General features: G+C 27.2%; 60 protein-coding genes, 3 riboswitches and 1 other annotated feature. Of the genes, 7 read left to right on the forward strand and 53 right to left on the reverse strand.

Going from position 1 to position 51,536, the window contains the following annotated elements:
- From JWF52_RS05470 to JWF52_RS05495, 6 genes are all read right to left on the reverse strand, one after another.
- The coding region (locus tag JWF52_RS05470; RefSeq protein ID WP_208332336.1) for a helix-turn-helix domain-containing protein at positions 1 to 424 on the reverse strand (424 nt) is incomplete at its 3' end.
- Positions 425 to 583: 159 nt separating this feature from the next.
- Positions 584 to 982, reverse strand: coding sequence for an FtsX-like permease family protein (locus tag JWF52_RS05475; RefSeq protein WP_208332337.1), 399 nt, complete (start codon positions 980 to 982; stop codon positions 584 to 586).
- Positions 983 to 990: 8 nt separating this feature from the next.
- Complete coding sequence (locus JWF52_RS05480) at positions 991 to 2,997, reverse strand: ABC transporter permease (protein ID WP_208332338.1); 2,007 nt, start codon at positions 2,995 to 2,997, stop codon at positions 991 to 993.
- On the reverse strand, positions 2,990 to 3,673 hold the full coding sequence (locus JWF52_RS05485; RefSeq protein WP_208332339.1) for an ABC transporter ATP-binding protein: 684 nt from the start codon (positions 3,671 to 3,673) through the stop codon (positions 2,990 to 2,992). The genes JWF52_RS05480 and JWF52_RS05485 overlap by 8 nt, the downstream gene beginning before the upstream one ends.
- Before the next feature lie 62 nt (positions 3,674 to 3,735).
- Positions 3,736 to 4,977: a sensor histidine kinase gene (locus JWF52_RS19625; RefSeq protein ID WP_208332340.1), complete on the reverse strand. Its 1,242-nt coding sequence runs from the start codon at positions 4,975 to 4,977 to the stop codon at positions 3,736 to 3,738.
- Positions 4,974 to 5,669 carry a response regulator transcription factor gene (locus JWF52_RS05495; RefSeq protein ID WP_208332341.1) on the reverse strand — a complete coding sequence of 232 codons (696 nt, stop codon included), beginning with the start codon at positions 5,667 to 5,669 and terminating at the stop codon, positions 4,974 to 4,976. The genes JWF52_RS19625 and JWF52_RS05495 overlap by 4 nt, the downstream gene beginning before the upstream one ends.
- 165 nt (positions 5,670 to 5,834) lie before the next feature.
- Between JWF52_RS05495 and JWF52_RS05500 the strand changes: the two genes are divergently transcribed.
- On the forward strand, positions 5,835 to 6,188 hold the full coding sequence (locus tag JWF52_RS05500; RefSeq protein WP_208332342.1) for a hypothetical protein: 354 nt from the start codon (positions 5,835 to 5,837) through the stop codon (positions 6,186 to 6,188).
- A gap of 18 nt (positions 6,189 to 6,206) precedes the next feature.
- On the forward strand, positions 6,207 to 6,740 hold the full coding sequence (locus JWF52_RS05505; protein ID WP_208332343.1) for a GNAT family N-acetyltransferase: 534 nt from the start codon (positions 6,207 to 6,209) through the stop codon (positions 6,738 to 6,740).
- 71 nt (positions 6,741 to 6,811) lie between these two features.
- Here the strand turns inward: JWF52_RS05505 and JWF52_RS05510 are convergent, their stop codons facing one another.
- From JWF52_RS05510 to JWF52_RS05550, 9 genes are all read right to left on the reverse strand, one after another.
- Positions 6,812 to 8,038, reverse strand: a complete 1,227-nt coding sequence (locus JWF52_RS05510) for a M20 family metallopeptidase (RefSeq protein WP_208332344.1) — start codon at positions 8,036 to 8,038, stop codon at positions 6,812 to 6,814.
- A 25-nt stretch (positions 8,039 to 8,063) separates the two neighbouring features.
- The gene (locus JWF52_RS05515) at positions 8,064 to 8,876 is read right to left on the reverse strand and encodes a MetQ/NlpA family ABC transporter substrate-binding protein (RefSeq protein ID WP_208332345.1); all 813 of its coding nucleotides are present in this window, start codon (positions 8,874 to 8,876) and stop codon (positions 8,064 to 8,066) included.
- 20 nt (positions 8,877 to 8,896) lie between these two features.
- Positions 8,897 to 9,577: a methionine ABC transporter permease gene (locus JWF52_RS05520; protein WP_208332346.1), complete on the reverse strand. Its 681-nt coding sequence runs from the start codon at positions 9,575 to 9,577 to the stop codon at positions 8,897 to 8,899.
- The gene (locus tag JWF52_RS05525) at positions 9,537 to 10,604 is read right to left on the reverse strand and encodes a methionine ABC transporter ATP-binding protein (RefSeq protein ID WP_208332347.1); all 1,068 of its coding nucleotides are present in this window, start codon (positions 10,602 to 10,604) and stop codon (positions 9,537 to 9,539) included. The genes JWF52_RS05520 and JWF52_RS05525 overlap by 41 nt, the downstream gene beginning before the upstream one ends.
- 85 nt (positions 10,605 to 10,689) lie before the next feature.
- Positions 10,690 to 10,793, reverse strand: a riboswitch (SAM riboswitch).
- A gap of 158 nt (positions 10,794 to 10,951) precedes the next feature.
- Positions 10,952 to 12,037, reverse strand: coding sequence for a hypothetical protein (locus JWF52_RS05530; protein WP_208332348.1), 1,086 nt, complete (start codon positions 12,035 to 12,037; stop codon positions 10,952 to 10,954).
- Between the two features lie 127 nt (positions 12,038 to 12,164).
- Positions 12,165 to 12,887, reverse strand: coding sequence for an ABC transporter ATP-binding protein (locus JWF52_RS05535; protein ID WP_208332349.1), 723 nt, complete (start codon positions 12,885 to 12,887; stop codon positions 12,165 to 12,167).
- Positions 12,868 to 13,875 (reverse strand): ABC transporter substrate-binding protein, encoded by a 1,008-nt coding sequence (locus JWF52_RS05540; RefSeq protein WP_208332350.1) that lies wholly within the window; start codon positions 13,873 to 13,875, stop codon positions 12,868 to 12,870. The genes JWF52_RS05535 and JWF52_RS05540 overlap by 20 nt, the downstream gene beginning before the upstream one ends.
- Positions 13,876 to 13,885: 10 nt before the next feature.
- Positions 13,886 to 14,650, reverse strand: a complete 765-nt coding sequence (locus JWF52_RS05545) for an ABC transporter permease (protein ID WP_208332351.1) — start codon at positions 14,648 to 14,650, stop codon at positions 13,886 to 13,888.
- Positions 14,625 to 14,915: an MTH1187 family thiamine-binding protein gene (locus JWF52_RS05550; protein ID WP_208332352.1), complete on the reverse strand. Its 291-nt coding sequence runs from the start codon at positions 14,913 to 14,915 to the stop codon at positions 14,625 to 14,627. The genes JWF52_RS05545 and JWF52_RS05550 overlap by 26 nt, the downstream gene beginning before the upstream one ends.
- A 135-nt stretch (positions 14,916 to 15,050) precedes the next feature.
- Positions 15,051 to 15,149, reverse strand: a riboswitch (TPP riboswitch).
- Positions 15,150 to 15,335: 186 nt separating this feature from the next.
- On the opposite strand from JWF52_RS05550, the gene JWF52_RS05555 reads away from it, so the two are divergent.
- Positions 15,336 to 15,947, forward strand: coding sequence for an NUDIX hydrolase (locus JWF52_RS05555; RefSeq protein ID WP_208332353.1), 612 nt, complete (start codon positions 15,336 to 15,338; stop codon positions 15,945 to 15,947).
- A gap of 628 nt (positions 15,948 to 16,575) precedes the next feature.
- A riboswitch (glycine riboswitch) is annotated at positions 16,576 to 16,665 on the forward strand.
- A gap of 174 nt (positions 16,666 to 16,839) precedes the next feature.
- Positions 16,840 to 18,213 carry an alanine/glycine:cation symporter family protein gene (locus JWF52_RS05560; RefSeq protein ID WP_208332354.1) on the forward strand — a complete coding sequence of 458 codons (1,374 nt, stop codon included), beginning with the start codon at positions 16,840 to 16,842 and terminating at the stop codon, positions 18,211 to 18,213.
- Positions 18,214 to 18,255: 42 nt separating this feature from the next.
- Here JWF52_RS05560 and JWF52_RS05565 read toward each other — a convergent pair whose 3' ends face one another.
- Together JWF52_RS05565 and miaB are read right to left on the reverse strand one after the other, a co-directional pair.
- Positions 18,256 to 20,007: a sensor domain-containing diguanylate cyclase/phosphohydrolase gene (locus tag JWF52_RS05565; protein ID WP_208332355.1), complete on the reverse strand. Its 1,752-nt coding sequence runs from the start codon at positions 20,005 to 20,007 to the stop codon at positions 18,256 to 18,258.
- A 94-nt stretch (positions 20,008 to 20,101) separates the two neighbouring features.
- Entirely contained in the window at positions 20,102 to 21,535 is a 1,434-nt protein-coding gene (miaB, locus tag JWF52_RS05570) for a tRNA (N6-isopentenyl adenosine(37)-C2)-methylthiotransferase MiaB (protein WP_208332356.1), read from the reverse strand.
- A gap of 280 nt (positions 21,536 to 21,815) precedes the next feature.
- Here miaB and JWF52_RS05575 point away from each other — a divergent pair, with 280 nt between their 5' ends.
- Together JWF52_RS05575 and JWF52_RS05580 are read left to right on the forward strand one after the other, a co-directional pair.
- Positions 21,816 to 22,475 carry a DUF421 domain-containing protein gene (locus JWF52_RS05575; protein ID WP_208332357.1) on the forward strand — a complete coding sequence of 220 codons (660 nt, stop codon included), beginning with the start codon at positions 21,816 to 21,818 and terminating at the stop codon, positions 22,473 to 22,475.
- 15 nt (positions 22,476 to 22,490) lie between these two features.
- Complete coding sequence (locus JWF52_RS05580; RefSeq protein ID WP_208332358.1) at positions 22,491 to 22,871, forward strand: DUF4363 family protein; 381 nt, start codon at positions 22,491 to 22,493, stop codon at positions 22,869 to 22,871.
- Between the two features lie 44 nt (positions 22,872 to 22,915).
- On the opposite strand, the gene JWF52_RS05585 is transcribed toward JWF52_RS05580, so the two are convergent.
- The 10 genes from JWF52_RS05585 to larE form a co-directional block, all read right to left on the reverse strand.
- Complete coding sequence (locus tag JWF52_RS05585) at positions 22,916 to 24,163, reverse strand: argininosuccinate synthase (RefSeq protein ID WP_208332359.1); 1,248 nt, start codon at positions 24,161 to 24,163, stop codon at positions 22,916 to 22,918.
- A 220-nt stretch (positions 24,164 to 24,383) separates the two neighbouring features.
- Positions 24,384 to 24,595 (reverse strand) — a binding site (T-box leader).
- A gap of 86 nt (positions 24,596 to 24,681) precedes the next feature.
- The gene (gene truA / locus JWF52_RS05590; protein WP_208332360.1) at positions 24,682 to 25,419 is read right to left on the reverse strand and encodes a tRNA pseudouridine(38-40) synthase TruA; all 738 of its coding nucleotides are present in this window, start codon (positions 25,417 to 25,419) and stop codon (positions 24,682 to 24,684) included.
- Positions 25,420 to 25,456: 37 nt separating this feature from the next.
- On the reverse strand, positions 25,457 to 26,887 hold the full coding sequence (locus tag JWF52_RS05595; protein WP_208332361.1) for a sensor histidine kinase: 1,431 nt from the start codon (positions 26,885 to 26,887) through the stop codon (positions 25,457 to 25,459).
- Between the two features lie 2 nt (positions 26,888 to 26,889).
- A complete protein-coding gene (gene walR, locus JWF52_RS05600; RefSeq protein WP_208332362.1) occupies positions 26,890 to 27,588 on the reverse strand; it encodes a cell wall metabolism DNA-binding response regulator WalR in 699 nt (232 codons plus the stop codon).
- 18 nt (positions 27,589 to 27,606) lie between these two features.
- Entirely contained in the window at positions 27,607 to 28,980 is a 1,374-nt protein-coding gene (locus JWF52_RS05605) for a hypothetical protein (protein WP_208332363.1), read from the reverse strand.
- A gap of 21 nt (positions 28,981 to 29,001) precedes the next feature.
- A complete protein-coding gene (locus tag JWF52_RS05610; protein ID WP_208332364.1) occupies positions 29,002 to 29,613 on the reverse strand; it encodes an HD domain-containing protein in 612 nt (203 codons plus the stop codon).
- A gap of 160 nt (positions 29,614 to 29,773) precedes the next feature.
- Positions 29,774 to 29,941: a hypothetical protein gene (locus JWF52_RS05615; RefSeq protein WP_208332365.1), complete on the reverse strand. Its 168-nt coding sequence runs from the start codon at positions 29,939 to 29,941 to the stop codon at positions 29,774 to 29,776.
- Positions 29,942 to 30,003: 62 nt separating this feature from the next.
- A complete protein-coding gene (locus tag JWF52_RS05620) occupies positions 30,004 to 30,522 on the reverse strand; it encodes a hypothetical protein (protein WP_208332366.1) in 519 nt (172 codons plus the stop codon).
- A 63-nt stretch (positions 30,523 to 30,585) separates the two neighbouring features.
- Entirely contained in the window at positions 30,586 to 31,728 is a 1,143-nt protein-coding gene (locus JWF52_RS05625; RefSeq protein WP_208332367.1) for a THUMP domain-containing class I SAM-dependent RNA methyltransferase, read from the reverse strand.
- A 9-nt stretch (positions 31,729 to 31,737) separates the two neighbouring features.
- Complete coding sequence (gene larE, locus JWF52_RS05630) at positions 31,738 to 32,547, reverse strand: ATP-dependent sacrificial sulfur transferase LarE (protein ID WP_208332368.1); 810 nt, start codon at positions 32,545 to 32,547, stop codon at positions 31,738 to 31,740.
- A gap of 220 nt (positions 32,548 to 32,767) precedes the next feature.
- Between larE and JWF52_RS05635 the strand changes: the two genes are divergently transcribed.
- Positions 32,768 to 32,995, forward strand: coding sequence for a hypothetical protein (locus tag JWF52_RS05635; RefSeq protein WP_208332370.1), 228 nt, complete (start codon positions 32,768 to 32,770; stop codon positions 32,993 to 32,995).
- Between the two features lie 26 nt (positions 32,996 to 33,021).
- Here JWF52_RS05635 and JWF52_RS05640 read toward each other — a convergent pair whose 3' ends face one another.
- The 26 genes from JWF52_RS05640 to JWF52_RS05765 form a co-directional block, all read right to left on the reverse strand.
- Positions 33,022 to 33,600, reverse strand: coding sequence for a DUF2238 domain-containing protein (locus JWF52_RS05640; protein ID WP_208332371.1), 579 nt, complete (start codon positions 33,598 to 33,600; stop codon positions 33,022 to 33,024).
- Positions 33,601 to 33,697: 97 nt separating this feature from the next.
- Positions 33,698 to 34,345, reverse strand: a complete 648-nt coding sequence (locus tag JWF52_RS05645) for an ABC-2 transporter permease (protein ID WP_208332373.1) — start codon at positions 34,343 to 34,345, stop codon at positions 33,698 to 33,700.
- 4 nt (positions 34,346 to 34,349) lie between these two features.
- Positions 34,350 to 35,201 (reverse strand): ABC transporter ATP-binding protein, encoded by an 852-nt coding sequence (locus tag JWF52_RS05650; RefSeq protein WP_208332375.1) that lies wholly within the window; start codon positions 35,199 to 35,201, stop codon positions 34,350 to 34,352.
- A 12-nt stretch (positions 35,202 to 35,213) separates the two neighbouring features.
- A complete protein-coding gene (locus tag JWF52_RS05655; protein ID WP_208332377.1) occupies positions 35,214 to 35,588 on the reverse strand; it encodes a GntR family transcriptional regulator in 375 nt (124 codons plus the stop codon).
- A 331-nt stretch (positions 35,589 to 35,919) separates the two neighbouring features.
- Complete coding sequence (locus JWF52_RS05660) at positions 35,920 to 36,102, reverse strand: hypothetical protein (RefSeq protein WP_208332379.1); 183 nt, start codon at positions 36,100 to 36,102, stop codon at positions 35,920 to 35,922.
- Between the two features lie 191 nt (positions 36,103 to 36,293).
- Complete coding sequence (locus tag JWF52_RS05665) at positions 36,294 to 36,686, reverse strand: hypothetical protein (RefSeq protein ID WP_208332380.1); 393 nt, start codon at positions 36,684 to 36,686, stop codon at positions 36,294 to 36,296.
- Between the two features lie 340 nt (positions 36,687 to 37,026).
- Entirely contained in the window at positions 37,027 to 37,851 is an 825-nt protein-coding gene (locus tag JWF52_RS05670) for an N-acetylmuramoyl-L-alanine amidase (protein WP_208332422.1), read from the reverse strand.
- On the reverse strand, positions 37,848 to 38,132 hold the full coding sequence (locus tag JWF52_RS05675) for a hypothetical protein (RefSeq protein ID WP_208332382.1): 285 nt from the start codon (positions 38,130 to 38,132) through the stop codon (positions 37,848 to 37,850). Before JWF52_RS05675 ends, JWF52_RS05670 begins: the two co-directional genes overlap by 4 nt.
- Before the next feature lie 37 nt (positions 38,133 to 38,169).
- Positions 38,170 to 38,304, reverse strand: a complete 135-nt coding sequence (locus JWF52_RS05680; protein ID WP_208332385.1) for an XkdX family protein — start codon at positions 38,302 to 38,304, stop codon at positions 38,170 to 38,172.
- 1 nt (position 38,305) lies between these two features.
- The gene (locus JWF52_RS05685; RefSeq protein ID WP_208332387.1) at positions 38,306 to 38,707 is read right to left on the reverse strand and encodes a hypothetical protein; all 402 of its coding nucleotides are present in this window, start codon (positions 38,705 to 38,707) and stop codon (positions 38,306 to 38,308) included.
- Between the two features lie 19 nt (positions 38,708 to 38,726).
- Positions 38,727 to 40,472, reverse strand: a complete 1,746-nt coding sequence (locus JWF52_RS05690; RefSeq protein WP_208332389.1) for a Kelch repeat-containing protein — start codon at positions 40,470 to 40,472, stop codon at positions 38,727 to 38,729.
- Between the two features lie 129 nt (positions 40,473 to 40,601).
- Positions 40,602 to 41,000 (reverse strand): hypothetical protein, encoded by a 399-nt coding sequence (locus JWF52_RS05695; RefSeq protein WP_208332391.1) that lies wholly within the window; start codon positions 40,998 to 41,000, stop codon positions 40,602 to 40,604.
- The gene (locus tag JWF52_RS05700; protein WP_208332393.1) at positions 41,000 to 41,548 is read right to left on the reverse strand and encodes a putative phage tail protein; all 549 of its coding nucleotides are present in this window, start codon (positions 41,546 to 41,548) and stop codon (positions 41,000 to 41,002) included. The genes JWF52_RS05695 and JWF52_RS05700 overlap by 1 nt, the downstream gene beginning before the upstream one ends.
- The gene (locus tag JWF52_RS05705; protein WP_208332395.1) at positions 41,541 to 42,590 is read right to left on the reverse strand and encodes a baseplate J/gp47 family protein; all 1,050 of its coding nucleotides are present in this window, start codon (positions 42,588 to 42,590) and stop codon (positions 41,541 to 41,543) included. Before JWF52_RS05705 ends, JWF52_RS05700 begins: the two co-directional genes overlap by 8 nt.
- A complete protein-coding gene (locus JWF52_RS05710) occupies positions 42,591 to 42,986 on the reverse strand; it encodes a DUF2634 domain-containing protein (protein ID WP_208332396.1) in 396 nt (131 codons plus the stop codon).
- 5 nt (positions 42,987 to 42,991) lie between these two features.
- A complete protein-coding gene (locus tag JWF52_RS05715) occupies positions 42,992 to 43,297 on the reverse strand; it encodes a DUF2577 domain-containing protein (protein ID WP_208332399.1) in 306 nt (101 codons plus the stop codon).
- A gap of 18 nt (positions 43,298 to 43,315) precedes the next feature.
- Positions 43,316 to 45,076 carry a C40 family peptidase gene (locus JWF52_RS05720; protein WP_208332401.1) on the reverse strand — a complete coding sequence of 587 codons (1,761 nt, stop codon included), beginning with the start codon at positions 45,074 to 45,076 and terminating at the stop codon, positions 43,316 to 43,318.
- A complete protein-coding gene (locus tag JWF52_RS05725) occupies positions 45,069 to 45,764 on the reverse strand; it encodes a LysM peptidoglycan-binding domain-containing protein (RefSeq protein WP_208332403.1) in 696 nt (231 codons plus the stop codon). The genes JWF52_RS05720 and JWF52_RS05725 overlap by 8 nt, the downstream gene beginning before the upstream one ends.
- Before the next feature lie 13 nt (positions 45,765 to 45,777).
- Positions 45,778 to 47,727 carry a tape measure protein gene (locus JWF52_RS05730; RefSeq protein ID WP_208332405.1) on the reverse strand — a complete coding sequence of 650 codons (1,950 nt, stop codon included), beginning with the start codon at positions 47,725 to 47,727 and terminating at the stop codon, positions 45,778 to 45,780.
- Positions 47,728 to 47,788: 61 nt separating this feature from the next.
- The gene (locus tag JWF52_RS05735; RefSeq protein ID WP_208332407.1) at positions 47,789 to 47,971 is read right to left on the reverse strand and encodes a hypothetical protein; all 183 of its coding nucleotides are present in this window, start codon (positions 47,969 to 47,971) and stop codon (positions 47,789 to 47,791) included.
- Positions 47,972 to 47,973: 2 nt separating this feature from the next.
- Positions 47,974 to 48,396, reverse strand: coding sequence for a phage tail assembly chaperone (locus JWF52_RS05740; protein ID WP_208332409.1), 423 nt, complete (start codon positions 48,394 to 48,396; stop codon positions 47,974 to 47,976).
- Positions 48,397 to 48,462: 66 nt separating this feature from the next.
- On the reverse strand, positions 48,463 to 48,933 hold the full coding sequence (locus JWF52_RS05745; protein WP_208332411.1) for a phage tail tube protein: 471 nt from the start codon (positions 48,931 to 48,933) through the stop codon (positions 48,463 to 48,465).
- An 18-nt stretch (positions 48,934 to 48,951) separates the two neighbouring features.
- Entirely contained in the window at positions 48,952 to 50,262 is a 1,311-nt protein-coding gene (locus tag JWF52_RS05750; RefSeq protein ID WP_208332413.1) for a phage tail sheath family protein, read from the reverse strand.
- A complete protein-coding gene (locus JWF52_RS05755; RefSeq protein WP_208332415.1) occupies positions 50,263 to 50,442 on the reverse strand; it encodes a hypothetical protein in 180 nt (59 codons plus the stop codon).
- A gap of 4 nt (positions 50,443 to 50,446) precedes the next feature.
- Positions 50,447 to 50,875 carry a phage tail terminator family protein gene (locus tag JWF52_RS05760; RefSeq protein WP_208332417.1) on the reverse strand — a complete coding sequence of 143 codons (429 nt, stop codon included), beginning with the start codon at positions 50,873 to 50,875 and terminating at the stop codon, positions 50,447 to 50,449.
- Complete coding sequence (locus tag JWF52_RS05765; RefSeq protein ID WP_208332420.1) at positions 50,875 to 51,135, reverse strand: hypothetical protein; 261 nt, start codon at positions 51,133 to 51,135, stop codon at positions 50,875 to 50,877. Before JWF52_RS05765 ends, JWF52_RS05760 begins: the two co-directional genes overlap by 1 nt.
- Positions 51,136 to 51,536: the final 401 nt, after the last annotated feature.

Genomic DNA, 51,536 nt, shown 5'->3' on the forward strand with positions numbered 1-51,536 from the left:
AAAATAATGTTAGTGTCCCTTCCAATATATAAATAAATTCCTCCCCTTCATGGCTATAAGATTGAATATCTTCATCACTATTATTAGGAAGTATTTCAACCAATCTTGGAAGTATTTGTTTATCATTTAAATTATTTGATAAATTGTACTGTATGCATCCAGAAGTACATATATTGTAAACTTCTTTTTCATAGCTTCTTACTACTTGCTTATTTTTTATTCTTGGTTTTAAGAAAAAATAAGATAACTCTACATCAAAAACTTCAGCTATAGTTTGTAAAGTATCTGTAGCAATACTAGTTAATCCTCTTTCTAATTGGGATAAAAATCCTATTGATAAACTTGTCTTTTCACTTAAATCTTTTAATGTCATATTTTTATTTGTTCTTAATTGTTTTATCTTTAAACCTATATCCTCTTTCAATGTACACCTCCATATTTTACTTATACTATAAATGTACTATTTATAGTAATAAAATTCCACTATTTTTTATGTTTTTATGAATTAATTTTAGTATTATCAAAATTTTTCTATTAGCACATAAAAATAGTATTGCATAAATGCAATACTATTTTTTATGTGCTAATTTTCACTATATCTTATTCTATCTATTAAAGATTCCTTATCAAATATTTTATTTATTACATATCCTATAGCAAACTGAACTAATATCATAACTACTACAACTATTAAAGCTGGAATTATTGGGAATTTATAAATCATATACTCAGCTCCTGTGTTATACATTACCTTATATCCAAGGTATCCGATAGCACTTCCAAATATTAATGAAGAAATTAAAGTTGATATTGTATAAAATACACCTTCTAATTTAAGCATTTTTAAAAGTTGTTTATCACTCATTCCAATTGCTTGTAGTATACCTATTTCTTTTTTTCTAGATATTATGCTTGTTATCATAGTATTTATAAGATTTACTAAACTTATAAGTCCTATAATACCTATAAGTGAATATCCCATCGTATTCATTACTCCAATGATGCTTTATAACTATTTAACTCATCTTTAAGTGAACTATACTCTAAATTTTTATGCTCATCTGAGATATTAGTTAAAACTTTACTTATAGCTTCTTCTTTATTTTTATCAACACTAATTGATATAGAATTTATATACTTAGGATTTTTTATAAAGTCTACACTAGTTATTATTCCTCCACCTAAATGATACTTTGTTCTTCCTTGAACTTTCATCTTTTTCTCTACTTTTTTATTATCTTCTTCTACAGTTACTGTTATTAAATCACCAACTTTAAATCCATGCCAATGTTCAGCTGAACCATTTATTAAAACTTCTTCTCCACTTTTTATTTTTTCTAAATTAAATTTACCAGAAGTTAAATCACTACCTGCAAGCTTTAACATATCATCAGTATAACCAGCTAACTCTAATTCTACATCTTTAAGTTCTGGCTCTAATTTTTTCATTTCTCCACCTATATTTGGGATAGTTACTCTAATTTCTCTTACCTCATCAATTCCCTCTACTCCATCTATGTTTTTTATATTATTTATAAAATCTTCATTTAATGGGTTATTATTTAAAAAATCAGCTTTTTCTTTTTCAAAATCATATCCAATATATTTATGGTTAAATGAAAAATCGCTTGATAACCCATACTTAACCATTTGCTCTGTATTTATACTCATCATGATAGTTGATGCTGCTATTATAAGTATTCCACTTAGTGAAAGTGATAACACTGTTATTAATGTACGTTTTTTATTTCTAGATAAATTTGCCTTAGTAAGTTTTAATATGTCTATATCTATATATCCTTTTCTTTTCTTTTTCTTATTCTCATTGCTACTTTCAATATATTTCATAGCTTCAACTGGCGATATTTTTGCTGCTATTTTACTAGGCTTTAATAATGATATATAAACTGTTAATAATGTAAGTATAGCTGAGCCTATCATTATTAATACGTTAGTTTTTAAACTTAAATTTGACGCTTTTTCTCCCATTAATCCTAATATATTATTTAATATTAAGCTACTTATTATATATCCTAATATAATACCTAACGGAATTGCTATTATGGATAATATCATACCTTCTTTTATTATAATTTGCTTTAGTTGTTTTTTAGTACAACCTATTGCTTTTAATTTTCCAAAATCTTGTATCTTATTTATTATTGATATATAAAATATATTATAAATTACAAGTATTGCAGAAAACATAATTAATAAACATACTATTGATGCACATAAAACAGTTGTTGGATCTGGTTTCATCCACATTAAATACATATTATTTAAAACTGTATTTTCTTCTTTAAAACCTAAGTTACTTGCTACTTCATTTATTTTTTCCTCTAATTCAATTCTTGATAATTTATCTTCATTTTTTATTCTTATATTTGATCTTATTAGTGTCTTATAATTACCCTCTTCAATAAATTTCTTTGAAACTACAACAATATGACCATTATTTGCCTTTGAACCTTCATCTAAAGGAATCACAGCACTTAATATAAAATCTTTTTCTATATAATTTTTATTTATATCATGAAATTTAAGCTTTATAGTTTGACCTACTTCATCACTATATCCTAATTTTTCAAGTCCGTATTTATCTAAAGCTATTTCATTTGATTTTGTTGGAGATTTACCTTTTATAATAGGCTTATTAGAAAGATTCATTGCATTTTCATCTACATATACAAAATTAAAGAAAGACTCCCCAAGCTCAAATTTTCCAAGTTCGCTACTATTTTCTCCAACTATTTCTATATCTTTATGTACTTTCAACTCTTTCACTTGATCTTCTTGTAATTTTCTATAATAAGCATGAGCTTTACCGTAACTCTCTATTGTGCGCTCTTTTTGATTTTGCATCATAGTTAATGCTATTATTCCAACTGATGTCAGTAATGTAGTTGTAAGTATTACTGTTATTATAGTCATTATACTTCTTAATTTATTTTCTTTTAAATTACTCTTTACTATATTATTTATGATGCTATTCATTTATAGCACCACCTTTTATAACCTTACCATCTTCTATATGAATAATTCTATCAGCCATTTGAGCAATGCTTTCATCATGAGTTATCATTATCAATGTTTGAGAATATTTTTTAACCATAGTTTTAAGCATAGTTATAACTTCATCACTAGTTTTAGAATCTAAGTTACCGGTTGGTTCATCTGCAAGTATTATTGACGGTCTTGCTGCTAATGCCCTTGCTATTGCAACCCTTTGTTGCTGTCCTCCTGATAATGTATTTGGTAAACTCTCTTTCTTATCTTCTAAACCTAATGTTTTTAGTATCTCATTTACAAAGTTAATATCTACTTTACGATTATCAAGTCCTATTGGTAATACTATATTTTCCCAAATATTTAAACTCTGTATTAAATTATAATACTGAAATATAAATCCTATATTTCTTCTTCTAAATACACTTAATTTATCATCATTTAAGGAAAATATATCTTTATTACCTATATATACACTTCCACTAGTAGGTCTATCTAATCCCCCTAGCATATGAAGTAGTGTACTTTTTCCACTCCCTGATTTTCCTACTATAGCAACAAACTCACCCTGATTTATTTCTATTGATGTATTATCTATTGCTTTTACTATATTCTCATTTTTTCCGTAATATTTCCTTAAATTTTTAGTTTCTAATACTTTCATTTTACTTCCTCCCTATTTGATATACTTATATAATAAGAGATTAATCTTTCAATATAATGTCATTAATTATTGCATTTTTGCAATAATAGAGAGAATGTACTTCCTTTATCTATATTTTTACTAGCTATTATCGACCCACCTTGAGCTTCTACTATTTTTCGACTTAAGTATAGACCAACTCCTGAACCTTCAATATACTTAGTATCTTTACCTCTGTAAAACCTTTTAAATAAGTTATTTATTTCCTCTTTATTTATTCCTATCCCATTATCTTTTATATCTATTCTTAGATAATTTATAGTCTGAGATATTTTAATATCTATATTTCCATCATTTTTTGTATACTTTACTCCATTATCTAAAATGTTAAATATAGCTTCCTCAGTCCATTTTTGATCATGATTTATATTTATATCTTCAAATTCATCTAAATTAATTTCAATATTTTTATCCATCGCCTTTATATAAATACTATTTATAGCTTTTATAATGGTTTTTTTTATGTTTTTACACTCTGGCTTTATTGTTATCATACTCGATTCAAGCCTTGATATATTAACAAGAGAGTCTATAAGATTATGTAATTTTTTTGTACTTTCTTCATTTTGAATTACAAAATTCTTTCTATCTTCTTTTGATATATCATCTTCTAATAGTATTGAATTATATAAACTTATAGATGCTAATGGTGTTTTTAATTGATGTGATATATCCGTTACTAATGATTTTAGATTTTCTTTTTCATCATTTAACTTATATAACTGATTATTTAGTTTTTTTCCTAAATCTTTTATTCTAGATATTAAACTCATGAATATTCCATCTTGTTCAAATTCATCTTCAACTTCATAGTTATTTTTTATAAAATTATCTATATAATAAGATATATTTTCTATAGTTTTTATTACTTCTTTAAAGAATTTGCTTAATAAATTTATATTAAGTATTAAAGATATTATAGAAACAAGAAAAAATACAACTACTGATTTGTAAATTATAGCTTTACTATTACTACTTAAAATACTATCTTCTTTATATCCATATTTTTCTAATATATTTTTACCTTTTTCTTTTATACTTTCATCTTTATACTTAATAGCTTTTACAATATTAGCTTCATCATTTGGATACTCTAAGGCTAATTGTCCCACTATATTTTCAGTTAAATTAATTTGTTCCTTATATAATTTATCTAATTGTGTTATATGAAATATATTTAAAATTAATACAGATAACAAAAATACTAAACTAATTTTTATAGTTACCTTTTTTAATAATGGCTCTTTTCTAAATATGTTTATCACTTTTTAACACATCCTTCAGCCCAAATGTATCCTACTCCTCTTACATTTTTTATGTATATTGGATCTTTTATATCATCTTCAACCTTTTCTCTTAATCTTTTTATATTAACTGCTACTGCATTGTCATGCACAAACTGTCCATCACATTCCCAGATACAATCTAATAATTGATCTTTTGTTAATATTTGTTTACTATTTTCCATCATATATTTAAGAAGCTTGTACTCATTTTTAGTAAGTGTTATTTCTTCATTATTTTTTATTAATTTTAGATCTTCTAAATAAAAAGTTATATCTTTAGATACCATGTATTTAAAGCTATACTCTTCTTTACTTACTCTTTTCATAAATGCATTTACTTTTGATATTAAAACTATTAAGCTAAAAGGCTTTGTTATATAATCGTCTCCTCCAACATCATACCCATTGACTATATTTACTTCTTCATCAAGAGCAGTTAAAAATATTATAAATACGTTACTTGTTTTTCTTACTTCTTCACAAAATAACAATCCATCTCCATCAGGTAAATTTATATCTGAGATTATTAATTTTATATTATTTTTATAAAAAAATTCATTTGCTTGTTCTATATTAAATGCAGAAAATACATTATACCCCTCTCTTTTTAGCATAAAGCTTATACCACTGTTTAAAGATTCATCATCCTCTAATAATAATATATTTTTCATATACCCCTCCTAAATTACATTGATCGCTATTTTTAATTATACTTAATAAACTCTAGAAAAACTATATAATATATACCTTTTAAAATTCATAAATTATTATTTTTAGCACTATATTTAATTACTTGCAAATATTTTACTTTATATATACAATTACTTTAATAGTGTATGAAGGGATTGATTTTTATAAAAAAGGAAAATTATTTTAAGAAACTTCAAAAACTTATTTGGATAGATATTGGTATATTTACAGTAGTTTATATAATAGGAGCTATAATTCTTGAGGTGTTTAAGATTCATATTAATAGCATTTTGGCATGGTTAATTTTAGGTGGTATACCTATTTTTTTAGTTATTAGTGTATATTCTAAGTTAGTTAAATTTCCTTATGAATGTAGAAACTGCTATCAAGTTTTTAATATTAAATTTAGAGATATGTTTGCTTTGCATGCTGGAGATGCTAGAAGGCTTAAATGCCCATATTGCAATAAAACTACCTGGGCTAAGATTAAAATAGATTAGTTTATAGGGGGATAATTCATGAAAGAAATTTTACTAAAAAATTACAAGAAAGCTATAATAAGAAAAGCTAGTCCAAAAGATGCTCAAGAAATAATTGACTATCTTAATAAAATTGGTGGTGAAAGTGATTTTTTAACTTTTGGAGAAAATGAATTTAATATAAGTTTAGAAAATGAGGAAAAATATATAAATTCTCATGAAAATATAAACAATTCTATAATTATAGTTACCTTAATTGATGGAGAAATTGTAAGTATAGCTTCAATTACTTCAGTTCAAAAGGATAGACTTAAACATGTCGGTAGTCTTGGAATCAGCGTATTAAATAAATACTGGAGACTCGGTATTTCTAATGAAGTTATGAATTACCTAATAAATTGGGCTAAATTTAATGATATAACTAAAAAAATAACTTTATTGGTTAGAGAAGATAATTATAAAGCTATTAATTTATATAAAAAATTTGGATTTGAAGAAGAAGGTATTTTCAAAAATGATATTTGTATAAATGGAATTTACTATAATACTATAAGTATGGCACTATTAGTTTAATTTATTTATATCCATCATTAAATAGTATAAATTTAAGGCTATGAATTTTATATCATAGCCTTTTATATTATTTATAATAAGTGTTTATTATTTTCAAATTCTTCTTTTATTTCTTTAAGAATTTCATCATTCACTAAAAGTTTTAAAGCTGTAATTGATAAAGATTTTGCTCCAATTATTAAAGCTTCATCTCCTTCTTTTGATGCTGATGCTTTGCAAAATTCTTCTGTATGACCTACTAAGCTAGACGGGCCTATTTTTATATATGGATGAAGTGTTGGGACTACATGACTTACATTACCAGCATCTGTTGAACCAAATCCACCTTGCTTTTCAGTACATATTTCATGACCTAGATCATTTATAATATCAACAAAAATTTCATTAAATTTATTATTTACATAAAAATTATCTACTTGATTTTGGAAAAAGTTTATATTAACACTTGCTCCTGTACTTAGTGTCGCTCCATTAGCTATAGCTTTTATTTTTTTAGTCACTTCATCTAATGTTTTTCTAGTTTGCGCCCTTATATAAAACCTTGCCTTTGCATACTCAGGAACAATATTTGGTGCATCCCCTCCATGCGTTATTATTCCATGTATTCTAACATCATCAGGTACATGTTGGCGAAGTGCATTTATTCCATTGAAAAGTTGAATTACTCCATCAAGTGCATTTATTCCTTTTTCAGGACAAGCTGCTGCATGTGCTGGTTTTCCTATAAATTCAAAATCTATCGGGTCAACTGCTAAGCTAGTTCCCGTAATTGAAGTTTCATTTGATGGATGTATCATTAAACAAGCATCAATATTATCAAATAAATTAGCTTTTACAAAGCTTCCTTTAGCACTACCATTCTCTCCGCCTTCTTCAGATGGGCAACCAAATACGATTACTTCTCCTCCAATTTCATCAATTTTTTGAGACAATGATATTGCTGCTGCACAACTAGCTACTCCAATTATATTATGACCACAAGCGTGACCAAGACCCGGTAATGCATCATATTCTGCTAAAAATCCAATAGTTTTACCTGTATTAATTTTAGATCTTTTCTTTGCTATAAATCCAGTAGCATGACCTGCAATATTAATTTCTACCTCAAACCCATTTGATTTTAATAAATTAGAAAGTGTTTCACAAGCAAAATATTCTTCATTTCCTATTTCAGGATTGCTATGAATATCATGACTTATATTTATATAATTTTCTTTATTTTCATCTATTATCTTTATTAAATCATTTTTTATATCTTGTAAATTTAATTCTTTTGTATCTATATTTAAATTTCCCATACTATTTTCCCCCTTGTTTTAATTATTAAAATGCTGGTATAGATTCTCCCTTAAATACTTTATTTATGGCATCTTTTATTTCTTGTGATTGGTAAGCCTTTACGACCTTTTTATAAACTTCATTATCTTTATCTTTACTTCTTGTTGCAATTAAATTTATATATGGCTTTGAAGTATCTAAGCTTGAATCTTCAATAAATAAAGCATCATTTGTTGGTGATAATTTAGCATTTACAGCTACTCCACTATTTATGACTGCTACATCAATATCTTGAAGAGATCTTGGTATTTGAGTTGCTACTAATTCTTTTATTTCAAGATTTTTAGGATTTTCAACTATATCTTTAAGGGTTGGAAGTAAACCTACATCTTCTTTTAATTTTATTAATCCTGCGTTTTGAAGAAGTATTAAAGCTCTTCCTAAATTTGTAGCATCATTTGGAACTGCAATTGTTGATTTTTCTTTAATTTCATCAAGTGATTTTAATTTCCCAGGATATATTGCCATTGGCGCAAATACTGTGTCACCTATTGATACTAAATCTAATTTTCTTTCCAAATTAAAGTTTTCTAAATAAGCATTGTGTTGAAAAGCATTTAAATCAATCTCACCTTCAGAAAGTGCTAGATTAGGTCTTATATAATCAGAGAAACTAATAATCTCTAAGTTAATATCTTCTTTTGCTAATTTCTCTTTTACTAAATCCCATATTTCATGTTCTTCACCTGTAACTCCTAGTTTTACAGTTTTGTTATCATCGTTAGATGTATTACTACATCCTACTAAACTACCTATTGATATTATTATTGTTAAAAGTAATGTAAATATTTTTTTCATAATAAAATTCCCCCTTTAAATTAATGACTAAGTTTTTTAAGTAATAAATCTCCAAATCCTTGAACAAGATTTACTAAAATAAGAAGTATTACCACGGTTACTATCATTACATCAGTTTGAAAATATTGATATCCATATCTTATTGCAAAATCTCCAAGACCTCCACCGCCAACAGTTCCAGCCATTGCTGATAATCCAATTAAACTAATTGTAGTAATTGTAATAGCGTATATAATTCCACCAAAACCTTCTGGTAGCATTACTCTATAAATTATTTCAAATGGACTTGATCCCATAGATTGTGCAGCTTCTATAACTCCAGTATCAATATCTAATAAAACAGATTCGATTTGTCTTGCAACAAATGGAGTTGATCCAAATATAAGTGGCACTAGCGCCCCCTGTGTTCCAATTGTTGTTCCAACGAAAAATCTCGTAATTGGTAGTATCGCTGCCAGTAAAATAATAAATGGTATTGATCTAAAAATATTTATTATCTTACCTAATATTGTGTTTATAAGTTTATTTTCTAATATTCCATTTTTCCTAGTTATTACAAGTACTACTCCTATAGGAAAACCTATTACTGTAGATATTATTCCAGATACTAAAACCATATATAAAGTTTCAAATAGGGCCTTTATCATTTCCGAATATAAATTAACTACATTTGGTATCAGTGTTTTTAATATTTCTGTCATATACAATTACCTCCAAATTAATATTATGTTCTTTAAGATATTTATCTGCATTTAATATATTCTCAGTTTGACCACTTAGTTTTACGATTAAATTTCCAATTGGAACGTTTTTTACCAGTTCTATATTTCCAAATAATATACTTGCGTCGATTTTAAACTTTCTTGATATTTTTGATATAAATGCCTGGCCTGTATTTTGACCAACAAAAGAAATTTTAGCTAAAACCTCATCTTCACTTATATCTTGAATGAATAAGTCTTTTTCTAATAAATCATATATTTTTTTATTTTGAAATAAAGTTGAAATAAAATCTTTTGTAACATTAGCTTTTGGATTTGAAAATATTTCAAGTATATCTCCTTTTTCAACTATATTCCCATTTTCCATAACCGCAACTTTATCACATATTTCTTTTACTACATTCATCTCATGTGTGATTATAACTACTGTTAAATTAAGCTTTTCATTAATATCTTTTAATAAATTAAGTATTGAATGTGTTGTTTGAGGATCAAGGGCTGAAGTTGCTTCATCGCATAAAAGTACTTTTGGATTATTAGCTAATGCTCTTGCTATTGCAACCCTTTGTTTTTGACCTCCACTTAGTTGAGATGGGTAACTATTAATCTTATCACTTAATCCTACTAATTCTAAAAGCTCTATTACTCTATTTTTTATATCATCTTTGCTAAGTCCACTCCCCTTTAGAGGATATGCTATATTTTTAAATACAGTCTTTGACTTCATAAGATTAAAATGTTGAAAAATCATACCTATATTTTTTCTACTTTCTCTTAAATCCTTTGGTGATAGCTTCATTATATTTTGATTACCTATAAATACATCACCTGATGTAGGTCTTTCTAATAAATTAATGCATCGTACTAATGTACTTTTACCAGCACCACTAAATCCAATTATTCCACATACCTCTCCTTCCTTTATCTCTAAATTTACACCCTTTAATGCTTCCACTAATGTGTTATTTGATTTATAAGTTTTTTTAATGTTTTTTAATTGAATCAAATATAGACCCTCCTTTTTTACAAAATAAAAAATCTTCTTCCCAAAAATGAGAAGAAGATTTTTAACGTTTATATTAATATACTTCCCCTCATCTTTCAGGATTAAATCCTGTTGGAATTAGCACCACACCATTTAAGGTAGGTTGCTGAGACGTCATAGGGCCATTCCCTCGGTCTCTCTTGATAAGGTTTTTTATTTAATTTTCAAAATATTTTTATTTATGAAACTAATTGTATATTTTAAAACATACATTGTCAATTATAAAATTTTATTTTTATATATATTTTTATTTTCTTTATGCCACAAGCGCTTTCTCTTATTGTAACTTCTTTACTTAAACATATATTCTAACTGTTTATATCTTTATGCTTAAAAGTATTGTAACAATGTAAAAGTTCCCTACTATCAAATATGTACTTTCCACTTATTTGAGTATAATAAGCCCCTGTAGATTCATATATATCCTTTACTTTTTGAGTTAAATTTTTATGGTAATATCTTAATTCTTTATACTCTTTTTTTAATTTATCTGCGGTAAGCCAAATTTTATTTGATGCTATATCAGCTAATTTGATATTTTCAAATTTAATATTATTTTTTTGACCATATACATATAGCTCTGCCATTATATCTTGTAAGTTTTCGTTAGTAAGATCCCTTTTTAATTTTATATAAGTAATTGCCCCCATACCATCAATACCTCTTTCTTCTAATCTTTCTTGTTTTATTAAGGCATCTAATGGTTGACGTTTTATGTATACATAAGATTTATCTTCAAGGACATAAGAACCTCTATTATACTTAGCCGGTTTATATACAACAAGTATTGGACAGTATTCTCCGCCAACTTCTTCATCATTAAAATCAATTATATCTTCTTTATTGTTTAAATCATACTCACTAGACATACTTCCATATCTAGACTTTGATTTTAATGAATACATTTTAGAATTTTTAACGCTATCTATTATCTCTTTTAAATAGTACTTATCTATAGCACCACTATTATCGTATGAATTATTTATATAGTTTTTTTTAACTTCTTCTCTCATAGAATTTATCTCTTCTATATCTATACCAAAATATGGAACTAGTACTTTAAATCTTTCTTCTAATTTGTATATATCTGTATTTATGTAAGGTAGGATTTTATGTAAATTATCTTCTGATTTGATTTTCATAAGTTGATTTCCTATTTCACTAGAACTTATACTGCTATTTTTATCAAATAAATATTTGTTAATATTTTCTTTTAAATCTTCTATACTTGTGTATATTCTAATATAATCTTGTAATATAGATTTTTCACTATTTATATTTTTTATAATTTCTTTTGGTATATCTATATAAGTATTATTTTCTTTTATACATAATTTTAAGTTATTATCTGTTAAGAGTTCTTCTGTGCATTTAACTATGTTGTCTTTATCCATTTTAATTCTCCTTATTACTTAATTCTATCTAACATTATACATATAAATAAAAAAATAATCTATTTAAACTCTCATTTTTATAATAAAAAAGCAGTAAGAATTCCATAAAAGTCTTACTGCTCTTATATTATAAAAGTTTAATTATTTCTTTTTTTAAATTTGCTATATTTTCTAATTTATCTTCGTTATAGAAATCTTTATCAACTACAACCTCAGATTTAACCTTTGAAGGTTTATTTGATATAACATAAATTCTGTCAGATAACATTATAGCCTCGTCTATATCATGAGTTATAAGAAGTATAGTAGCATTTACTTTGTTCTTAACATCTAATAGCCATTTTTGCATTGATGTTTTTGTTATAGAATCTAATGCTCCGAAAGGTTCATCTAAAAGCATTATGTCATTAGAATTTATAAATGTTCTTAAAAAATTAGCTCTTTGCTTCATTCCTCCAGATAATTCACTTGGATATTTTTTTTCATATCCTTCTAAACCAAACACTTTAAAATATGATTTAACTTTTTCATATGCATTATTTTTCTTTGTATTTTTTAAGATTAATGGTAATGATACATTATCTATTATAGTTTTGTATGGAAGTAATAAATCTTTTTGATACATATAGCTTAATCTTCCATTTATATCAATACTTCCACTGCTACACTCAGTTAAACTCGCTACAATATTAAATATTGTACTCTTTCCACAGCCACTTGGTCCAAGAATTGATACAAATTCGCCTTCTAAAACTTTTATGCTAATATCTTCTAAAACTTTAACGTCATCATAACTCTTAGATATATTTTTTATGTCTATCTTAACCTTTTTACTTTGGTAAGAATTCATTTGTATAAGCCTCACTTGCTTTCATATCTTTATTTATTACTTTATAGTCTTTTAAAAATTCTGTATAGTTATCCCATACACTATCTTTCATTTCTCCCCATCTAGCTGCATCATCTTTGTACTTAGTCGCTAAGTATTTTTGACTTTCTATTGCTAATTCTTCATTTATTTCTGGAGCGTACTTAACTAATATTTTAGCAGCTTCAGTAGGATTTTCTATTGCATATTCATATCCTTTAGTAGTTGCTTTTAAAAACTTCTTAGCTAGTTCTGGATTTTCATTAAGTAATTTTTCACTAGATATTATAACTGGAGTATAGTAATCTAATCTTTTATCTAAATCTTTTAACGCTATATAATCAAGTTCTATTCCTTTTTGTTTAGCTTCTATTCCTGTCCATCCTTCAAATATCCACGCAAAATCTATATTCTTCTTTACAGCTGTAAAGAAATCATCATCTCCAATATTAACTACCTTTAAATCTTTAAAATCTTTTCCTGAATTTTTCATAACTGCATCAAGTATAGCATCTTCAGAAGGAGAACCCCATCCGCCATAAACTTTTCCTGCAAAATCTTTAGCTGAAGTTATATTTTTATCTTTTGGTGCAGCAAATCCTGATGTATTATGCTGTATAACTGCTGCAACTGCCTTTATTGGAAGTGGATCTTCACTAGTCTTAGCAAATGTCATTTCTTCTTGATAACTTATTCCAAAATCAGCTTTTCCAGTAGCCACTAAAGTAGCAGCTCCTCCATCTGATGGTTGCACTATTTCAACATCTAATCCTTCTTCTTTAAAGTATCCATTTTCAAGTGCTACATATAGTCCTGTATGATTAGTATTTGGAGTCCAATCTAGTACCATAGTAACTTTTTGATTTTTATCTTTGTTATCTATATTTTTATTCTCTTTGCTACATCCTGATAAAGTACCTACTGTAAGTGCACTTATTAATCCTATTGATAATAATTTATTAAATTTCATAATATCCTCCCTAACTTTTATGTCTAATCACTACTTTTTTTATAGCTTGTATAATTGCAACAAATACTAAGCTAAATATTACTACTAATATAGTTGATGCAAAAACCTTATCTAGTGCATAGGCACTTTTTGATCTTACCATATATACTCCAAGTCCCTCAGTTCCTCCTAGCCATTCAGCTACAGTTGCAGCAACGACTGCGTAAGTTGCTGATATCTTAAGACCTGAAAAAAGTTTATCCATAGACATTGGAAACTTAAGATGTATAAATGTTTTGAATTTATTAGAGTTCATAGTTTTAAATAAATTCAAATAATCTTTGTCTATATTTTCTATCCCATCTACAAAATTTATAAGTATTGGGAAAAAACAAGTTAATGTTACCATTATTATTTTAGGCAGTGAATCAAATCCAAACCATATTATAAGAAGCGGTGCTATAGTTATAGTTGGTATAGTTTGAGATACAAGCATTATTGGATAAAAACATTTTTTAAATAATGGTATAAAATCCATTAGTATACCAATACTTATCGATAATATTATTGAGACTACAAAACCAATTACTGCTTCATTTAAGGTTACTATAGTATGTGTATATAAGTTTTGGTAATCCTTAAAAAAAACTTGTACAATATCACTTGGTGATGGTAGCACATATTGTGGTATATCATATATATTTACAGCACCTTGCCAAATAACTAATATAGATAAAAATGTAAGTATAGGATATAAACTATTTTTTATTTTATCTATGATTTTTAAGTTTTTCATCTATTGTTATGCCTCCAGCTTTTTCATCTACTCTAGCTATTGTTATAACTCTTTCGCATCCAAGGCTAAAAGGTATTTTATGTATTACTTTTAAAAGGTCAAATACTTCATCAAATTCACCTTCTATAGTAGTACTCATAGCTCCAATTTCATATTTTAATCCACTCTTTGAAATTTCTTCTATACAAGCATCTACTACTTTGTACATTTCTTCTTCCCCACCATAAGGTCTTAGGGGCATTACAGATACATCTGCTATTACCATTTAAATCATCCTCTCCAGATTATTTTGTCTTAGTTATGATATATTTTGAAGCCTTTTGCCCTGTTAAGTTTTAAATTATGTCAGTAATTTTATATGATAATAAAAAAGCCTTATCCCATTAAGGATAAGACTTATACTATCTTTTTCTTGTCTCCCTACGCTGGCATTATCCAAACAGGTTAAAGGGTCGAGATTATAATCTCCTCTCAGCAATTAGCTCCCCTGATATATTCATTTGCAAATTGATTATACTATACTTATCATATTTTAACAATTACTTTATAGTTACCCAAATTTATATATCTCTATCAATTATTTATATAAAATTCAATATTTAATAATATTTTGTTAATATAAATCAACTTCTGTAATATAGTATATAATATATGTATATATTTATACATAATTAGGAGGACAACAATGTTAGACGATTTAAAAGATAAATTTAAAAATTATAAACCTTATATAAATGGATCTAGTGATATGAAAAAAGCTTCTGTCTTAATACCTATAGTAAAAAAAGAAAATTCTTATTATATACTATTTGAAGTTAGATCTAAAAATTTAAGATTTCAGCCTAATGAAATATCTTTTCCAGGTGGTAAAATAGAATCCGGTGAAGACCCTTATAATACAGCAATTCGTGAGACTTGTGAAGAACTAGGAACACTTAGTGATAATATTGAGGTTATATCTGAACTTGACTTGCTTGTAACACCAATGAATCTTATAGTTCATCCTTATCTAGGTTATATAAAAGATATTAAAGACTTAAATATAAATAAAGATGAAGTTGATCATATTTTTTTAGTACCTATTACTTATTTACTAGAAAATAAACCAACTTATTTTGATAATGAGATACAAATCATTCCTCATGATGATTTTCCTTATGATATAATCCCAAACAAAAGAGATTATAAATTTGCTGTAGGCAAATATGATGTATTCTTTTATAAATATAATAACTATGTAATTTGGGGAATAACAGCAAAAATATTAGAAAACTGCTTAAATTTAATAACTTCTTAAAGAAGTTATTTTTATTTTTACAAAACAAAAGACACTAGATTTAATAGTTATAGCTATCAAATCTAATGCCTTTTACCAAAGCTTTTACTTTTAGTAAGCTTTTCCTCTTTTTGACTTTTATTAAATAGAACTTACAAATTAGTATATAAATCATCTATTGGTAATTGATTACAAAACTAAAAGTAATATATTAAAATGAGGTTGTTTTAATATATTTAATCTATTTAATATGATATCTCATTGATATCTCATCATCTATACCCCCAATAGATACTAGTAAGAGATTAGGTATTATCCTAGCTTTTATCTAGCAAGTATAGATACATAATTAACTTTCATTAACTATGTAATAATATATTAACCAATTGTTAAATTTAAATTCATTTATTTTTATTTTTTTATAAAAAATTTATTATCTGAATTAAAATTGTTTTACATAAATATTTAACGTTATATATATTTTTTTAAATTTTAATTGACATTTACTAATTTTATATATATCATGAATATTAAATAATGCTACAACAAATCAATACCCGATTGAAGCTTTATAGAAGAGTTGCCGAAATAGCACACCGAAGGAGTTGCACTCTCAGGTACTTTTCTTATAAAAGTAGGACTGTAAAGCTTAGGGAACTCTGGAGAGACCTAATAATAGGCGCCGAAGGGGCAAGGCAATAACGCTCAATCTCTCAGGCAAAAGGACAGGGATAACATACTTTTCATTAATGTGCTTATTGTGCTTTAATTTAAAGTATCCTAGTGTATATCCAGAGCTAAATCTTTTAGATTTAGCTTTTTTTATTACACATATTTCGTTAATCACTTTATTAACTACCTGTCAATTAAAACTCTATTGATTTTAGGGCATAAAAAATAAGGAGTGTTTTTTATGAATTTAATTGATGTCTTTAACAAAATCGACTCTTTTATATGGGGTCCACCATTACTAGTTCTTTTAGTTGGTACTGGTATATTATTTACTTTTAAGCTTGGTTTTTTACAAATAAGAAAATTACCTCAGTCTTTAAGACTTATATTTAAGGCTGAAAATAGTGGTACTGGTGATATTTCAAGCTTCGGTGCGTTATGTACCGCACTTGCTGCTACAGTAGGAACAGGAAACATCGTTGGTGTAGCAACTGCTATAAAAGCCGGTGGTCCTGGTGCTTTATTTTGGATGTGGCTTGCTGCCTTCTTTGGAATGGCTACAAAATATGCAGAAGGTCTTCTTGCTATAAAGTATAGAGTAAAGGACTCAAACGGAAATATTTCAGGTGGTCCAATGTATTATATAGTAAATGGAATGGGCGAAAAATATAAGCCTCTAGCTATATTTTTCTCTGTAAGTGGTATATTAGTTGCTTTACTCGGAATAGGAACTTTCACTCAAGTTAATTCTATAACAGATTCTATAAACGGAAGTTTTGGTATAGATCCTAAAATTACAGGTGTTATTATAGCAGTGCTTGTCGCATTTGTAATATTTGGAGGATTACAAAGTATTTCTAATGTAGCAACTAAAATCGTACCTTTTATGGCTACTGTGTATATATTAATATGTTCTTTAATAATTATAACTTTCTTTAATAAAGTACCAGAAACATTTGCATTAATAATAAAAAGTGCATTTACTCCAACAGCTGCTTTTGGTGGATTTTTAGGTGCTACGGTATCAATGGCAATTAGAAATGGTATCGCTCGTGGAGTGTTTTCAAATGAATCTGGACTTGGTAGTGCTCCAATAGCTGCTGCTGCTGCAAAGACTGAATGGCCAGCTGAACAAGGACTTATTTCTATGACAGGTACTCTTATCGATAGTTTAATAATCTGTTCTCTTACAGGGTTTGCTCTTATATTATCTGGAGTATGGCAATCAGATTTAAATGGAGCACTTATGACTCAATCTGCTTTTGAAACTGTATTACCTTCTATTGGACCATTATTCTTAACAATTAGCTTAAGCTTATTTGCTTTTACTACTATTCTTGGTTGGAGTTATTATGGAGAAAGATGTTTTGAATTTTTATTTGGAGTCAAAGGTATAAATGGATATAGAGTTTTATTCGTTTTAATGGTTTTACTTGGAGCCTTCTTAAAGCTAGAGCTAGTGTGGATAATAGCTGATATCGTAAATGGACTTATGGCTATTCCAAACTTAATAGCACTTATCGCACTTTCCCCTGTAGTTGTTTCTGAAACTAAGTTATATTTTAACTATATAAATTCTAACAAAGATTTAAAAAATACACAAAAAACTACATAAATAAACAAAAAGGCATTTAAGATAATTCTTAAATGCCTTTTATTAATCTTCAAATTCTTCCAAAAATATTTTAACGATGTTAGGGTCAAACTGGGTCCCCGAACATCTTTTAATTTCCTCACATGCTTTTTTATTTGATATCTTATCTTTATATGGCCTTGAACTGGTCATTGCATCGTATGAATCTAGTACACATACAAGTCTAGCTAAATATGGTATTTCTTCTCCTTTTAGTCCTAGAGGGTAACCATTACCATCCCATCTTTCATGATGAGATAATATACATTTTGCGATATGAGCTATTTCATAATTTGACTTCGCAATTCTATATCCTTTTTCCGCATGTGTTTTTATAGTCTTATATTCTAAGTCAGTTAGCTTACCAGGTTTTAATAAAATATCATTAGGTATTCCTATTTTTCCTATATCATGTAGGGTTGATGCTAAAACTAGTTCATTGGTACGCTCTTCACTTAAATTCATCTTATTCGCTAATCTTTTAGCATATTGCACTACTCTATCTGTATGTTCTTGGGTATCCGTACACTTTTCTTTTAGTGTATCTTGTAAAGATAATAGTATATTATTTTTGGACTTACTTTGACTAGGTAGCTTTTGCTTATAAACTTCATCTTCTGCTTCTTTTAAAATATCATCTATACTTTGATTTAAATTTCTCTTTGTAGAACATCCTAAAGATATGCTAAGTGGTATATCTTTAGGCTCTTCCATTTTGCATGCATATTTTATTTTCTTACATAATATTTTTGCTTCTTCATATTCAGTATTCGGTAATAAAATTACAAATTCGTCTCCACCCCAACGAACTATTAAATTCCCTTTTTTACAAACCTTTTTTAAAATATCAGTTATTTTAATTAAAAGTTCATCTCCTTTTAGATGGCCTAATGTATCATTTACAATCTTTAATCCATCAACATCTCCAACTATTAAACTGAGAGGAAAATAGCTCTCTTTATTCATATCCACTACTTTTTTATCGAAATAGGCTCTATTGTAAACTCCCGTAAGCTTGTCTGTATAACTAAGTTTTTTTAAATTTCTTTCTAGTAATATTCTTGATGTTATATCTCTTGATACTCCTACAATCCCCCAAACTTTACCATCATTATCCAATATAGGGGTTTTGATACTCTCCATATATTTTATACTATTATTATCTTTTATCTTAATACGATTTACTTCTTTCGTTTTGTTATCAATTACCTTGCTATCTGTTTCAACAATCTTTTTTATAAGCTTACTATCTTTTACTATCTCTATATCTTTTTTATTTATAACATCTTCTTTTTCTAGATTATAGTAATCTTTCGCAAATGCTATATTGCAATCTAAATAAGTCCCTTCTATATTTTTATAAAAAATTGAATCTGGTATAGTGTCCATTATAGTTTTTAATAATTTTTTTTGTCTTATTATTTCTTCTTCATTTTTCTTTCGTTCTGTCTGATCTTGATGTATAGCCAAAAAACCAATTATCTCTCCTTCATTTTTTATTGGAGCTATATAACATTCTAAAAATAAATTACCTTGATATCCTGTAAATAATTTGGCTTTGTCTAATTTTAAAACCTCATCATAATTACCTGTATATTCTATTGCTAATTCTTTTTCGTATAAATCAAATAAAGTTTTTCCTAAAACTTCTTCTTTAGATTTATTTAGGGAATCACAAAAAAACTTATTTGCAAAAGCAAATTTTCTATCTATACTCATCATCCATATTGAATATGGAACGGTATCTAATAGTAACTCTAATAAATTATTAAACATCTATACTTCTCCCATATTATTAATTTACTCTCTAAAAAGTCCTAAGACATATAATCTTAGGACTTTAATAATAAACCCTTATAATTTTTTATTTTTATGCTTCTAAAGTACCATTTAACGAGAATGTTTTTGGATCATTTATCTTTACCATAACTAATTTACCAACTAAGTCTTTACTTCCCCCTGTAAAGTGTACTAATTTATTTTGTCTAGTTCTTCCAGTTAATACATTTTCATCTGTTTTGCTTGGCCCCTCAACTAAAACCTCAACTGTTTTACCTTTATAGCTTTCATTTATCTCAGCACATATTTCGTTAACTTTATTTAATACTCTATTAAATCTTTCATGCTTTATGCTATCTTCTATTTGGTTTTCCATTTCAGCTGCTGGTGTACCTTTTCTCTTTGAATATATAAATGTAAATGCAGAATCATATCTTACTTTTTCAACTACATCAATTGTATCTAATAAATCTTCTTCAGTTTCTCCTGGGAATCCTATCATTAAATCTGTAGAGAATGCTATTCCTGGAACTTCAGCCTTAGCCTTTTCTATTATTTCTAAATAATATTCTTTAGAATAGTGTCTATTCATTTTCTTAAGTAAGCTTGTACTTCCACATTGAACTGGTAGATGTAGGAATTCACATACCTTATCACAATCTCTCATAGCATATATTACCTCATCTGATATATCCTTTGGGTGAGAAGTCATAAATCTAACTCTTTCAATTCCTTCTATATCATTTACCATCCTTAAAAGCTTTGCAAATGTTACTTCTTCTTCTAATGTTTTTCCATATGAATCAACATTTTGACCAAGTAGCGTTATTTCTTTAGTTCCATTTGCAACTAATTCTTTTATTTCATTCATTATATCTTCTGGTGTTCTACTTCTTTCTCTACCTCTTGTATAAGGAACTATACAATAAGTACAGAAGTTATTACAACCATACATTATATTTACAAATGCTTTAAGTTCAAATTTTCTACTACTTCTAAGGCCTTCTACTACCTCTCCATCAACATCCCAAACATCAACTAGCATTTTACTTGCATCCATTGACTTAGTTAATAACTCAGGGAATTTATATAAATTATGAGTACCAAATACTAGGTCTACATGATTATATTTTAATTTTAATTCTTTTACAACATGAGGTTGTTGCATCATGCATCCACAAACAGCTATTTTTAAATCTGGATTTTTTCTTTTTGCTAATCTTAAGTGTCCAAGATTTCCATATACTTTGAGTTCTGCATTTTCTCTTACTGCACAAGTATTGTATATTATTAAATCACACTCATCCACCATCATTCCTCTATCATATCCCATTTCTTCTAGCATAGATGATAATTTTTCAGAATCATGTTCATTCATTTGACAGCCAAAAGTTTGTATGATATATTTAGGCTTAGTTTGATGTATTGCATAAAATCTACTATTATTTTCTGCTACGACCTCTATAAATCTATCTTGTTCTTGTATTTTTTCAATAGGAACTTGTACTTGTTTTCTTTTCCCCATAGTATCTCCTCCTTAGTTATAAAACCTTATAACCACAAATATTAAAAATTATTTTTTAATTTTAGTATATTTACTTAAACTTAAGTTAAATATAGCTTTCTATTTTTATAAATTTTCCATTTAAATTAATATTTTTAGATTAATATTTAAAATTTCATTTGAAGTTTATTATATCAAATTTGAATAATTTTTAAAAGATGTTAGATTTAAGTTTTAAGTATCAATATTTATATATTGGAAATAATAAATTTATTATATCATTTTGAAAGAGGATAATAAAATGGTTATAGTTTTAATAAGAAGTATTATACTATATATCGCAGTATTAATATCACTTAGAGTCATGGGAAAAGGTGAAATTGCTGAAATGAATGCCTTTGACTTAGTTATAACATTCTTACTAGCAGAGGTTGCATCTATTCCAATGGAAAATAATAATATTCCTATAATATATGGAATTGCATCTATAACTGGTCTTGTTTTTATGCAAACTTTTATATCTTATTTTGCTTTAAAGAGTAGAAGACTTAGTTCATTCTTATCTGGTAAACCTGCTATTTTAATTAATAAAGGTAAAATTGATTATAAAGTTCTAAAAAAAGAAAGAATAACTATTGATGAAATTTTTGAACAACTTAGAGTTCAAGGTTTTTTTAGTATTAAAGATGTTCAATACGCTATTTTAGAAACTGATGGAAATTTAAGTGTAATTCCATCACCTAATCATGATAGTAATTCTTCTAAAGAGTTTAAACATTTACCAATTTCTTTAATAATAGATGGACAAATAATTAATAATAGTCTTAAGAGTGTATACAAAGATAAAGAGTGGCTTTTTGATATTTTAAAATCTAATAATATCGATAATTATAAAGATGTTTTAGTTTGTATATTAGATGAAAATGATAATATATTTATTCAAAGAAAAGATATCAACTAAGTTGAGGTGATTACATTGAGGTCTTTTGTTTATGTATTAATATGGACTATTCTATTTATAACATTTGGATTTTACGTTACTAATGGAATTGGTGATTTCACAGATGATTATAAAAATAAAGTTACTATAATAGAAAACTATATAGAAGAAGATAATTTGAATGATGCTAAGATTGCATTAAAAGAAGTCTCCAGTTCTTGGAATAAAGAAAAGTCTCCTTGGTATAAACTATTAAACCATGAATCTTTTGACTTAATAAGTCTCCATTTTAACATACTAGATAAAAGTATAAATACTAACGACAAATCAAAAGCACTAGAAAATATAGAAATAATAAAAGTTACATTAGGAAATATATTAGAAAGTGAAAAATGTGATTTAAACCATATTCTATAAGTATAAAAAGTAGGCTTAATTTTAAAAGCCTACTTTTTATACTTTTAAACAGTTTTTTCTACTGCGATTTCCTCGTATAAATCATTTTCGCAAAACTTATTATTTGCTTTTAGTGCTTTTATTTTAAGCGGTAATGTAAATAAATTTATAAATCCTTGTGCATCTTCATGATTATAAAGATTACTATCTCCAAATGATGAAACAGATTGTTCATAAAGTGCATTTTCTGTAAATATTCCAGCTGGTTTTAAATTTCCTTTATAAAGTTTAATTTTTACACTACCTGTTACATTATCTTGTGTTGTTTCTATAAATGAATCAATTGATTCTCTTATTTTTGTATACCATAAACCATTATATATAAGTTCTCCATATTTTAATGATATTTGATGTTTAAAATGCAGAGTTTCTTTATCTAAAGTGGCACTTTCTAACATGTTATGCGCTTCATAAAGTATAGTCCCCCCTGGAGTCTCATATATCCCTCTTGATTTCATTCCTACTAGTCTATTTTCTACTATGTCAATTACACCTATTCCGTGCTTTGCCCCTATATCATTTAATGTATTTACTAGGTCAACTGGAGAAAGCTCTACTTTATTTACTTTTTTAGGTATTCCCTTTTCAAAATATATTTCAACATATTCACTTTCTTCAGATGCATTTTCTAATGAACAAGATTTTTTATATATATTATCTTTATGTTCATTTTCTAGATATTCTATATCTCCTCCTTCTGTTGATATATGCCAAATATTTTCATCTACAGAATAAATTTTTTCTTTAGTTGCTGTTATTGGTATATTATTTTTATTAGCATATTCTATCGCATCTTCTCTTGATTTTATATCCCAAATTCTCCAAGGAGCTATTATTTTTATACTTGGATCTAATGCCGAAATAGATGCCTCAAATCTCACTTGATCATTACCTTTTCCTGTACATCCATGACATATATATTTTGCTCCTTCTATATGTGCTATTTCTACTAACTTTTTAGCTATAATAGGTCTTGCTAAAGATGTGCCTAATAAATATTTACCTTCATACTTTGCCTCAGCTTTTATGGCTTTAAAAATAGTTTCTTTTACAAATTCTTCGCTTAAATCATCTATATAAACTTTGCTAGCCCCACTTTTTACTGCTTTATCATGTACTTCATCCATATTTTCATTTTGACCTACATTTGCACAAACAGCAATTACCTCTATATCATAATTTTCTTTTAACCATGGTATTATAATCGATGTATCAAGCCCTCCTGAATATGCCAATATAACTTTTTCTTTCATAATCTTTACCTCCTACTATCTATAATTTTTATATTTAACTTCATTAGTTTTTTAATTATTTTTCTATAGCTTGTGTAAAATAAAAAAAGCCCCTTAGTATGAAAATACTAAGAGGCGAAATTTACCGCGGTACCACTCTTATTGATAAATAATATTTATAATTAGAATCTTGTATAAAAAATACAAAATATATATAATAAAAAACGCCTCTTGGTTAAAACCAAGAGACGAATTATTATCCGCGTTACCACTCTAATTGATAAAATATATTTATCCACTCTTTCTCTTAAGGCGAGACATACCTACTATCTTACTATATGTTCAGATAGTATTCTCCAAAGCTCTATTCACTTAAGTTTCTTTACTAGGCTTCCACCGTCCCTAGCTCTCTATTAAATACATTTAAGCTACTCTCTTTTTCATAGAATTTTAAATATTAAATTAATAGTTTTAATCTTGTAAATAATAATAGTTCAAATTATAGTCAATGTCAACCATATAAATTTATTTTTATAAATTTAATATTTTACCTTATAAAGATATAATCCTTTTGCTGGTGCTGTATCAGATGCTTTAGTTCTATCTTTAGCGTCTAACATGTCTTTTATATCTTGTGGAGATTTTTTTCTTAAACCTACTTCTAATAATGCTCCTGCTATTATTCTCACCATGTTGTATAAAAATCCATCACCTTCAACATAAATTTCTATAACATTATTATTTTCTTGTATTGATATAGACTCTATAGTTCTTATGTTTGATTTTTTCTTAGATTTTGATGATGCAAAGCTAGTAAAATCATGTTCACCTATTAAAAATTGACTCGCTTCTTTCATTAAATCTAAATCTAATCTTTTAGATATATGAGTTGTATATTTTCTTAAAAAAGGATCATGCACTTTGTTATTATATATTTTATATAGATATACTTTTGATTTAGCATTATATCTACTATGGAACCTTTCTTCAACTTCTTCTAATTGAGTAACTACTATATCTTCTGGTAAATACTCATATAAATATGCTTCCATTTTTTTTATAGACATCTCAGAATTTGTTTTGAAATTTGCAACTTGTCCATAAGCATGTACTCCCATATCAGTTCTTCCTGAACCTATTATCTCAATATTTTCATCAGTCATTTTACTAAGTACTGACTCAATTTTTCCCTGTATAGTCATATCATTATCTTGTAATCTTTGGAAACCTTTATACCTTGATCCATCGTACTTTATTGTCATTTTTATATTCTTCATATTCTTCCTCTTTCTAGAAATAGTTGCTAATTATAATTTAAATTGATTCAATCAACTTATTTTTTATTGTTACAGTTATCGTTGTTCCTATACCTTTTTTACTTTCTAATCTCATATTTCCACCATGAAGTTTAACTATTTCATTACTTATGGCTAGTCCTAATCCGCTACCGGCTTTATTATAGTCTTCTTGGAAGAATTTGTCTAATACTTTATCTAAATTTTCTGTTTCTATTCCTGCTCCGTTATCTATTACTTTCATTGTAGTAAATTCTTCATCTTGTGATACTACTACTTTTATAAATCCACTATCTGAAGTAAATTTAATTGAGTTTTGCACTAAATTTATAAGAACTTGTCTTAATCTATTTTTATCGCCTTGCACATTTTCAATATTTTCAGTTTCAAATATTGCTTCTAGTTTTATATTTTTTTCATTTGATTTTACTCTAAGTTGATTAACTACTCCATTTGCAAGTGCATTAATATCTACCATATCAATTTGTAGTTTTATTCTATCTGATGCGAGTCTTGAAAAATCAAGTAATTCTTCAACTAATTTTATAAGTCTTTCAGTTTCATCTTGAATAATTCCTAGACCTAAGTCAAGTTCTTCTTTTCCGATTCCCTCATAACCTAGTGTTTCACTCCATCCTTTTATTGATGTAAGCGGTGTTCTAAGCTCATGAGATATAGATGATATAAACTCCTCTTTTAACTTTTCACTTTTATCGATTTCAGATGCCATATATTCAAAAGTTTCTGCTAAATCACCAATCTCATCATCAGATATTTTTCTATTTTTAAGCTTTATCTTATAGTTACCATGTGCTAGTTCATTTGCAAATTGTTTTAGTTCTATTAGCGGTTGTATTAGTCCCTCCGCAAATCTAAGGCTTAAAGATATAGCAATAAGTAAAATGCATATTCCTGCTAGTATTAAACCTAATATTAACTTAAATATCACTTGGTCTATATGGTCTAAAGATACTGTATATCTTACAACACCTTCAATTATGTTATTAGTCTTAAGAGGAATAGATATACTCATTACATGCTCATTAGTCTGTGTAATTCTATGTGTATAAGGTATTGACTCTTTATCTTTTAATGCTCTATCTACATCCTCATAATTTGCTTTTTCATTAGTTTTAAATCCATATCTATCTAAAACTATATTCTTATTTTTATCTATAATTGTAACTGCATACCTAGAGTTATATTTTATACTTTCTTTTTCAATTATATTATTTACTTTTTTTTCAAAACTACTGGTTTCCATACCTATATTACCATTATAATTTGAATTAGTACTATCAACTACATATTTTAAGTTTTGTCTTACATAATCATAGTAATAATTTTGAATATAGAATATGAATAAACCTTCAAATAATGTAACTGTTATAATTATTATCGTAAAGTAGTTTTTAATTATCTTTTTTCTTAGACCCTCAAAATGTAGCACTATTACTCTTCCTTTCTAAAGCAATATCCATAACCCCAAATAGTTTGTATATATTTAGGTTTTGATGGGTCATCCTCTATCTTATTTCTTATTCTTCTTATATTTACGTCAACTATCTTAAAGTCATAAAGATAATTAGTTCCCCATACTTCATCAAGTATTTGATCTCTACTTAGAGATTGCTTTGCATTAGTCATTAGGTATTTAACTATTGAAAATTCAGTAGGCGTAAGTTCAATTTCAGCTCCATCTTTAAATAATTTTCTTTTATCTAAATCAAGAGTAAATGGTGCTGATACTATCTCACTATTTTTAGGTATATTATCATCTTTTCTCACTCTTCTAATTAGTGCTGAAACTCTAACTAATAATTCTTTTATACTAAACGGCTTTACTATATAGTCATCTGCTCCTGATATAAATCCTTCTATCTTATCATCCTCTTGAGCTTTTGCTGTAAGCATTATTATACCTACTTGATCAAAATTTTGTCTTATATACTTACATACATCTATACCACTCATATCAGGTAGCATTACATCAAGTAATGCTAATTGTATATCTTTTTCACTATTCATCTTTTCTATAGCTTCCCCACCTGTACCAGCTTCTATTATTTCATAACCTTCTCTTTTTAGGTTTATACTCACGAAACTTCTAATTCCTATCTCATCTTCCATTATTAATATTTTTTCCTTCATAATATCCTCCAAATAAACTTAATATATCGGCAAGAAAAATTCTTTTATTATTTCTTGATTTAATTTTAGTTTTTTCATTTCTGCTTCATTATCTATGTATAAAACGTATGTATTTTCCTCATCTTCCCTTAAAACAAAGACATTTTGAGGTACAATAGATTTATTTTCATCCACTCTTTTCTTATTATTTAAAGATATTGTAAATAATTTAACTGGCTTATTTTTATCAGTATCATAATATTCAAAATAAAATACAGGACCATCACTTGGGTAATCTTCCCTTACAAATAATTTATTCACTAATTTATTTGGAATAAGTAATTGATAATTGTACTGATAATTATAATATCTCTGGCCTATAAATACTAACCCTGAATTTTCTTCAGATTTCCCGTTCCATTTATACCATGTTACAGTAGCTGAGTTTTTCGCAGTATAAGTCTTTCCACTTCCCTTAACAATTGGGATATCTATTACTTTATCTTTGTCTTTATCTATATCTGCTACAGGTATATAATAAGGTTTCATTATATTTTTTTCATAATCACTAAATGCCTTTTTTAAGTTATTGTTTTCCATATATAATATTTGAGTCATATAATTATTATCTTTAATAGTTGGCATATCTAATATTATACCTCTTTTATCAGTTGCTATATTTCCTATAGTTATATAAGAATCTCCTAAACTCCTAATATTTTCAAACTCTACATAACTTTTAAATTCTAAAGTTTTATTAAAATTGGCCATACTTGCATAGGCTTTGTTCGTCTTTGTGTTATAATGCATAATTAGAATATCTACTATATTATCATTATCCATATGACCAATTTTAATTTTCATATCTTGTAAATTACTTTTATCTTTTAACCATGTTGGATCTAGAGTATATATTTTTTTTATCTTATCCTCTTTATAAGAATAAATATGAAGATTAGTTTTTTCATTTTCTTTAATCAATAAAATTATCTCTTTATTTCCATCCGAGTCTAAATCATAAAAGCTAGCATACTCTATCGCTTCTCCTTTTTGAAGTAAATTAGCTTTATTACTGTATGATCCATTTTGATTTTTTTCCAATATTAAAAATCCTACTTCATTTTGGCTAGGATTTATACTTTCTTTTTTCTCAAATGCCACAATCTCGTCTACCCCATCGCTATTTAAATCAATTTCATTAATCTTTCCAACTTCGCTTGAGTTGGATGGAAGTATTAATGAAGAATTTATTGAAGGAAGTTGTTGTTTTATAGCATTATATAGCTCTTGTTTATTTTTATCATAAACAGGTTTATCCTTTATTAGCTGTTCTGGAGATTCAGAATCTATACTACATCCTGTAGTAAAAAGAACTAATAAACTGGCTAAAACTGTCAATCTTGATACTTTCATCCAAAACCTCCCATTTTAGTTTTACTTAAAGTAATCTTTGAAATTTTTTATTCGATTTTCTTCTTCTTCTATTTTACTTTTTTCCATTTCTCCTCTTCCTAGTCTATCACATAATGACAATAGTGCAACCTCTTTATAATCAACATCACTTAACATATTTTGTGGCTCAAAAAATGGAAGGTTTTTATCGAAAAATAAAGGTTGCATGTGCCATCTAACTAATTTAGACACTTTCATTTTAAAATCTTGATCATCAGTTAAAGCGTCTAAAAATTTAAAGGCTATTTTTTCACCTTCTATATCATGATTATACGATGTAATTCGATTTTTTCTAATTCTAGTTGTAGTTAATTTTCCTATATCATGTAAAAGTGCTGCCCACATAAATACTTCTTTATTTTCAGAATACCCTTTATGCTCACTAGCCTTATCTACTACTAACAATACATGATTTAATACACTTCCTTCAGGATGATATTTTTTATTTTGTTCTATATTTTCTAATTTTTTGATTAATTTAAAAGGTTCTATATCTAATTTCCCCTCTTTTATTAGACGTTTTATATCCTCAGAAGGTTTCATACTTTCTAATAAAATTTTATTTATTTCATTAAATGTATTTTTATAAACCATAAAACCACCACTTTCTAAATTTTGTCATGTTTTTTGTGTGAATTTTTTATTTTAGATTTATAGATAAAAAAATAAAAGCTTAGCATATATACTAAGCCTTTATTATATTTTAACACTATTTTTATGATTTATTTACATTTTTCTTTAATATTTTACATATTTACTTTTTAGGAAATTTGTCTTCTGACCATACTAAATCTTCAAATTTATTTTTTAAATTTTCTTCATTGAATTCTTCTTCTGGTTGTTTTCCTCTAAATGATATAGAGTCTGAACTTTCTTCACTTATATATTCGTCTTCATTTACTTCTTCTACTTCTAATTCCACAGCATTTTTTACTTCTAATTCTTCTTCTTGGATATTTTGTTTTCTTCTTCTTTTATTTTGGCTTACATTTTTTTGTGAGTTTTTTTAGATTGTTTAGGTTGTTGAACAACCTCCTCAGTTTCTTGAATTGGTGTTATTTCTTCATATGCTTCAGTTTGAGATTGTTTTGAACTTTTTTTAGATTTTGATTTTGTCTTTTTATGTTTATCTACTGAATCACTATTAGGTTTATTACTTTTATGCTTACTAGCATTTTGATTTTTACTTTCATTATTTGTCCCTTTACTTGATTTAGATGATTTTTTGTTATTTTGTTTATTTTCTTCAACTTTATTACTATTTGATTTTTTAGATGATTTTTTTGTTCCTAATCCTAAATTTAATTTTAATCCACCAGATTTTTTTTCAGATTGACTTTCTAATCCGAGTTCTGACCTTTTTTCCTCTGGAACTAAATCATTTAATATTATCTCGTTGAAATCTTCTGTGTATTGTGTTTTATTTTCAGCGGTTTTTTCCATTTGATTTGAATGCTTGCTTTTAGATACTTTTTTTCTTCTACTTCCATTCATTCTAAACATTATGACACCCCCTTAAAATACTCTTTCTATTATATATATTATATTAAGGGGGAAATTATTAATTTATTTTTTAAGTGGCTTAGGTCCAATATATTGGTACATGTTAGTTTTTAACATACCATTGTATAATTTTCTTCTTTTATCAGCTTCTTTTCCAAATTCATTTTCAAATTCTTCATATGAAGTTATTAAGTAATAAGACCAATTTTTAAGTTCTCTAAATGTATAACCTAAATGCTTATAAAGAGTTTGTACGCTTTCTTTATCTTCTAGCCTTTCTCCATATGGTGGATTCGTAACTATAAATCCGTATTCTTCATCACTTTTAAAATCAAGAGCATTTCCTACTTTAAATTCTATATATTCATCTACTCCTGCTATTTCTGCATTTTCTTTTGCTATTTCTATTGCTTCCTCATCTATGTCATATCCATAAATTTTAAAACTTGCTTCTTCATCTATTGCTTCGAAAGCTTTCTTTCTTGTATCCCACCATATTTTTTTATCTATAGTTCTCCACTTTTCAGATATAAATTCACGATTAAGTCCTGGTGCCATATTAATTCCCATCATTGCAGCTTCAATTAAAACAGTTCCCGAACCACACATAGGGTCTACTAAAGTTCTGCCTGGTCTCCATGGTGTTAAATACATCATTGTAGCTGCTAATGTTTCTCTTATTGGAGCTGCATTTGCTTTTTCTCTATATCCTCTTTTATGAAGTGCATCTCCAGTTGTATCTATAGATATAGTTACTTTATCTTTGTGTATAAATACATATATAGGATATTTTTCTTTGTCTTCTTTTATTAATCCATCTTCCATGTAGCTCTTTTTTAAACTTTCAGCTATTGCTTTCTTAACTATAGATTGTATATCTGTTTTACTATATAACTTTGACTTTATAGATGATGCTTTAGCTACTGGAAATTGTGCTCCATAAGGAATGTATTTTGACCAGTTTATTCTCTTTGTATTTTCAAATAATTCATCAAAAGATTTAGCTTCAAATTCGGCAACTTTAAGGTTTACTCTCTCAGCACATCTAAGCCACATATTAGCTTTAGCTATACCATCTTCACCAGTTTTATAAGTTATTCTTCCATCTTCTGTTTTTAATATTTCAAAACCTAAGTTTGTTATTTCTCTTGCTAATAATTTTTCTACACCAAAAAAGCAAGGTGATATTAATGTATAATTTTTCATGTCTTCCTCCTATTTTTCGATTGTTTTATTCATACTTCCCATTTTATATCCGCTCATATCTAAGGTAGTATATTTAAATCCAATTTCTATAAATTTATTATTTGTTTTTTCTAATGTATCTACACTAAAGAATTTATGTATTTCATCTTTATCTACTTCAATTCTGGCAATATCTCCATGATGTCTTACCCTAAATTGAGTAAATCCTAATTCTATTAAATATTGTTCACCTTTTTCTATCATTTCAAGCGTTTCTTTAGTAATTCGTGTTCCATATGGAATTCTAGTTGCAAGGCATGCAAAAGCAGGTTTATTATGGGTACTTAGTCCCATTTTTTTTGATAAGATTCGTATATCTTCTTTAGTCAAATTACATTCTTTAAGTGGACTTACTATATCTAATTCTTCTAGTGCCTTAAGTCCTGGTCTATAATCACCTATATCATCTAAATTAGTTCCATCTACTACATATTTAATATTATTTTCTCTTGCTATTTCTTTTATCTTACTAAAAACTTCACTCTTGCAGTAATAACATCTTTTAGGTCCATTTTCTAAGAATTTTTCTAAATTAAAATCTTCTATTTCAAAAACAACATGCTTAATATTAAAATTTCTTGCGTATTCTTTTGCTTCATTTATCTCAATGTCAGAGTGCATCATTGCATGAATGGTTACTGCTATAGCATTATCACCTAATGTATCTTTTGCTACCTTTAATAAAAAGTTGCTGTCTACTCCTCCAGAATATGCAACAGCTATACTTCCTAATTCTTTTAGCCTAGATTTTAAATTTTCTAGTTTTTGACTAAGATCCATTATACTCCCCCCAAAATTTTCGCTAAATTAGTTATATAAAACATATAATATTTAAGAATCAAATCTTGCTGCTAGATTAGAGTCTAGCCTTTCTATTATACATTAAAATCCATTTTGAGTCCAAATATTATTTATATACAAATCCTAAACTAGTATAACTTTATAATATTTGATAATTTATGATAATTATTGTATCATAAATTTAGTTAGGGGTGAGGCAATGAGTATTAATTATGACATCTTACAAGACTTTCTTAGGTGTAATAAAAATATTAAATTGAAATTTAGAGAAAATAGTAATATTTTAGATGTAATTATTTTTAATGATGTTATTTTAAGCTTGGAACTAAGTAATAATAATATAGAAGAACATAGCGATATGATATACAATTCTATAACTAATTTAGATGGAATTACTATGTACATACCAAAAATATATCTTAAATAAAAAATAGCGTAGATTTAAAATCTACGCTATTTCTTATATTTACTTTTGGTTTTCCTAATAATTATTGGTACCATAATTATACTACCAACTAATGCATCTATCATGTCCACTACAGTATCTGTAAGTCCTCCAGCTTGAGTATTTAGCCCGCAAAATGTATCAAGTAAAAACTCCATAATTTCCCACAAGCTTGCTACTCCCATGCTAAACATAAATAAATATATGACTATAAATAATTTACTGGTTTTAATAACTACTTCATCTTTATTTAAGTAATTTAATATTGCAAATGCTACGCTAACGCTAATAAATCCAGACCAAACATGTAAAAAATCATCATATCGATTTATTATATCGTAAAATCTATAACAAGTTCCAAGTAAAGATGAAAATAAAATAAACAGTACAAGTACAATATATAGACTATTATCAATTAATTTATTTTTCTTTTGATTAACTATATACAGTATAATTGTACCTAATAAACATGCTATAGATATTGACAAGCTTACAATTTCTTTATTTATAAAAAAATATACAATAGAAAATATATATGCAATAAGTAAAACTAAATTTAGGCACTTTTTCCCTATATTTTTGTTCAATTTTTTCCTCCTATTTAACTTAGTTAGTATTTTTATATTATTATATACTATCTATGTAAAAAAAATGAACTTTCATTAAGAAAGTTCTTTTTTTAAGCTATTTTTTTACTTCTTTATTTTTATACACTTTTATAGAAACTAATATTGAAATTATTAATACTGCTATATTTAAAGTTATTAATATTAATGATATTCCTGTGGCGTCTATTATATTAGTTATTTTCACTAATATATCTGGCGTTTTACTTAATATTTCCATTATACCTGAAACCATTCCTATCATTAACATAAATGCTACTGCCATAAATACTCTTATTTTATTTGCACCGAATTTTAAAACTGTTGGTATTATGAAAGATGTAGCAAATATTGCTGAAGTTATACCCATTCCTAAAAACGCTTTTAATGGTATATCTATTGGATTTATTTTATTTCCTATATTGTATACTACTATTAAAAAAATACCTGTTAGTAATATAATTATAGCTCCAAATAAATATCTAGACATTACATATTCATTTTTTTTAACTGGAAGCACTGATATTAAATTATCTATTCCATTCATATCTTCATATACCATTACTTGATATAGCGTCATAAGTATTATAAATCCAAATAATATATTTAGAAAATATTGATTATATATTGCTACAGCTGTCCATATAACAAGTACAAATGCTATTTGTTTAAATACAGACTTTAAATTCAAAAAACTCATTTTTGTAAGATTAGCTATATTATTCATAAATTTACCCCCTTGTATAATACATTAATATATCTTCTAAATTTGCTTTATCATATACTACTTCTTCTCCAAATATTTCTTTTGCATTTTTAATATTTGATGTTAAGCCTTCAAATCCAAAAGAATTTTCATTAAAAGATATTAATTCTTTTTTAGTATCACTATCTAACAATTCCTTATTTCCTCTTATTATTTTATGATTTTCTAATATACTTTCTTTGTCTCCTTTAAGTATTACTTCTCCATTATATATAAATACTAAATAATCAGATACTTTATCCAAATCTGAAGTTATATGAGTTGAGTAAAATACTGTTGCTTCTTCTTTATCTATATGTTCTTGAATTATATCTAAAAATTCATTTCTAACTAAAGGGTCTAAGTTTGCCGTTGGTTCATCCATTACTATTAATTTTGGGTGATGGGAAAGTGCCATTATAAGTTCAAACTTTTTTTGTTGACCTTTCGATAACTCTTTATATACTTTCTTTTCATCTAACTTAAATTGACTTATATACCTTTTATATAATTTCTCATCCCAATTTTTATAAAAAACGCATATACTTTTTTTAATATCTATAAGTTTTAATTCATTTACATAACCAGGGATATCTCCAACATAACCTATAACCTCTTTTATACTTATATCATCATCTTTATACTCTTTATCAAATATTTTTATACTTCCACTGTCTTTAAATAACATATTCATAATTAATTTTATTGTAGTTGTTTTTCCGCTACCATTAGGACCTATAAATCCTGTAATAAAGCCTTTTTTTATTTCTAAATTTTTTATATTTAATTCAAATTCATTTAAGTTTTTACTAAGATTTTTTATCTCTATAGCATTCATATATTATCCTCCCTATACTTCTTCATAAATACTTTTAAATATTTCTAATCCTTCTTCTAATGTAACCCCTACAGACTTAGCTTGCTTTATAATTTCTTCTAATTTACTTTCTATTTCAAACATAGTCATTTCTTTTAGTCTTTCAGTATTTTGAACTGCTACAAATGTACCTTTTCCTGTTACAGTTTGTATAAGCCCTTCTTTTTCTAGTTCCTCATAAGCTCTCTTAGTTGTTATTATACTTACCTTTAATTCTTTTGCTAAGTTTCTTATTGATGGTAGACCTTCCCCTGGCTTTAATGAGCTATTTAAAATTTGGGATTTTATTTGATTTTGTATCTGCTCATACAAAGGAACTGTTGATGAATTATTTATGTTTATATTCAATTTATCACCTCTTTACATTATTATATGTAACACTGTATATAAAGTGTGTATATTATCTATATACACATATTAACACTTTAATTATATAATGTCTATTTATTTTTGATTTTAATTTATTTTCACATAAAAAAAGACCGTGTATATATTGCTATATACACGGTCTTTTATAATAATTTTTCTTTCTACGCATCTTCTTTAAATCCTATAACTATATTTTACTATCATACGCTATAGGTATTTTTATAAACATTTTATCACTATCTAAATCTAATTTTCTTTTATTTACTTATATGCTTTAAAACTAAATCTAAAGTTTCAAATCTATCTTTACCTACATGTATGTACAATTTTCACCGGTTTTCATTTTTAAAAACTCTTCTTTAGTTTCCCCACCTATAATAAATAAGTTTCTACCTTCCCAAGCTATGTGATCTTTTACATTTTTAATTATAAAATCTTTTTTCCTCCAGCTTAAAACTCCTGCTATATTTTTATCTACTTCATTATCATACAAGATGCAATTCTCATATTTCTTGGTATTATTTGTCGTTACATTTAAAATTATTTTTTTAGCTAATATAGCATCTACAACTGCATTAGCTAATATTTTATATCCTAATTTCTTATATAAATCGCAATCATCTTTATCATCAACAAAGCAACATTTATATTAATAAATTAGAATGCTAAAAAACTTCTACTATTTTATAACTTATAGCCAGCAAAAAATTCAGATTTAAGAATCAAATTATTTTTATCTAAAGATTCTACTAATTTAATTTTAACTAAGTCTCCTATATTATATTTTTCAAAAATATATTTTGAATCTATAGTATATACTTTTTCTTTATATTCGAACTCAACTAGATAAGAATCTATACGATTTGTAGTAAAACCTTTACCTTTTTCCAATGACATCGGCTCACTAAAACCATGTACAAAATTTTTGTTTTTCATTTCAACTTCTACAATAGATTCATTTAAATTTTTTGTTCTTAATTTCAATTTTAGTTTTTTTATAGTATTAAGTACGTATTCAACATTAAGGATTATCAATCCTAATATGCAAAATATTCCAAATAATAAATTAAAGTCCATGATTATACCTTCTTTTCTATGTATTATTCATTATTATGTATTATTAGTATATCATACTTATAAATCAGATTTATTTTTTAACTTATTAATATCAAGTTTTTTGATTAACTATATAACATATATTATTAAATCTGTTTCATCACATTCATAATTAAACTTATTAGAAAGTTTTTTCTTACTAAATTTAAATTTATCTAAAATATTTAGAATAATATCGTTGTTTCCATTTTGATATTCTGAAACTATGTCAATTAACTTTATTTTAATCCTCTCTAATTCTTTAAATAAAAAAAAGAGCCATTAATATTAATGGCTCTTTTCGTATAATTCTAGTCACATTTTATTTTCCTATATGATTTAGGCATTTTCTAACTGTATCATATCTATCATTTCCAGCTATAGTTGTATATTTTTCGCCCGTTTTCATTTTATCTAATTCTACTTTAGCCGGTCCACCTACAATAAATAGATTAGTAGCTTCCCAAGAAATATGATCCTTTACATTTTTTACTATGCAATCTTCTTTACTCCAACTTAATATTTCTGCTACTACTTTATCTATATCATTTCCATATAAAATAGCGTTAGTATGCTTCTTATTTATATTACTATTTTGACTTAAAGATTTATTTAGTATACCTTCAACTATAGCTTTTGACATATCTTTATAGTTATATATATTAACATCGTCTTTATCATCAACAAAACAACATTCTATCAATAAGTTAGGATTGTTGGTCTTTAGTACTCCTAATTTATTAGTATACTTAATTCCTCTGCTCTTAAAACCTAATTTAGACATTTGCTTTTCTATTCTTTCTGCAAATGGTTTAGCTTTAGATGTAGAGTTATACACCCAAACTTCAACACCAGTTGTCTTTCCATTTCCTTTAGTATCTTTAGCACCAGAATTAAAATGTATAGATATATCTACATCAACCTTATTTGAATTACATTTTCTAACTATTTTATTTATACAATCATTTTGATTATCAGGGTAATCTACTGTACAATCATATACATTATGTCCTTCTAATTTTAAAAGCCTTATAACTTCATCTTTTACTTTTCTTGCCTCTGTAGATTCTTTTATCAAACCTATAGCACCACAACTTTTAGAACCATCTAATCCATGTCCTGCATGTACATTTATTTTTATAATTATTCACCTACTTTTTTTAATATTTTATCTACTTTATTTTCTGTTCTATTTATATCTGATTTTAAATCTGTAGCTATCACTTTTACACTTACTGCTAATTGTTCATTTGTAGCAAGTAACTTTGCATTAGTTTCTAGTATCTTATCTTCTCTTTCTCTATCTGCTACTTTATCTTCTTTTCTTTCTTCTCTATCTGCTTTATCTTTACTGTTAAGGTATAATCCAAGAGCTACACAACAAGCTATTGGAAAACCTACACTTTGTACTAATGTTGTAAAATCCATAATTTTAATACTCCTAATTTTTTGTATAAAAAAAGAACTATGCTATGTAGTCCTCGTTAGTTATTTCTTTATACTCTTCAGTTGTTATCATTTTAGCTGTAACAAATATTTTCATATCACTATTATCATAAATTTTTTCATTGTAATAACCTTCTATTGTTTCAAACCACATATTACATTCCACCTTTCATTTTTGCTATTTCTAAAGTTAAATTAGCAGCATTTTTATTTAAAGCATTAATCTCATTTGTTTTAATTGCACTATCAAGTAATAATTTTGCATTTTGTTCACTTAGAATAGATATTTTATCTGTGTAACTCTTTCTATTTTCTTCTTCGCCTCTTTTTATTTTTAAATACTCCTTTGCTACCTCATTAGAAGTCAAACTCGAATCTATATTGTAATTATTTTTTAAAGTTAAAACACTCTCTATTCTTTCTACTATGCCCTGACTATTTTTAAATAATATTACATCATCTAATGTAAATTCATAGTGTTTTTTTAAGTAATATTGAGCATCTATTCCATTTATTTTGCTACTCTTGTTCCATATCTCATAAGTAAATTTTTTCATAGCCAAATCTCCTTTGTAATTATTTTTTTATCAAGCATTGTACTTCTGCGTTTTTGTAACCTCCTAGCATAATTATATTTTTCCCTATATTGGCACCATTAGAACCATATATAAAAAAAGGTGCCAGTGGTTCTACATCAGAATCCCACTTTTGAGTTAAAATATTAAAACTATAAGTTTTTCCACTAGGTTTAGGTATATCCTTGTCTGTACTTCCTCCAAATACGCATATTTTCCCATCTATATCTCCAACTACAAAGTCACATACACCATTAGGCATAGAAATACTGCCTTTCCATGTGTTACTAGATATATCATAAATATCCATACTACTTGTCATACTAGAACCATGTCCCCCAAAAGAATAAATTTTATTATTTGTTATATCAAAATACATACCATGGTTTGCCCTGGAGGTTCTTGCAATTGTTGAAGTCCACGTGTTACCTGCTTTATCATAAATATATGTATAATTATTATAGACATTATACTCCTGAAAACCTCCAACTATATAAGCCTTACCACCAGCACAAACAGATTTATGCTCACTAATAGTCCTCGGAAGTCCCGCTTTTTCTGTCCAAGTGTTGCCAACTGTATCATACATATAATTACTATCCTTAGAACTAATACCATCTGTCCCCCCAAATATATGTATTTCAGAACCAAAAACTGCCGAAGAAATATGGTATCTTATTTGAGGAGGTGGGGTTTTTGTGGTCCAAGTATTAGTCGCAAAATCATAACATTCGTTATGTTTACCTGCTCGCCCATCATATCCTCCAAGAGCATAGACTTTATTGCCGATTACTTCAACTGCTAAATTACTTCTTGGTGTAGGTATGTTAGCCAACTTTATCCACACTTTATCTAATTCGTACCATTTAGGTAAATTAGGATAATTTTTCATTTCACTAACCTTATCAATTAAACTTGATATTTTGTCCTCTTTTGTTACTTCTAAACCTTTATCTTTTAAACTTCCTCTAAATCTAAATAACTGATAATCCATATCTTCATCTGTTGATTTTATTTGATTTATTAGTTTGGTTAAGTTTGGTTCAGTCAATTGAGGGGTAGTTTTTTTTGCTTTATAAAAATTGATTATATATGGTAAACCCTGTGCACCATCATTATAACTAGCTATAACCTTAAATTTACCATCACCGTAAGGTATATTATCCCACTCATCTTGTGACAAAGTAAAATTTCTTGTTGTTCCACTAGGAGCGCTTGGAAAACTTTCTACTACCGCATTATTACAAATATGATCCGTTGCAATATCTTGACCTTCATCTGAATTAATGGTATAGGTAAAAGTAGGCGATGTATATATTTCACCTAAATCCTTAGTGTTTGAAGTTATATAAGGGGCTATTTTAATTAAAAAAGGATGAAAAGCATATCCGCTTAATGCTATGCTTTTTGTGCCATTCAAACTATTATTCAACATAACCCCAAGAAATTCCCCACTATCTCCTATTATGGTTTCCTGACACATAACCCATTGAGGGATGTTTATATCTGATTTTATATCATCCCAACATCCTTCAATTAATCTGCCAAAATCGCCACGACTTCCTGTGTCTGTTATTGAACAAGGGTCTGTATCTGAACCCTTTGGCATCATAGCTTTGTATCTTGTGCCTTGGATGTTAATTTCTTTTCCAAATACACAGCCTTTTGCATTATAATCATTCCAACTCATCGTATGAAAATATGATGTCGCAAATAATTTTAACCTTCCATTATCATTGAATTTCAAGAAATTAACCAATCCAGTTGTGTTTGAATGAGTTGAACCTTTGATATCTAATTGGGTTTGTAAATTATCCCTAGTTACTATACTTCCACTCAAACCTAAATATTCTACACTCATTTACTCACCTTCTTTTTAATTGATTTTAGATAATAGACTATTTATACTTTCAGTCCCTTTTGCAATCTGTCCATTCAGTTCATTTTTTAACTGTAAAATATTTGTTTCATTTACATTAGCTTTAGATATAGCAGATTTAGCTTTATCATATACCTCATCTATTGCTCCTTGAGCTTTAGTAGAAGTTAATCCACTTATTTTATTATCATAATTTATATCTTTAGCATTCATACTTAATCCTTCTATATCCGAAGCATTATGAGTGTGGCTCTTAGGTGCTTTAGATTCCGCTATATCTTTGTTATCTTTTAATACAGTATCAATTATATCTGCATTATGATTAAAATGATTTTCTAAGTCAAAAAACTCATTTTCATCTGGTTTCTTTAAATTATAATTAGTTGTCACTTTCATTAATTAAGTGCCTCCTCTCTTATTTGAAGATATGTAAATTTTTTTAATTGAGCATATGTAAATTTACCTACGGTTTGGTACTGATTGTAAAGTAAACTTATATCCTGAACTAAATTAGCAGGAATTATACTTTTTAGGCTTCTAACAACTTCATATAACTGATTTTTAATACTTAACTCAAGTCTTATAGTTAAAGTGTAGTTAGAACTATCATAATTTACTTTATAGCCATTTTCACCACATAAAGAATTCAAATGATGTTTTAAACTATTCATGGTATAAGGTAATTTATTAAGATATCTATTTATAATTCTAAATCTTCTATCTTCTAAGGTTTCTGATGATCTAGGAGTTATCTTCATTATCTTTTCCCATCTCTTCACACCATGTATAGTTAAGGTACTTAAAAATTGATCATTAAGTACATCATCCATCTTAGACCATAGAAAAATAAATTCTTTACTTTCTGTCTTACATATTTCTTTATATTCCATTTTATCTTGTAAAATAGATGGTAAGTATTCGATAAGATTTATAGACCTATCCAACTATATCACCCCTTGTAACAATACTATCTTTATCTATAGTTAAATTTGATGCATTACCGTTTATAGTAGTATTTTCTATATCAAGAACTCCTTCTAAATCTAGTAATCTAGTTTCTATTTGGCTTACTCTAACGATAATATTTTCTTTATCTGACCAAGTCTTATTTAATTCTTTGAAATAATCATCTATAGTTTGTTCAATAGAACTTTTAAGTTCTTCAAAATTCCACCCATCTTGATATGTAATATTAGTATTTATATTAACTGAAATCTTTTCAACACCAACTACAGTCACTATATGGCCTATTGGAGCAACTCCTAGACCCTTACCTTGGTTTTGAATAGGGTCAATTTTTTCTTGAGTTTGATTTATTAACTCTGTACTTGGAGTGTCGTAACTTGAGTTTATTAAAACCAGTTTTACAGTACCTCCACCATTCCATACCGGATATACTTTAACTCCACCAATATCTTGAAGTTTATTTACTTTTTCTTTGTAATCTGAAATATTTCCACCAAAAGCCTCTGATTCTAAGCTATCATAGTATCTTTTTCTAAGACTTTCTTCATCTTCATCATACTCTCCATTAATTAATATCTCAATTAATTGTGCCGTCTCTAGACCTTCTATATATTCAATAGGTATTAATTTCCCTAAATTAAAAATAGGTCCTGTATCTTCGCATTTTAATTTAAATACACCAGTTGATACTTTTTCAGTAACAACATAATTTAAATTATCTAGTGAAAAACGAGAACCTATAGCAACATCTATATTAAATTCACCTTTTACAATTGCATTAGTAGCATCATTAGGTGTGATGCCTCTTTCTTTACATTTTCTTACTAAGTAATTATAGCTAGCAGTATCTACATAGCTTTCATCATAAAATATACTTAATAAAATTACTAACTCAGCCATCTCTGCTGCTGCAGGAGCTAGAGCATTATATATTATTGATCCTTCTCTTTTATCAAAAGAATTAGGAACTCTTTCTAGCATACTTTCTAAAAAGTACTCGAATGTCAAATCATCAAACATCTATATATTCACCGCCTTATCTACATCAATATTTCCATAAATGGTATGTACTATAAAGTTAACTAAGATTTTATCTTTGCTACTTTTAAAGGTAAATTCATCAACACTTTCAATTCTATCATCTTGAAGTAATGCTTCTTTAATTCTTCTCTCTAATTCTGGAATAACATAAGATTTTCTTTCACCATATAGGTCCTGTAACTCTACTCCATAATCCCATGAATATATAGGATATTTATACCTTTCTGTATTTAAGATTAAGTATATAGCCTGTTTAACTGAATCTAAATTATTACATATACCACCAACCCTATCATCATTTAAAGCATAAGTCTTACTAGGTTGCTTTTTCACCTCAAAATCAAATAAATTAGCATCATTATCTGTAGGGATCATATGTATCACATCCTATCTAAAACGAGATATTTTTGGCCATCATGAAATCTTAATAAGATTACCTTCTCATTTTTTCTTAAAGAATTATATATAATACACTCTTGAGTAACTCCATTTATATTTATTCTAGTTTTAAAGTCCTTAACTGCATTAGATAGTACTAGAAATGTTTCTGTAAATAATCTCTTTTGGTCAATTCTAATCTCGAGAGGAGACTCTTTTTCAACTGTACCATATATTATTTCCATAGGTTTACTTTCTTTAAATGCTTCTAATGCTGCTTGTTTAATTATTTCTACTAAATTAGGCATATAATAAGCCCCCTTTCTCTATAAGAATCTTCTAGATGTATTATAAATCTTCTTATAATGACTACTATTAATATTATCTTTAACCACTCCACGAGTAGGATTAGACGCATGAATCATTTGTCCATCACCTATATATAAACCAACATGACTTATTGGTTTATTAAAGAAGATTAAATCACCTGGTTGTAAGTTTGATTTAGCTACATATGTACCAGCCTTACCTTGATCTCTAGATGTTCTTGGTATTGTTATTCCAGCTTGCTTATATAACCAGCTAGTAAATCCTGAACAATCAAACTTTGTGGGCCCTGTAGCTCCCCATACATATTTTGAACCAAGTTTTCCTTTTGCGAGAGTAATAATCTGACTAGCCTTTTTACTATTTGATGTTGAACTTGTACTAATTTGATTATTATTTAATATAGCTGCCTTACCTTTTTTCTTACCCCAAGTATTACATTCTTTTCTAGTGCTCATCAGTAAATCAAAGTGATATACACCATCTTTAACAGTTATAGCACCACCTCTATCAGTTACAGTGTAAATTTCTCCATCGCGAGAAGTCCCTGTACCTTGTACTTTAATCTTTATTCCAAAAGGAATTGATTTAGGTGCTGCACAAGTTTTATTTTTTGGATTAAGTCTATTACCTTGAGCATCATATAACCCACCTTCCATGCTGTTATTAGCAGGATAATAAGCTGTAAATAAAGCATTAACTTCTTTACCCTTCGTTGAGTTAGTAGTATTAGAAGAATTGTCACTAGATGAATTACCTTTAGAATTTCCAGAACTTCTACTAGATGAAGCTAATGTTGAAACGAATTCTCCTCCAACTAGTGTTAAATCCATATAGTGTTCATCACTATTTATAGTATGTTTTACTTTATCTACTAACATATAATTTTGAACTTTCATATCTCCTAAATCTAATACTACAGCTACTAAACATCCTGCTCTAACTCTTATGTCTCCAAATACATTTTTTATATTTAAAGACTTAACTTTTTGATTATATAATTTTAAGAGAGCATCTGCTTTCACCTTAGCATCAACATTTTCATTAATACTTTCAAAATATTGTAATATACCCCAACTATTAATATTTTTAGAGTCTTGAGCTATATATATTTCTCTTTTGCCAGTTTCTTTGTTATCTTTTGATAGCTTTATTTTGTTATATGAGTTTCCATCAATAGAAGAAGAATAATCAAAGTCTTCACTTACATCTCCATCTATTAGTGTATCTAATTTCATTGAACTAATATTTTTTAATGTTATTTGTCCAAAGTCATCATATAATATATACATTTCTTTAGCATTTTCTATAGTTGTATCTAATGCATTTAAAACTATATCAAATAAAGTTTTATCTTCTTCTACCCTAGATTTGATTTTAAATTTAGTATTTTCAAGTGTTCCACAATTTAAATTAAAGTCTTTTGCTAACATTTGAACTATCTCTGTTGCTGTTTTATTTTCATATATATATGTATCTTTATTTTTAAAATATCTTAATTGATCATAGGCAACAACTTGAACTAATTTATCTTTATTTCTACTATGATTAAATATAAAACCATAAAAAATATTTTTATTATTAAACTTTACTCTAATTGCATTACCTTCTCCAAAGTTTATAACATCATCCTTAAGTATGTTAAAACTTAATTTTCCTGGAGCACCTTTTCGTTGTGTTTCCCAAACTAAATCTCCTTCAACTAATGGTTCATATAGATTGTTTCCATTTTGTAAAACTATCTCTATATTATTATTCAAGCCTTAACACCTGATTAGGATATATAGTATATTTTGAAGTTTTATATTTTTTATTATATGAGTCCATTAGTTCTTTATTTAATTTATATATTTCAGGATATTTACTACCATTTCCAAGCTGTGATTTACAGATACTCCAAAGAGAATCACCTTTTTTAACTTTATAAGTTTTATTTGATGGTTTTTGGTTTGAATCTGGTCTTTTGTTATCAACTGTTCCTGATGGGTTTTGTGATCCATTATCTGGTTTTGATATAACAATTTTTTTAGTTGCATAGTCCCTATATTGTTTTAGTTTTATAGGTATTGTTATATCTGAATTATCCTCAGCATCTTCAGTAATAGAGTAATCTTCTATAGTAACTTTCATATTTGTATGGAATAAAATAGTGCCACTTGGTGAAGTTCGTGACACTATAAATTGAAATGGCTTGCCATTTTTTAATTTTTCTATTTCATCCAAAAAATATTGAGCATTTTTAAATTCTTCTTTGTATGTAGCAAAAGGATATTTCCTATGTGGTATACGTGCATCAAATGTAATATCTGTTAATCCCGCTTTTTTTGAAATATTAACCTCACCATGATTAATTAAATCAACAGTTTTATTTTTATTATTTATTTTTAAATCCAATTTAGAAGGTGCTATAGGTAATAATAGTGTGTTTAAATAAAAGTAATAAGCCATTTTTTACCCCCCTTTATATATGTGTTCCTTCAGATGCAATAACCATTGATTCGTAAACTTTCTCTTCTAAATAACTAACTACACCATCTAAATCTAATTCAGAGTTTATATTGTTATTGTTATTCATATCTATTTTTATTTGAGAAGTAGTGAATCTATTTATAACTTCTTGTTCTGCAATTTCTCTAAGATATTTTAAATCTTCTGCAGATGCTGTCATTGTATTTGCCATCTTTGCTGTATTACTAGCTGTATCTTTAGATCCACTTCCAGCGTCAGCCATAGAATTTTTTAGCCCATCTAAAGAATTTGATTTTTTTAAATTATCTAAAGGTCCACGTTGTTTTAAATCTTTAAGGAAGTCACTTTCCTTACCTAAACCAAATTTATCTTTGGTATTACCAAATAGATTTTCCATTTTAAACTTACTTCCTAATTCAGAGCCCCATTTGTTCCCCATGTTAAAAGCATCACCATAATTAAATCTCTTTGATGTTTTAAATTTAGAAGCATCTACTGGTTCCATAACTACTTTTCCTTCACCTACAAAACCATCTACTGCTCCTTTTAAATTTTTTTTCCATCCATTTATTGTATTTTCAAGATTTGACCCAAATATAGTATCTATAGTACTAGCAATTCCTGATAGTATCGATAGCACAGTATCAGCAAGTCCTGCAAATAGCCTTATAACCGCTCCTATAGGATCGGTAAAAACATTACCTACAAAATTTGCTACAGTAGCTATTACGTTCCATATCGTAGCAAACACATCTACAACTATATTAGCTAAAGCAATAATTAAATTTCCTATAAACGCTCCTGCCATCATAAAAGCACCTGCAATTATTCCAGTAGCGCTAAGAGATGTTCCTGCAAAGTGATTAACAGCTCCTATTACAGCATAGAATAAAGCTATTATTGCTATTATACCTATTATTATCCATGTTAAAGGACATGCACTTAAGGCGGCATTTAATCCCTCTTGAGCAAGAATTAGACCAAATATAGCAACCGACAATACTGCACTTTGAATAGCTTGGAATGCTTTGGCAGCAGCCGTTGTTAACGTCTTTAACCATGCAATCCCCATTGTAGCGTTATAAACTATCAATGCTGCTATAAGTCCCCAAATTAGTGGTTCCATAATAGACCAATTTTGAATAAATATATTAGCAATACCTAAGGCTAAATTCCCTAAAACAACTCCAATCAATGTAAATGCTGTAACAATGCCATTAGCAAAACTTTGAAATGCATTACTATTTGCAATTTCATTAAAGTCTTTTAATATTTGTTGAAAAGCCATGGTCGATTGATTCTTTAATGAGGTAAAAACTTGCCCAAATGTAGTAGGCATACTTTCAAACTGTTTATTTGTCTCCTCTGATGTACTTAAAATAGCATTTTTAACTATATCTGCTGAAAGCTTGCCTTTAGATGCAATTTCAAATATTTTATTAGTAGGAACATCTAAGTAATCAGAAATTGACTGAATTATATTAGGTGCAGATTTAAATACATCATTCAATTGTTGTGCGCTAAGTGAACCAGATCCTAATCCATTTGTTAATTGTGATATTGCTGAATTAATCCCTTCACCACTTGTTCCGGCCATTATAAAGTTTTTATTTAGTTGCTCTGCAAAATCTACCATCTCAGATGTAGAATTAAAAGCATTACCTGCATTTACACCCAAACTGTATACCATTTGGGAAGTTCCCTCATATGCACTTCTTGAGTTTTGAGCAGATGTATATATTTTTTTATTTAAATCATCTATACTTTGTGCTCCATCATTTATCATACTTATTCTAGTTTGAGCATTAATTAACTCATCTGATAGCTGCATGACTTCACTTATATTAGGTATTGTTATATAGTTAGAGGCAAATCCTACCATTTTATTAGTAATCGTATCAAACATATCAGCCATAGTAGCTGACTTTTTAATAGTTGCCATATAACACCTCCCTTTATCTAATAAAAAGATACTTACTATAGATGTAAGTATCTTTTTATTATTATCTTTTTTTATTTTTTCTTTTTAATTCTTTTGCTTCTTTTTTATCTTCATCTATTTTAATTTGAATAGATGCTGCAGTAAATGCTTTCTCTTGAACAGGCATTGAATCATAAGTACTTGGTTTCCATTTTAATTTGTGGATGCAATAATGAGCTATATTGCTATCAAAATCGCCTCCCAAAATTAGTTTTTTGCTTCTTCTACCTTATCTTCAAATGATTGTTCAAATCCATTTATCTTTTGAACTAAACTTAAATAATCTGCATACTCACCAGGCAATAGCATTTTTTTCAACGTCTCATCAGCTCCCATGGCTTTATAAGAGTCTTGTAATTCTGCATCATTTAAATTCGGATATACTGTACATTTTACAGCTAATAACCCTACATATTTATTAAAGTCTGTTTCTGCTGTAAATTGATTATTTTTTCCCGGTATAGGGACTCTTTTTGTACAAGATTTTCTTAATAATTCATCATCTTGAGAAGTTATTGGCTGTACTTCCCACGCTACTGGTTTTCCATTTATTACGAATCTATCTGAAACAACATGTTTCTCATTTTCTATTTTTATTACATTTTGACTTAGAAAAGCGCTTAAGCTCATACTACTGTACCTCCAAATTTTATTTTAAATAAAAAACACATATATATTAGAAGAATATATATGTGCTTAAAGCATACAACTTAATACTCTGAATTTTTCTGGCATTTGGAAATCTTCAAATGTAAAGTCTACATCTTCATCTAAATATTCAGCATCAGCATCAAATTTAGTTAATATTCCACCATCTAAGTTTGCATCTTTCAATATTACTGTTTGTCTACCTATTGATGATGTAGGATCCTCATTAGTAACCTGTATATCAAAATAAACATCTTCTCCTGTTTCTTTGTATCTATACATTAACTCTCTTAATATACTTTGATTATAATGCATAGTCGCAGATCCAGTTCCTTCCCATCCAGTTGCCTTATTGCCTTTACCTGTTTTACCTAGTATAGGCACCTTAGATTTCGTCTTCTCAAGTTTAGCCTCTAGGCTAATCATTTGTGCAAAATTATATCTATTACCTTCTATTGTAATAAAACATTCTGCTAGGTTTGCACTTATTGTATCTTTAGCATTCATTGTTTGAGTCATAACTATCCACCACCTTAATTATTTAACTGCAACTGTCATATACAGTTTTTCCATTGCATTTATTACTTCAACTGCATCAGTAACTACTACAGATTTTTTACAATTTCCTTCTTCAACTATAATTTCATCTGGTTTAAAACTTTCTAATGCATTAAGTTCTTCTAATCCTTTATGATGCGTAACTATATCGTTCCAAAAACTAACCCTTCCAGAAGGTGTATTTGGAATGTTTCCTAGATATTTTTTATTAAATAATATAGCTATATCATTTGCAATTTGGTCTAATACACGTATAGTTTGATTGCTAGCAAAGTCATCTGTTTTTTCTTCAGTAAAAGATGTAAATGTATTTATATCTTCCAATATACGTATCTCATCTCCAACTTTATGGAATATAAATTTACCGGCTAATAATGCTTCTTCTAGTTCTAACTGAGTGTAGTCAACATTAACTATAAACTCACCATCATATTTTTTATTTGTATTACTTTTATTTATTGCACATCCAGCTTCAGCTCCTAATGTCCAATAAACTAAACTTGATTCTAATTCACCATCATCTTTAACTGAATTCTCCGCAGATATTATACCTTCATGATCTGCAGTTTCTTTTTTATATAATACAGCCTGGCACTTTAATCCTATATCTTCTCTCATTCTCTTTGTAAAGGCTACAAATAGATTTTTTATCTCATCTGATGTAGATAAACATCCTATTGTATCAAAGTTATAAGATTCAATTTTATCTAAAAACTTCTGATATTCAGTTCCTGTTACTGAACTTCCATTTGTTCCACCGGCTAAAGGTGTCGATGCCGTTAACTCTAAATCCTGACTTTTATTCCATGAAACCCAGTCATTGTCCTTTAAATCAGTAGTAGCGCTTACAATCTGTAAATCTACTTTTTTATTATCTAACATTGTACTTACATCAAATAAGTCTCCATTGTCTATATTAGTTTCTATAATTATCTTTATATCATTTCCTCTTATGCCACTATATCTGGCAGTAGCAAATTTATTAGTAGATTTAACACCCTTGTTTAATCTATAAAAATATCCTTCTTTAGCATTTTTAAATAAGTCTCTTAAACCTTTTAATTTTTTGTGGTCATAGTTATATCCAAATTTCTTAAGTGCATATCTTTGAAACTCTTCATATGTTACTTTAAATACTTCATCTTCAGAACACCAATCAAGCTCTAATGCTAATGCTACAACACCTCTATCAGACATCATAGATGATACTCTTGATGCACTGACAAAGTTTATATACGATCCAGGTAATATCTTATTCTGAGCTATAAATGCTCCACCACCTAATGCCATCTATTTCACCTCACCCTTCATAAACTTTTCTATTAATCTATCAACTTCATCCATAGAGTAATGTTTACTTTTATCTAAAATAGCATTTAACAAATCTCTTCTTTTTCTATACTTCTTAGAATTAGTTATTTGATTTTTACTAAATTTATTAATTTTAATTTCTTCACTCTTTTTATCCATGAAATCACCTCTTTATTATTTGTTTTATAGAAATACTTTCTATTGATTCATCTTTAACTTTATCCTTTACTACAAACACATTATAATTAATGAAAAAATGCAATACGTTGCTAAAGACCTCTGAGTTTATCTTGCTTCCTCTCACTAAACTTTCATTAAGTGAGATATACTCTAATCCATCAATTAGTTTTTCATTTATATCATTAATTTCTTTATTCTTTTTATTTGATAAACTAGGGAAATATCGAATCTCAAAAGTATATTCTCTATAGAATCTATTCTTTAATTTTGGTGTATTAGTTGAATTTAGTAGATATATAAAAAAACAAGGCTCATTAAATCCTTGATCTCTAGCTTCACTATAAATTTCATAACTATCACCAAATATCTCATTAAGTTTCATTGATATTCCATCTATAATACTATTTACCATTAAAAGTATCTCCTAATATCTTTATTGTTTTTTTCTATTATTTTATCTGATTGAGAGTCTATTTTTATGAAATTTAGTATCTCAATTTGATAAATTTTTCTAACTTTACCAGTTGATGAATAATATATATTTTTTAATATATCTATAGAGCTATCTGACAATATCTTACTAGCTTCATTATTGTAAAGCGATTCAGCAGCATTCTTACTTCCTATAGGTGGTCCTCTTTTAAATAAATATTCATTTAAATATCTTGGCATATCACTACCTCCCTTATTGGTTATTTTGAGAACTAAAAAAGAATCCTAATAAATCGGATTCTTCTCTATAAATTTAAAATTTTATAAAATTCAAACTCACCATCCCTCTTACCAAAATAGCATTAAATGTTAAGCTTCTTATAATAAAACTGCTTTTGATGTAAGTTATAAGAATTATATCTTCCAAAGCTACTACTTACATATTAACCAGAATAGTTAGTCCTGGTTTAAATGTATATATAAAGCCTATTGGGAATATTTCTATAGTACTATTATCTCATGTTTATTTTATTAATGTAGGTAATAAACCGGTATTTCATAAAAAATTTAATCCAAATAACATATCTTGATTATTTATAAATAAAAATAGCCTAAGATATTATAAAATGTACCCTTTGTAA

The organism is Clostridium sp. CCUG 7971 (genome assembly GCF_017590215.1).
Taxonomy (GTDB): Bacteria; Bacillota; Clostridia; order Peptostreptococcales; family Peptostreptococcaceae; genus Faecalimicrobium.

Excerpts from the sequence above, each read along its gene's own strand:
- JWF52_RS05475 (WP_208332337.1), bottom strand. The coding sequence starts at position 982 with ATGGGATATTCACTTATAGGTATTATAGGACTTATAAGTTTAGTAAAT.
- JWF52_RS05480 (WP_208332338.1), bottom strand. The coding sequence starts at position 2,997 with ATGAATAGCATCATAAATAATATAGTAAAGAGTAATTTAAAAGAAAAT.
- JWF52_RS05485 (WP_208332339.1), bottom strand. The coding sequence starts at position 3,673 with ATGAAAGTATTAGAAACTAAAAATTTAAGGAAATATTACGGAAAAAAT.
- JWF52_RS05495 (WP_208332341.1), bottom strand. The coding sequence starts at position 5,669 with ATGAAAAATATATTATTATTAGAGGATGATGAATCTTTAAACAGTGGT.
- JWF52_RS05500 (WP_208332342.1), top strand. The coding sequence starts at position 5,835 with ATGAAGGGATTGATTTTTATAAAAAAGGAAAATTATTTTAAGAAACTT.
- JWF52_RS05505 (WP_208332343.1), top strand. The coding sequence starts at position 6,207 with ATGAAAGAAATTTTACTAAAAAATTACAAGAAAGCTATAATAAGAAAA.
- JWF52_RS05510 (WP_208332344.1), bottom strand. The coding sequence starts at position 8,038 with ATGGGAAATTTAAATATAGATACAAAAGAATTAAATTTACAAGATATA.
- JWF52_RS05515 (WP_208332345.1), bottom strand. The coding sequence starts at position 8,876 with ATGAAAAAAATATTTACATTACTTTTAACAATAATAATATCAATAGGT.
- JWF52_RS05520 (WP_208332346.1), bottom strand. The coding sequence starts at position 9,577 with ATGACAGAAATATTAAAAACACTGATACCAAATGTAGTTAATTTATAT.
- JWF52_RS05530 (WP_208332348.1), bottom strand. The coding sequence starts at position 12,037 with ATGGATAAAGACAACATAGTTAAATGCACAGAAGAACTCTTAACAGAT.
- JWF52_RS05535 (WP_208332349.1), bottom strand. The coding sequence starts at position 12,887 with ATGAATTCTTACCAAAGTAAAAAGGTTAAGATAGACATAAAAAATATA.
- JWF52_RS05540 (WP_208332350.1), bottom strand. The coding sequence starts at position 13,875 with ATGAAATTTAATAAATTATTATCAATAGGATTAATAAGTGCACTTACA.
- JWF52_RS05545 (WP_208332351.1), bottom strand. The coding sequence starts at position 14,650 with ATGAAAAACTTAAAAATCATAGATAAAATAAAAAATAGTTTATATCCT.
- JWF52_RS05550 (WP_208332352.1), bottom strand. The coding sequence starts at position 14,915 with ATGGTAATAGCAGATGTATCTGTAATGCCCCTAAGACCTTATGGTGGG.
- JWF52_RS05555 (WP_208332353.1), top strand. The coding sequence starts at position 15,336 with ATGTTAGACGATTTAAAAGATAAATTTAAAAATTATAAACCTTATATA.
- JWF52_RS05560 (WP_208332354.1), top strand. The coding sequence starts at position 16,840 with ATGAATTTAATTGATGTCTTTAACAAAATCGACTCTTTTATATGGGGT.
- JWF52_RS05565 (WP_208332355.1), bottom strand. The coding sequence starts at position 20,007 with ATGTTTAATAATTTATTAGAGTTACTATTAGATACCGTTCCATATTCA.
- miaB (WP_208332356.1), bottom strand. The coding sequence starts at position 21,535 with ATGGGGAAAAGAAAACAAGTACAAGTTCCTATTGAAAAAATACAAGAA.
- JWF52_RS05575 (WP_208332357.1), top strand. The coding sequence starts at position 21,816 with ATGGTTATAGTTTTAATAAGAAGTATTATACTATATATCGCAGTATTA.
- JWF52_RS05585 (WP_208332359.1), bottom strand. The coding sequence starts at position 24,163 with ATGAAAGAAAAAGTTATATTGGCATATTCAGGAGGGCTTGATACATCG.
- truA (WP_208332360.1), bottom strand. The coding sequence starts at position 25,419 with ATGAAGAATATAAAAATGACAATAAAGTACGATGGATCAAGGTATAAA.
- walR (WP_208332362.1), bottom strand. The coding sequence starts at position 27,588 with ATGAAGGAAAAAATATTAATAATGGAAGATGAGATAGGAATTAGAAGT.
- JWF52_RS05605 (WP_208332363.1), bottom strand. The coding sequence starts at position 28,980 with ATGAAAGTATCAAGATTGACAGTTTTAGCCAGTTTATTAGTTCTTTTT.
- JWF52_RS05610 (WP_208332364.1), bottom strand. The coding sequence starts at position 29,613 with ATGGTTTATAAAAATACATTTAATGAAATAAATAAAATTTTATTAGAA.
- JWF52_RS05620 (WP_208332366.1), bottom strand. The coding sequence starts at position 30,522 with ATGTTTAGAATGAATGGAAGTAGAAGAAAAAAAGTATCTAAAAGCAAG.
- JWF52_RS05625 (WP_208332367.1), bottom strand. The coding sequence starts at position 31,728 with ATGAAAAATTATACATTAATATCACCTTGCTTTTTTGGTGTAGAAAAA.
- larE (WP_208332368.1), bottom strand. The coding sequence starts at position 32,547 with ATGGATCTTAGTCAAAAACTAGAAAATTTAAAATCTAGGCTAAAAGAA.
- JWF52_RS05635 (WP_208332370.1), top strand. The coding sequence starts at position 32,768 with ATGAGTATTAATTATGACATCTTACAAGACTTTCTTAGGTGTAATAAA.
- JWF52_RS05645 (WP_208332373.1), bottom strand. The coding sequence starts at position 34,345 with ATGAATAATATAGCTAATCTTACAAAAATGAGTTTTTTGAATTTAAAG.
- JWF52_RS05650 (WP_208332375.1), bottom strand. The coding sequence starts at position 35,201 with ATGAATGCTATAGAGATAAAAAATCTTAGTAAAAACTTAAATGAATTT.
- JWF52_RS05665 (WP_208332380.1), bottom strand. The coding sequence starts at position 36,686 with ATGGACTTTAATTTATTATTTGGAATATTTTGCATATTAGGATTGATA.
- JWF52_RS05675 (WP_208332382.1), bottom strand. The coding sequence starts at position 38,132 with ATGGATTTTACAACATTAGTACAAAGTGTAGGTTTTCCAATAGCTTGT.
- JWF52_RS05680 (WP_208332385.1), bottom strand. The coding sequence starts at position 38,304 with ATGTGGTTTGAAACAATAGAAGGTTATTACAATGAAAAAATTTATGAT.
- JWF52_RS05685 (WP_208332387.1), bottom strand. The coding sequence starts at position 38,707 with ATGAAAAAATTTACTTATGAGATATGGAACAAGAGTAGCAAAATAAAT.
- JWF52_RS05695 (WP_208332391.1), bottom strand. The coding sequence starts at position 41,000 with ATGAAAGTGACAACTAATTATAATTTAAAGAAACCAGATGAAAATGAG.
- JWF52_RS05705 (WP_208332395.1), bottom strand. The coding sequence starts at position 42,590 with ATGTTTGATGATTTGACATTCGAGTACTTTTTAGAAAGTATGCTAGAA.
- JWF52_RS05710 (WP_208332396.1), bottom strand. The coding sequence starts at position 42,986 with ATGATCCCTACAGATAATGATGCTAATTTATTTGATTTTGAGGTGAAA.
- JWF52_RS05715 (WP_208332399.1), bottom strand. The coding sequence starts at position 43,297 with ATGCCTAATTTAGTAGAAATAATTAAACAAGCAGCATTAGAAGCATTT.
- JWF52_RS05725 (WP_208332403.1), bottom strand. The coding sequence starts at position 45,764 with ATGGCTTATTACTTTTATTTAAACACACTATTATTACCTATAGCACCT.
- JWF52_RS05730 (WP_208332405.1), bottom strand. The coding sequence starts at position 47,727 with ATGGCAACTATTAAAAAGTCAGCTACTATGGCTGATATGTTTGATACG.
- JWF52_RS05740 (WP_208332409.1), bottom strand. The coding sequence starts at position 48,396 with ATGAGCTTAAGCGCTTTTCTAAGTCAAAATGTAATAAAAATAGAAAAT.
- JWF52_RS05745 (WP_208332411.1), bottom strand. The coding sequence starts at position 48,933 with ATGACTCAAACAATGAATGCTAAAGATACAATAAGTGCAAACCTAGCA.
- JWF52_RS05750 (WP_208332413.1), bottom strand. The coding sequence starts at position 50,262 with ATGGCATTAGGTGGTGGAGCATTTATAGCTCAGAATAAGATATTACCT.
- JWF52_RS05755 (WP_208332415.1), bottom strand. The coding sequence starts at position 50,442 with ATGGATAAAAAGAGTGAAGAAATTAAAATTAATAAATTTAGTAAAAAT.
- JWF52_RS05760 (WP_208332417.1), bottom strand. The coding sequence starts at position 50,875 with ATGGTAAATAGTATTATAGATGGAATATCAATGAAACTTAATGAGATA.
- JWF52_RS05765 (WP_208332420.1), bottom strand. The coding sequence starts at position 51,135 with ATGCCAAGATATTTAAATGAATATTTATTTAAAAGAGGACCACCTATA.